Here is a 47818-nt window from a genome sequence, read left to right as displayed (position 1 = left end):
TACCGCGCTGCTGGCCAGCTTCATGTCCGGCATGGCCGGCAATGTCACGGCCTTCTACACCGTCTGGACCTTGGCCGGGATCAGGCCCTTGCCGAGCGAGGTGGGATCACCCGCGTGCGCGCTTGCCGTCATCGCGGTGGCGTGGCTGGTCACCGCCGGGGTCGCGATGGCGATCAGGCCGGGCAGGATGACGAGGAACGGGAAGAGCATCTTCGGAATCGCGGCGATGAGCGGCACGCGGCGCGCGGACTCTTCGGTATCGGTCGCCATGGCGGTCTGGATCACCAGGAAGTCGGTGCACCAGTAGCCGAAAGAGAGCACGAACGCGAGACCCATGGACAGGCCGAACCACTCCACACCCAATGGGTTGTTGTGTGGGTTCGTCATGCCGTGCCAGGAGTGCATGTACGAGGTCGGCAGCGTGGCCTTGAGGCCGCTCCACCCACCGACATTCTTGAGACCTACCCAAACCAGCGGCGCAAAGCCAGCGACGATGAGGAAGAACTGCAGGACCTCGTTGTAAATGGCGCTGGTGAGACCACCGAGGAAGATGTAGCCAAGGACGATGATTGCCGAGAGGATGATGGCGAAGTGGAAGATCCAGCCCAGCGGCAGGCCGAGATGAATGAAGAGTCCGTCGAAGACGTGCAGAGTCTGGATGAGGCGCGCCATGGCGTACATCGAGATGCCGGAGGAGAAGACGGTCATCACGGCAAAGGAGCAGGCGTTGTAGGCGCGGGTCTTTTCGTCGAAGCGCAGGCGCAGGAACTCGGGCACCGAGCGGGCTTTTGAGCCGTAGTAGAACGGCATCATGAAGACGCCGACGAAGATCATCGCGGGGATGGCGCCGATCCAGTAGAAGTGACTGGTGGCGATGCCGTACTTGGCGCCCGAGGCGCCCATGCCGATGACTTCCTGCGCGCCGAGATTGGCGGAGATGAAGGCGAGACCGCAGATCCAGGCAGGCAGGCTGCGCCCGGCCTGGAAAAAGTCCTTGCTGGTCTTCATGAAGCGCTTCAAGGCAAAGCCAATGCCTAGCACGAACACGAAGTACAGCAGCATGATGAGCCAGTCGATAAGTGTCAGGTTCACGTCTACTCTCAGCCCCACAGAATTTGAGCGGCGCGGTCAGAAGGGATTCGGGGATCTGCCGGCCATAGGCATAGTACTGCGGCAGCTCTCGCACAGCCGAGCGCAGACGTGCCGGAAACAGGCTGAGGATGGGTCAACCGTTAGGGAGCGACGCAGGATCGGGCAGGGTCAAGCTGGCGCAGTGCCTTTCGCGTCAATGTACACGGTTTCATCAATCCTCGGCAAACGGAATCAGGAAAGCCCTGTCCGATGCCTCCGGCCGGCTGACGACTCAGGCAGCGAGTGTCAGGGAGCGGGTGTCAATTCACGGGTATCAGGCAAGGAGCCAGTCGTACTGATCGTCCGTGAGCGGGACGACGGAGAGACGGAACTGGCGGAACATGGTTGAGCCGTGGAATACCGGGGCTTCGCGGATCTCGGCGAGGGGCTTTTCACGCTTCAGGCGCTTCCCTACCTTGAGGCGGACGAGCGGGGTTTTGCCGTCGGCCGGATCGAGCGCAACGGACAGAACCGTAGCTGTGCCGATGGCGGCTTTGCCGATGTTGGAGTGGTAGATGATGCACTTTTCCCCGCGCTTCATGTTGCGGAGAGTCTGGAGTGCCTGGTTGTTACGAATGCCGTCCCAGATGGTTTCGCCATCGCGGAGGAGATCGTCGTAGCTGTACTTGTCTGGCTCAGACTTGAGGAGGTAAGGCATAGAAAACTCAGTGTATCGCGCTGGAGACTGAGAGACTGGCCAGATACCGAGCGCCCTATTTGCATGAGGACCGCGTGACTATGCGCATCCCTTCCGCGCAAAGACGCAAAGCGCGCAAAGCTCCGCAAAGAAAACCGGGGAAGCAGAAACTATCCCGGTGCCCCATGTCTCGACTCCGAAACGTGGGCAGTCACTGTCCTCAATCGTTCCGCACGTCATTCTGCACTATGGCCGGCCTCCGCACGGGCCGCGACCAGCGGTCTCAGCGCAGCATCCGCATTCTTCCATGCGTCGAAAAAGGCGGAGTAGTCCCGATGCGCGGCGACCTGATCGCCAGCCAGGTTTTCCGCACGGGCGAGGCCGAGCAGGCTGAGCGGCAGCGCCACATTCATGCCCGGCTGCTGTGAGAGCACGAAGATGCTGCGGCTGGAGACCGGGATACGGAATGCCGCGGCAGCCTCGGTTCCCTGCTTCAGATCCAGATACGCGAGGCCGCGCAGATAACTCGAGATGCCGAGGGTCTCGTAGCCTTCCGCGACGCCGAGCGCATTCAGAGCCGCGTCGGGCTTATGGTGCTGGAGCTCGATGGCGGCGGCGATGTCCGGCAGGTAAACGTGGTTGATGAGCGTGTCCTGCGGATAACTCTGTGCGAGCGAGGCCTCGATGGCCTGTGCCTTCGTCGCATCGCCACAGAGCGCATAGGCGATGGCGGCGGTTCCCTGCATGAAGCGGTCGCGATCGCGACGCATGGCGAGGTCGAGCGCCGCGCCGGAGCCGTCACAGCGTTGCGCCAGTGCGGCGTCGAGGCTGCGCTGCGCGATCATCATGGCCGTGGCATTCTGCATGCCCTGCTGCTCGAGCTGGCGCACCGCGCGCTGCCAGTCGTCCCCGGCCCGGGCGAAGCGGCCCTCCGTCTCATCGAGCAGCGCGGCCTGCGAGTGGACTAAGAAACCGTCGGTGCGGTCGCGCGCCCATTCGAGCTGACGTTCGACTTCGACGCGATCACCGGTGAGCCATGCGGTGAAGATCCATGTGCCGCGAATGGAGCCGTCGTCGGCGAGGCCGAGCGAGGCGGCCTTCTCGTAGAGAGCCTTTGCCTCGCTGAAGCGGTTGAGCGCCGTGAGTGCGAGCAGCGCGTTCACATAGCCCGAACCCTTCTGCGGATTCATCACGATCGCCTTCTGCGCCTGCTCCCAGGCTTCCGGATATTTCCCGAGGGTCAGGTAGGCGACGGAGAGATCGGTCGGCGCGAGCGGCTCATGCGGATAATTCTGAGCGTAGAGGCGTAGCGCGTCGATGGCCTCCGGCAGGTCCCCGGAGACATCGAGCGAATACTGGATGCGGATGTAAAGCCGCTCCCGCTCGCTGACCTTGCTGGAGAGCGCAAAGGCATGGGAGATGGCGGCATTGCCCTCGCTGGGGCTGCCGACGGCAACCTGCGCGACACCCAGGCGCGCGTAGGCCATGGCGAAATCGGGATCGATTTCCGTAGCGTGCTGGTACTCGTGAATGCTCTGGGCGAAGTTGGCGCGGGCCAGCTCGCGCTCGCCTGCGGCGTAGGCGCGAAAGGCCTCCGCCGAGGCGGTCGTCGCGGGCTGGATCTCGCTGAGCGGTACGGGCTCGGCGGCGAGCACCTCCTCCATGTGCCCGCGCAGTTCCTGGGCAGCGCTGCGGAGCGCGGTGAGGACGTGATTTTTCCCGTCGGCCTGGGCCTGCGCGCGGGCGAAGACCTCGCCGGTTGCCGGACGCTGCGCCTCGAGCGTGACAAGGTAGTCGCTTCCGATGGCGGAGATCGTGCCATTGACGACCGCGGCATCGCTTTCGCGTTCGGCAATCTCCCGCGTCACGGCCGGTGTGAGGTGCGCGTCGGCTGGCTGGACGAGATAGGCCAGCATGTCATGGAGGCGCGAGTCGCCGACAATGGCAAGCTGCGGCGAGCGGCCGAGCTCGAAGCTGAGAGCCTGACGGAGCGTACCGTCGAAGACCGGATCGCCTGTGCTGTTCCCCAGCTCCGAGACGACGACGGGGTCGGGCTGCGCAACCTTCGGCACAGGGCGGCTGCTCCACCAGTGAAAGACGCCCGCTCCGGCGATAACGAGAAGCAGGACAGCCGCGAGCCCGATCCAGAGACCGCGACGCGACGCACCCGGCCGGGGGAAATCTCTGGCAACGCGGATGCCCCGGGTGAGGCGCGCGGTTGCGGAGCCTCCGGCGGAGAACGCGACCTGCACGTCAAGGAGATCGGCACGGAGATCGGCTGCCGAGGCGTAACGGCGGTCACGATCCCGGGCCAGCGCCTTGAAGATCACGCGCTCGAGCTCGCGGGGAAAGCGCGGCTGGCTGGCGCGGATGGGCGCGGGGTCCTTTGTGAGCAGCGCGGCGAAGATCTCCGCCATGGAGCTGCCGTAGAAGGGCGTGCTGCCGGTGGCCATCTCGTAGAGGACGACGCCGGCGGAGAAGACGTCGGCGCGGGGATCGATGGGCTCGCCACGGGCCTGCTCGGGCGACATGTAGGCGACGGTGCCGAGGGTGGTGCCATCGTCTGTGAGCGTGGCGGTAGCGCCGATCACGATCTCCTCGATGGTGTCGGAGGTGGATGAGGCAAGCGTGGTGCGCTTGGCGATGCCGAAGTCGAGCACCTTGAGGACGCCGTTGCCCTGCTGCATGCGGGTCACGAAGAGGTTGCTGGGCTTGATGTCGCGGTGAAGGAAGCCGCGCCCGTGCGCCTCCGCCAGAGCCGCACAGAGCTGAATGCCGTAGTCGACGAGGCACTCGACGCTCAGGGCATGGCCGTTGATGACCTGCTTGAGCGTGCGGCCTTCGAGCAGCTCCATCACGAGATAAGGCTGGCCGTCCTGCTCGCCGACGTCGTAGATGGTGCAGATGTTCGGATGGTTGAGAGCCGAGGAGGCGCGGGCTTCGCGCATGAAACGGTCCCTGGATGCAAGGGTAGGCGAAGCGGAAGTAGGCGTGCCCTCACTGAGGAAGTTGTCGGCAACGACCTTGAGAGCCACGTCGCGGTTCAGACGGCTATCGCGCGCACGATACACCAGCCCCATGCCGCCATGGCCGATCTCTTCGACAATCTCGTACGGACCGAATCTGGTGTAAGTGTGCATACTCCATGGGGGGAGTGGAGGGGTGTGAGCGCTTCAAGCGGGACCCAACCATCTTAGACTGCGAGCGGGCGCAGCGACAGACGCATTTCGCTCCATCCGCATTCCTTTACACTGGGCCATCATGAGTTCCGCTGCGGAAATGATCGTCACACCGGTGACGCTGACGGGAAAGCTCGTACAACTGGAGCCGATGACCGAGGCCCATTGCGAGGAGCTGGCCGAGGTCGCCCTGGAACCTTCGATCTGGCGCTGGATGCCGGTCAAGGTGGAAACAGCGTCGCAGCTGCGCCAATGGATGACACAGGCGCTCGCGCAGGCGACAGCAGGCAGGGTTCTCCCGTGGGTCTCGCGATCGCTGGCCGATGGACGGCTGGTGGGCTCGACACGCTTCATGGATATCGACACACGCAATCGCGGGCTTGAGATCGGCTCGACGTGGGTGGCGCCGGCGTGGCAGCGGAGCGGGCTCAACGTGGAGGCCAAGCTGCTGCAACTGACGCATGCCTTCGAGACGATGGGGGCGATCCGCGTGGCGCTGAAGACGCACCATGAGAATCAGCGCTCGCAGACGGCGATTGCCGCGCTGGGCGCGACCCGCGAGGGTGTCTTCCGCAACCACATGATCCAGCCGGATGGCAGCATTCGCCACACGGTGTGGTTTTCGATCACCCGGGAAGAATGGCCGGGAGTGCGGGAGAAGCTCGAGGCGAGACTGCATGTCCCCCACCCAGGCCAACAAAAGGCTTGAATGGGCCACCACCGGACGTGTGCCGTCGCGACACGATTCTGCTACAAACGAAGCGGGAGTGCATCAAAAGAACGTGTCTCGCTTCGCTGAACCCCTGACCCGCCTGATCGAAGAGTTGCGCAAGCTGCCCGGCATCGGCAGCAAGAGCGCCCAGCGGCTTGCTTTCCATATCCTGCGCGCCAGCGCCGAGGACGCCGAACTGCTGGCGGCGGCAGTGCGCGAGGTCAAGGCCCAGCTGCAGCTCTGCTCGGTATGCAACAACATCACGGATGTGGACCCATGCCTCTACTGCAGCAGTCCGTCGCGAAACCAGCACCTGGTGTGCGTGATCGAAGAACCGACCAACATCTCTACCGTGGAGAAGACGCGCTATAACGGCGTCTACCACGTGCTGCACGGGACGCTTTCGCCGCTGCACGGCGTGGGACCGGACCAGCTGCGCATCGCAGGCTTGCAGACGCGTGTGGCGAGCGGCGATGTGGAAGAGGTGATCCTGGCCACGTCGCCGACGGTCGAAGGCGAAGCGACGGCACACTACATCGCCGACCTGCTGCGCGGCTCGGGCGTACGGCTGAGCCGGATCGCAACCGGGGTGCCGGCGGGCAGCGATATCGAGTACGCCGACGAGGTGTCGATGTCGCGGGCGATGGAAGGACGGCGGGAGATTTAAATCGCAGGAACCTGCAACAAGGTTCCCTACCTCGGAACACCCTCGATGTGCGAGCCGAACCGCAGGTTCCTCCACTGCGCGAGACAAAACACCGTCTCGCTCGGGTCGGAATGACAAGCTTTTTGAAAAGATGTTCAGCTTGTGCCGTTAAGAATCCAGCGCACGACGAGGCGCAAAAAACTCGGCCGGAGCGAAGTGCTCCGGCCTGGAAGTTTTAGGTGACCGAACCGGTTATGCGCGCAGGCGAGCGAGAAGGTCCTGCGGATGAACGGGCTTGGCTAGAATCTCGAATTCGTGGCCCTGCACGCGGGCGCGGTCGAGAAGATCCGCGGTGGCCGCCTGGCCGGAGAAGAGAAGGATCTTGCACGAGGGCAGGAAGCTGCGAATCTTGATGGCGGCGTCGATGCCGTTCAGGTCCGTCATGATGACGTCGCTGATGAGCATGTCCGGGGACCATTCCTTCGCCGACTCGACGGCCTTCTCGCCGCTGTACACGGCGCGGGCTTCAAAACCACTCTGATTGAGAATGATGGCCAGGGTATCGGCAATCACACGTTCGTCGTCAGCTACCAGCACCTTGGGTCTTGCCTTGGTTTCGGGCATTCGCTCTTTTTCTTCGCTTTCTTGGCTTGGATCAATCTGAAGACGTTGGTCTTCTATCAAAATCGCGGATCGAGTTTCGAGCAACGTGCGCGCGAACCGAACACAATCCTCTGCGTGTTCGTCTGCCGCCCGGTTTTCGGACCCGAGCACAGACTCTTCTGATGATACCCTGTCCGCAGGAGGATGCTTCATTCTCCTGCAATCAAAAGAACTTACAATAAGCAGCAGACAAAGCTGCAACGCCCCGGAAACTCTGCCTCCCGGACGCGGAGACGGTCTCCCAAAGCCTTGATCGCACCCGATCCTGCCGTTTCTCTTCCGGTCTTCTTCCAGCCCGTGGGCTGGCCCCGTTAACGGGATTATTTTTCTTTCGAAATGGACTTTAGCGATGGCCGAACCGATCATTCGCGCGCAACAGGTGGAGAAGTTCTACTCCCAGCCCAGCGAGAACCGCATCCAGGTGATCTCGCCGACCGACCTGTCCATTGTTCCGGGGGAAATCGTAGCGCTGCTTGGGCCATCGGGATCCGGCAAATCGACTCTGCTGCGCATGATGGCTGGGCTTTCTCAACCCTCCGCGGGTGAGGTGTACTGGCACGGGAAGCCGATTTCGACGGTCCAGATCAACGTATCGATCGTCTTCCAGAGCTTCGCGCTCTTTCCCTGGCTCACGGTTCTCGAGAACGTCGAGGCGCCTCTGAAGGCGCGCGGCATGGCCGCGGCGGAACGGCGTGAGCGCAGCCTCAAGATCCTGGACACGGTCGGTCTCGACGGCTTCCAGGCCGCCTATCCGAAGGAGCTTTCGGGCGGCATGCGCCAGCGCGTGGGTTTTGCGCGCGCCCTGGTCGTCGAGCCGGAAGTGCTGTTCATGGACGAGCCTTTTTCGGCGCTCGACGTGCTGACGGCGGAGAACCTGCGCAGCGAACTGCTGGAACTCTGGCAGAAGAAGACCATTCCGACGCAGGCCATCTTCATCGTGACCCACAACATCGAGGAAGCGGTGCTGCTGGCGGATCGCATCATCGTGCTGGGGCGCAATCCCGGGCACGTGCGCACAGACTTCAAGGTGACCAACCTCGTTCATCCGCGCGACCGTAAAAGCCCGGCCTTCACGCAGCTGGTCGACTACATCTACAAGGTGTTGACGCGGCCCGATGTGTCTCCGGCCGAGGTCCCGAGCCTGCAGCCGGGGCGGCGCGTCCGCGACCAGCGCCAGATGCACTACGAGATGCTGCCGCACGCGCGGCCGGGCGGCATCGCCGGCCTGCTGGAGCTGATCATCGACCTCGGCGGCAAGGCCGATATTTATAAGCTCGCCGACGAGCTGGCCTTCGAGATCGACGACCTACTGCCGATCGTGGAAGCGTCGAGCCTGCTGAAGTTCCTCAAGGTCGAGGAAGGCGATGTGAACATCACGCCCGATGGCCACGAGTTCGCGGAGTCGGAGATTCTCAGGCAGAAAGAGCTCTTCCGCAAGGCTGCGGTGGAGAACGTCCTGCTGCTGCGGCAGATCACACGTGCGCTCAACAACAAGACCGACCACACGGTGCCCGAAGAGTTCTTCCTCGACATGCTGGACGAGCAGTTCAGCGAAGAGGAGACGCAGCGCCAGCTGGAGACGGCAATTAACTGGGGCCGCTACGCCGAGCTGTTCGACTTTGACGCGGGCAAGCGCCGGTTTGTCCTCCCCGATGTAGAAGAGCCGGTAGAGACCACCGAAGAGGTGACCTCCGAGTGAAGACGCGCAACTACACCTTCTCCCGGGAGCTGGTGATTGAGCGCAGCTGGCCCTTCTTTATGGACCTGACGGTCGCTGTAGGACTGTTGGCCGGCTTCTACGCCATCCTGTGGATCGCGAAGTTCTGGTTCAGCGGCGCGATTCCCGAGGTCCAGATCTATCGCTCGCCGTCGCACCTGCCGCTCTACGCGTTCTATTCGACGGTCCGCATCTTCGTCGCCTACCTGCTGAGCCTGGGCTTCGCCATCGTCTACGGCTACACGGCGGCCTATAACAAGCGGGTCGAAGCGCTGATGATCGCGATCCTCGACATCCTGCAATCGATCCCGGTGCTGAGCTTCCTGCCGGGCGTCATGCTGGCGATGATGTCGCTCTTCCCTTCCCGGCAGATCGGCATTGAGCTGGGCGCGATCCTGCTGATCTTTACCGGCGAAGTCTGGAACATGGCGTTCAGCTTCTATAGCTCGCTCAAGAGCATTCCGCGCGAGCTGCACGAGGCGTGCAGCATCAACCGCTTCTCGCGCTGGCAGCGGCTCTTTCAGCTGGAGCTGCCCTTCGCAACCATCGGCCTGGTGTGGAACTCGATGGTCTCGGTGGCCAGCGGCTGGTTCTTCCTGATGGTCTGCGAGATGTTCCCGGTAGGCAGCCGGAACTTCCGCCTGCCCGGTCTCGGGTCCTACCTGCAGACGGCGGCGGCGAACGGCGACACGATGGCGATGATCTATGGACTGATCACCATGGTCCTGATCATCGTGATGACCGACCAGTTGCTGTGGCGGCCCATCATTGCCTGGAGCGACAAATTCAAGTTCGAGAACGTGGAAGCCTCGGTGCGGGTCACCTCTCCGGTGCTGCACCTGCTCCGCAATTCCAACCTGCTGGCCACGCTGCACCGCACCACATTCACGCCGATCAGCGAGAGCTTTTACCGGCGCGTGGCGCAGCGGAGCGAACGGCGCTTCACGCTGGAAGCCGCCAGCCCGAGCCGCAGAAAGCCAGGCTCCGCCGTGCTCCTCATCGTGGTGGGCATCTTTGCCGGAGCGGCGATTGTGTATGCCGCAGTGCGCGCCATCCTGCTGCTGCATAACATCCATGGCAACGAGGTCGTGGCGCTCTTTGAGGGCGCGGGTATGACCTTCCTGCGTGTGAACCTCTCGCTGCTGCTGGCTTCGGCCTGGACGATTCCGGTGGGCGTGGCCATCGGCTTCCATCCGAAGCTCGCCAGCATCACGCAGCCGCTCGCGCAGATCGCGGCGTCGTTTCCGGCGACCGCCCTGTTTCCTGTCATCCTGCTGGCGCTTACGCACGTGGGGCTGGGCCTCGGCATCGGATCGGTGGCGCTGATGATGCTCGGCACGCAGTGGTACATCCTCTTTAACGTGATTGCCGGAGCCATGGCCATCCCCTCCGACCTGAAGGAAGTGGCCGACATCTTCCACTTCTCCAGCCTGCAGCGCTGGAAGACGGTAATCCTGCCGGGCATCTTCCCGTTCCTGATTACCGGCCTGGTTACGGCCTCGGGCGGCGCGTGGAATGCATCGATTGTCGCGGAGTACTTTCAGCTGAAGGACAAGACGCTGACGACCACCGGCCTGGGATCGCAGATCAGCGCGGCCAGCAACCAGGGGCATTTCCCCATCCTGCTGCTGGCGACGATCATCATGGCGCTGATGGTAGTGACGATCAACCGGCTGGTGTGGCGTCCGCTCTACAGGCTGGCGGAGACGAAGTACCGGCTGGAAGGCTGACCGTCCCACCGTCTGATGGTTCGCCGTCCGGACTGCGCCGCTCTGGTATTCTCGCTGCGCAATCGGAACGGAGGGCAACCATGCCTGCTTTCCCCTACTCGCTCACTCCCTGGCTGAATGTCCGGGACAGCCTGCGGGCTCTGGATTTCTACAAGAATGCCTTTGCGGCCGAGGAGCGCTTCCGTCTCGATAACGAAGCGAGCGAGGTGGTGGCCCGGCTGGCGATCCACGGCGCGGAGTTCTGGCTCTCCGAAGAATCGCCCGGATACGGGAATTTCAGTCCGGAAAGCATTCTGGGCTGCTCCGTGCGGCTGATCCTGTCCGTCCCGGACCCGGATGAAACCGTGGCCCGCGCAGTGGAGGCCGGTGCGGAGCTGGTCTGTGCCGTGACCGAAGACCACGGCTGGCGCGTCGGGCGCATCCAGGACCCCTTCGGTCATATCTGGGAGATCGCACGTCCTCCTCAAGGCTGAACGGTGAGCGGCCGAGCTATTGCGACCAAGACCCTTCTGACAACATCCTGTACTTATGCCCACTGCTACACTCAGGGCCTCGGGCGAAGCCCTGTCGGCCGCCGGGAGCCGTGCTGAGACCTCATCTTTTGGCCGCATTTTTGCAGTCTTTCTTTGCGGCATGCTCGCGTTTCTGGAGCTTTATTGCACACAGCCCATGCTGCCGATGCTGGCGAGGATTTTTCACGCCTCCGAAGCAAGTGTGGGCAGCACGATCAGCGCCTCGACGCTGGGAGTGGCGATCTCGGCGGCGCTGCTGGCGCTTTTCGGTGAGCGGATGGACCGGAAAAAGACGATCATCGCCTCGATGGTGGCGCTGGCGGCCTGCACCGTGCTGACGGCCAGCGCGACCAGCCTGCCCGCACTGGCCCTGTGGCGCATGCTCCAGGGACTGATCACGCCGGGCGTTTTCATCATCACCATCGCCTATGTGACGGAGGAGTGGCCTCCGCTCGAAGTACCCAAGGTGATGAGCTTCTATGTGGGCGGCACGGTATTCGGGGGCTTTTCCGGCCGGGTTCTCGGCGGGCTGCTGGCCGAGCGCATCGGCTGGCGGCCGGTATTCCTGATGCTTGGAGTGCTCGGCCTGGCCGGCGCGGTGCTGGCACAGCGGATGCTGCAACCGGCAAAGCCCAGGGCACACACGAGCAAGGCGAGGTCGGTCTTTGCGCCGGTGCTGGCGAATGCCCGGAACCCGCGCCTGCTGGCGACCTTCGGCATCGGCTTCTGCATGCTGTACACGCTGATCTCGATCTTCAGCTACATCACGTTTTATCTGGCCGAGGCGCCATTCCGGCTTTCGACCGCGGAGCTGAGCTGGCTGTTCACCGTCTACCTCTGCGGGCTGGCGGCCACGCTGGCAGCCGGACGGGTGCTGGCGCGGGTGGGCCTGCGGCATGGGATGGTCGCGTCGATCAGCTTCTGCCTTGGAGGCCTGCTGCTGACACTCGCTCCCTCGCTTCCCATGATCGGTCTGGGGCTGGCGGTGGCCAGTTCGGGGGTGTTCATCTCGCAGACCTGCGCCAACAGCTTTCTGCGCGATGCGGCTCCGGCCGGCAGCCGTGTCTCGGCGGCTGGCATGTATATCTGCAGCTACTACATCGGCGGTACGGTCGGCGGCATACTGCCGGCGGTGGCCTGGCGCATGGCGAAATGGCCGGGGTGTGTGGCCCTGACGGCGTCGCTGTTGATCATCGCCGGGCTGCTCGCCTTCTTTGGCTGGAAAAACCGCGCATTGCAGCCTGACCCTATCCCGCTATAAGAAAAGACGCCGAGAGCCCAGTCCGTATGGCTGGCTTCCCGGCGTCTGTCTCTGCGTCTGGACTTGCCTGAGTTACTGCTGGGGCTGCTGCGGTGTCGTCCCGGAGTCGGAAGAGGTGCTGCCCGTAGCGGTCGCACCACCACGCTGCACATCGTCATGCTTTTCGTAAATGGAGTACTGGCCGCCGGGCCGCTTCAGCTTGACGGCGATCTCCTTGGTGTCCGTGGTGATCGGGTAATCGTCGCCGAAGGTCTGAAAGCCGTTGGCGATGATCTGGAGACGAACGACGTCGCCGATCGGGATCACCTCGATGACCGCCTTGCCTTCCTCGTTGGTCTTCAGCTCGAGACCGCCCTCGTCCTTGCCGTTCTTCATGGGGTGAAAGATCACCGCGGCATTCTCGATCGGCTTCCCATTGGTCGCCTTGACCACGCTTACCGTGATCTTGGCGGTCGGTGGCGGCGGGGTGTACTTGCGTCCACGGCCATCCTGGCCATGCATGGAGGAGGCGAAGAGCCCAAAGGCAATCAGGGGTAGAGCAGTAAGGCAACGCAGCGAGACCACGGTCTTCATGCCATCGATTGTATGCATTTTGACCGCCCCTCGGGAAGCCGCGAAGATACTCCGGCAAAACTCCGGCTTTGTTTTCTGCGTCTAAAGGATTCGTGCAGAGGGTGCGGCCGGTTTCCGGACCGCAACTGCCGGAAGCTGACTGCCACCGAACTATGCTGAGGTCTATGAACGATCTGGGGAACGATCCTGAGAAGCATCCAGGAATAGATTTACGCCGCTCCAACCGCTTTTCTTCGCTTTCCTGCCTATGCCTTGGCGCGGCATCGCTATTTTTCGCTCCGCATTCGCTTGCGGCGCAGGCCACACCGGACTCGGTGGCTTCTGATCCTGTCCCCCTGGTTCGGCGGGCGGCGGAAAATGAGCTGAAATCCTCCTCTCTGCACCCTTACCGCTATCAGCTGCACAAGATCGACGACGGCAGGATCTCGACGAAGATGATCGTCGAGACCAAGGATGGGGATGTGGCGCGCCTCGTGGCCTATGGCGACAAGCCGCTCGGACCGATCGGGTACCAGAACGAGGTCGATCGGCTGAAGACCCTGCTCGACCATCCCGAAATCCAGGAGCACCGGCGGAAGCGCGAGCAGGAGGACAGTAATCGCGCGAACGAGATGATCCGGATGCTGCCGGATGCCTTCCTTTACCACTCCGAAGGCCTGGTCGATGGACCGAGCGGACCGGCATTTCGCCTGACCCTCAAGCCGAATCCCAGCTTCCATCCGCCGGACCGCGAGGCAGAGGTCTATGCCGGCATGGAAGGCGAACTGTGGATCGACCAGAAACAGGAGCGGATGGTCCGCCTGGATGTCCACCTGATCGACGACGTGAATTTCGGCTGGGGCATCCTCGGCAAGCTGTACAAGGGCGGGTCGATCCTGGTGGAGCAGAAGGATGTGGGCGACGGCCACTGGGAGCAGTTCCACTTCAAGATGGACCTGCACGGCAAGGCCCTGATGTTCAAAACGCTGAATCTCTCCACAACCGAGGACGAAAGCGACTTTGCGCCCGTCTCCGCCGGCTGGGGCTATCAGGATGCGGTGAAGTTCCTGCTGGCGCAGAATCCTCCGATGGGTCCGCCGGCACAGAACTAGGGTGCTTCGATGTATTCGTTTCTCCGCTTCTTCTGAAGATCCTGCTCGATGCAGGCAGTCAGAAATATGTCGATGTGGAGTTCGCTCGCAGCAAAGAAAAACGGGGCCCTCAGGCCCCGTTTTTATGCGCGGTATCCGAGCTGGCTATGCGAAGTCGTCGTTACCGTTCCCGAAGTTGTCATCGCCGCCGAAGTTGTCGTCCGTCCCGAAGTTCGAGTCGTCGTAGCTGACATCCTCGGAGCCTGCATTGCCGTAGGGCCCCTGCGGCTGCTCGTCGGGACCGCTGACGCGATCGTCGTAGGAGGCTTCCTGCTCGCGGCGCTCGTTGTAGCGGTCGTTGTCGTCGCCGTAGTTGTTGATGACCGTCTCTTCGACGACCGGGCGATCGCCGTAACCGCCTCCGAAACCTCCGCCGCCGAATTCGCGCTCTCCTCCATGGATGAGCGACTCGATGCCCTCAAAGGCCAGCGCACCGGCTGCTACACCCGCTGCCGTGGTGGCGGCGGAGCGAAGGAAGCTGCTGCCACCGCTCTGCGCGGGGGCATAGCCCTGTCCGTAACCGGGCTGAGCGTAGCCTGGCTGGCCGTAACCAGGCGCCGGGGCATATCCGCTGGGCGGCGCGGCCGCGTACTGTGGCGGAACCTGCTGATATTGCGGCGGCGCATACTGTTGCGGAGGCGGCTCGGGATCGCGGCGGCCCAGGAGACTCCCGAGGAAGCTGGTCGATTTGGCCGGCTGCGGCCTGGAAGCCTGCTCACGGAGTTGCTCTTCTTCGGCCTCCAGCTGCTGGATCTGCTCCTGCAGTTGCTGGATCTGGCCCTGGAACTGCTCGATGGCCAGGTTCTGGATGAGAACCGTCTGCGCGAGCTTGTAGAGCGCGTCGGGATCCCTCGACAGGCCGTTCTTAAGCAATCCCTCGGCTTCCGGATCCTTCTCGGTGAGCTGCGTGCCTTGCACTTTGCTCACCAGCTCCTGCAACATCTGTGCTTCCTGCGGTGTCATACCTTCTCCTTCAAAGCGGCCACCCGTCATGGGCGAACGGCTTTACCCCTTAGACGCCGGAATGCATCCGGCGGTGGCCACAGCCGTTATACCTGAAAGGCCTGCTGTGGATACGTCGCGCGCATGAAAAGAGTTCCGGGAGAGAAAAGCGAAAGGCCGGCGCGAGGCCGGCCTTTCGGTGGTGGTTTTCCGATTATTTAGAACAGGATGTGCAGCCCCATGGTGACGGCGCGGGAGCCACCGATGGTGCCGGTGACCGAACCGAAGTTCGCGCCGTTGTTGGGGCAGCCGCCTGTGATGGTGGCCGTGGTGCAGGACTGCACACCGGTGGGCAGCGTGAGCGGAATGCTGGTGCTCTTGCCCGAACCGTTGTGGTACGGCAGCTGATCGAGGTTGGTCAGCGCCGACTGCTGATCGGCCGAGGCATTGCTGGTCACGATCTGGCCATAGTTCACGTAGTACTCGCTTGCCGAGCAATTGTTGCCGGCAGCGATCGCCGAGGCCGAGCAGGCCGAGGATTGACGGATTTCCGTCTGGTTCTGCGGCACGTCCGGGCTGACCGTGTTGGTCACGTTGTAGACGTTGAAGTGATACTCCACGCTGAAGCGGTCGGTGACCTTGACGGTCTTGCGCAGCGAGAGATCGAGACGCTTCTGGAACTGCTGCCGGAAGAGGTTACGCTGACCGGGAGCAAAGTCGGTTTCGTAGATATCCTGCGGATCGCTGCCGGTCGAAACAGGCACACCATCCTGGCCAGGGGACACGTAGTGGATATCGATCTGCGAGGGATCGATGGTCGGGATATAGCTGCCACCGGCGCCACGCGTACGGCCGTTGTTGCCAGTCAGAGCGCTCTTGGGGTGCTTGGGATCCTTGATGGGAAGCACCGGGTTGAGCAGCGTCGGATAATCGCCGAAGTAAAGGCTGCCTACCGCGCCGTAGAACTCATATAGCGAATAGGGCTCACCACTCTGCAGGATGCCGATGCCGGTCAGGTACCAGTCGTTCGTCGCCATGGCGAGAGCCGAGTGTTCGCGAGCGAAGTTCGGAGCCTGCACCTGGAAGTTGGCGCTGAAGACATGGGTACGGTCGAAGTCCGACAGCGAGTACGAGCTGCGGAGGTCGTCCGGGTTGTCGCCGGTAAAGAACAGACCGATGTCGCTCTGCTCGTCGTGCGTGTGGCTGAAGGTGTAGCTGGCTCCGGCCTGGAAGTGATGCGAGAGACGCTTCTCGAGGTGGGCTTCGAGGGCATCGTAGGCCGAGTTGCCAACCGTTTCGAACATGGCGGCGTTGGGACTGAAGCCGACATACGGGGTACGGAAGTCGGTGTTGCCGCCGTCTTCCGTGTTCCAGGGCTCACCGGCGATGGCGTTGTAGTCATAACCGGTGAAGGAGTTCTGATTCAGCACCTGGAAGCCGTAGGTCGCGGTTTCACCATTGATCGGATGGGTGGCGGTCGCGATGCCCGGCTCGTTGAACGGAATCGGAACCACCGCGTGACGGCCACGGTTGCCGGTGTAACCCAGCGAGAAGGACATATCGCTGGTGGGCTGCCACTGCATCTTCAGGGTGAAGTTCACCGTGTAGGGCAGTACGTTCTTCTTGTCGTACGCGCCGAAGTTCAGCGTGTCCTGGCAGTCCGTGTAGTCTTCCTGGTTGTCGACGGCTCCGCAGTAGCGGCCGAACTTCGAGTTGGTACCGGTCATGCCGTTGAGCGTGTTCTGCAGCGCGGTGGTGATGGTGCCGGGATTCGCGCTCGGCGGCACGTAAGTCGAGCCGGTAATGGCCGTACCCAGCGGATTCGCGAGGGTGGTGCCGGTACCGGTCACGTAGCTGGCCAGGGGTGCGGACTCGGTGACGCCGAAGGGACCGCCGTTGCCGCTGCCTGCAGGCTGCGAGAGGTAGCTGAAGAGCTCGCCGCGGTCAAAGTACATGCCCGCGCCGCCGCTGAAAACAACCTTGCCGTGGTTCTGCTCCGGTGACCAGGCAAAGCCCAGGCGCGGCGAGATGCCCCACTGGCGGCCGGTGAGGGTCGAGTTGCTCTCGCCCGCCGTCGGATCGTACTTGTTGTTGCCAGCCACGACGAAACCGGCGTTGGTCACCGTGAAGCCGTCGGTGGTGTTACCCGTCACGTTGTAGACGCTGGGGTCGAAGTTGAACATGTTGCCGTACTTTTCGGTCATGCCGCCGTGATAGTCGTAGCGGACGCCGAAGGTGATGCTCAGATTCGCACGCGCCTGCCACTTGTCCTGGGCATAGGCCGAGATTTCATTCGTGCGGTAGTAGCGGTCGGCATTGTTCTTGCCGGTGGTCGGGTCGATCGTCTCGAGGACGTTCGAGCTTTTCACCTCATCCTCGAGCAGGGTTTCGAGGTTCTTGGTCTGTACCTGCGCAAGGCCGGTGCGGTTGTTTTCGATGTTCAGCTGCGTGTAGTTGTAACCGCCGCCGACCGCGATGGTGTGCGCGCCGAGGGTCAGGAACGCGTTGGTCGAGGGGTTGATGCGGTTCTGGTAGAAGCCGGTATTCGCGAAGGAGCTGTAAGGACCGACTTTCAGACCCGGCGAGGCCGAGCTGTCATAGGCGAATTCGTCCATCAACAGACCGGGGAGCTGGTTGGCGGCATAGCCGGGCAGCCCGGTACCGATACCGAAGGTCGGATCGCCGGAGGGGCTGGAGACCTGCTGCGTGTAGTAGCTGTAGGCACCCATGCGGGCAAAGCCCAGGCTCTGGGTCCAGCTCAGCCACGAGCCGATGATCTTGCTGTTCTGGATATCCAGAACCTGCGAGCCGTTCTCCTGCGTCAGCGGGAAGCCACCCGTCTGCGAAAAGCCGTAGGGCTTGTTCACCGGATCGCTCTGGTAGTAGTACTTCGCGGTGATGTGGTCGGTGGCGTTGAGGTTGTAATCGATCGAAGCATTCGCGTGGTCGCCCTGCATCCGCGAGGTGCCGATCAGGGTGACGTTGGGCACGCCATACTGGTAGGCCGCGGTGGTCTGCGCGGACGGAATCATGTAGGAGCCGTCAGCCAGCTTGGCGTTGAAAAGCGCCGAGGCGATGGGACCTACGCTGCTGGGCGAGAAGGTCTTGCCACTGGCCCAGTTGGTGGCAACCGCAGCAAGGCCCGAATCCGAACGGTCGTCACTGAGGCCGGCCGGCACGTTCATCTGCGAGAGGCCGGTCGACTGATCGGCGCTGTAGAGGCGCTGATAGGCGAGGAAGACGAAGAGCTTGTCCTTGATGATGGGACCGCCGATCACGCCGCCGCTGGTCCAGCGATGCAGATCGGGGACGCGCAGCGAATGCGGGAAGGCGCCGACACCCTGGGTCCCGAGAACGTAGTCCTGATTGAAGAAGTAGGGCGAAGCGTTCAGACCGCTGCCCGCCAGCGTGCCGTACACCTGGCCATGCCAGCTGTTGCTGCCGACGGCGGTGTTGACGTCAATCTGCGCGCCGGAGGTCGCACCCTGCTGCGCGTCGTACATCGAGGTGTTGACGCGCACTTCCTGCAGGAACTCCTGCGGAGGCGAAGGCAGCGCGTTGCCGACCGAACCGTAGACCGAGGTGCCGACCTGCGAGGCGCCACCGATGGCGGCCGCGCCAGCCGAGGAGCTGGCCGAGGTGCTGCCGCCGCCGATATTGAAGTTGTAGCGCTGCGACCCGGATCCGCTGGAGCTCTTGCCGTTGAAGAGGTTGGTCACGTCGACACCGTTCACCTGGAAGGTGTTCGAGGTGTCACGCTGACCATTGGCCCAGATAGGCTGGTTGCCGAGACCGGCGTTGCTGTCGAGGCCGCTCAGCAGTTCGGCGTTCACGCCCGGCGCAAGCACGGCGAGCTGGGTAAAGCTGCCGGTAGCCAGCGGAGTCATGCTGATCTGCTGCGAATCGAGGGTATAGCCGTTGGTCGTGTCGGTCGCGTTCAACATCGGGTTCGCATTGACCGTGACAGATTCCGAGACCTGGCCGACCTTGAGCGAGACGTTGACCGTCTTCGCAGAGGCTTCCTGCACGCTGATGGCGGGCAGCTTCGTGGTGTCGAAGCCGTCATGCGCGACGGTGACGGTATAGGGACCGATGGGAAGATTGAGGATTTCGAAGTAGCCGTTTTTCTGGCTCGTCACCGAACGGGAGAGTCCGGTGGTATCTCCAGTGACCGAGACGTTGGCGCCCGCGATCGCGGCTCCGGAGGCGTCTGTCACTGTTCCGTTGATGGATCCAAGGGTTTGCGCCTGGCCGGCAGGCACCAGCCACCCCAGACAACAACTCAGCAGGGCGAAGCATACGATCCGCATGCACCGTGAAAAGCTCATATTGTCAGCCTCAAAAAAGAAGTACAGATGTTTCTTGTTTTAATGATTCAACGCACAACGGCCGCACGGCCGGTGGCGTGCACACGTCGAGAGATTACAGAAGTGACACGGGCCAGTAGTCAAAAACCCGTGAATTCCCTCGTATCAGCAAGAATCACTTACTTTGTGCGTTGCTTCGATTGTAACCATCGGCCCGCGGGAAGCAATGGAAAAATCCCGAGGTAGATTTCTGGCATTCCGATCTGGCTCTATCGACCCTGCTCAATCAGTTTTGGCTCTATTTGGGATGGCCGAGGGCGACACGCACGCCAAAACGGTAGCTGGCGGGCAGCGACGGATAGCCGATCGGACCAAGGTGCTGTTGGCTCAGTACGTTATCCAGCTGGGTGTAGAGGTCCATTCTCGACGAGAATTTGTAGGTTCCACCCAGATCCAGCCGGGAGTAGCCGGAATCGAGGTTCCGGTTCGGCAGCAGGAGCGTGTTCGTCCCGAAAAGGTCTTTGCCGCCGAGATACGTCGAGTCGTCGCTGCGTCCGGCAAAGGCTGAGGTAGCCAGCAGCGTGAAGCGCTTGTGAGCGTAGCTCACGCTGGCGAAACCGGTATGCGGCGGACGGCGAAACGGCCGGGCTCCGACCAGCGGAGAATCGTTGCCGATGAGCACCCCGGGAATATTGGGGTTGGTGCTGGGACCGACGGCATCCGACGAAAAGGAGCGCTGGACCTGGGCATCGAGATAGGTGTAGCCGCCGCGGAAGAAGATATTCTTGCCGATTCCGTAGTCTGCTTCGCTCTCGATACCCTGGGCCCGATAGGACATGGAGTTGAGCGTCAGTGCCTGCGCGGATTCGCTCTCGAGATAGCCTTCGAGGCTCTGCTGTTGCGCGGCGGAAAGCTGCGGCAGCAGGTAAGGGACGAGGTTCGCGCCGACATACTCGATCTGGCGGCCGAATTCATTGTGAAAGTACGTCGCACGCAGCAGGAGGCGCTCGTTGAAGAAATTCTGCTCGACGCCGCCGTCATACGTGCGCGTCTGCTCGGCCCGGATGGGCGAGATGCCATACTTCTGCACCGTGGCTCCGCCGCCGTTCTGGAGCAGGAACTGGTAGAGCGAGCCGTACTGATCGTCGAGGCTCGGCTCCTTCACACCATTGGTGAAATTGAAGGTGAGCCGGGTGCCGTGGAATGCGCCCGCGCCGGGAAAGACCGGGTAATACGTCACGCCGACACGCGGCGCTCCCTGTGTGCCGTAGAGCTCGTTCTTCTGCACGCCTCCGGCGAAGGAATAGAGGATGCGCTGGTGATCGAGGTCGCCGTTCAGCGCGAGCGTGTAGTCGTAGTTCGAGCGTTCGACCGTCTCCGCGCGGCCGTAGGCCAGCTTGTTCTCCATGCCGCGCTCGTCTTCGTACCGGAAGCCGGCCACGCCGCCGAGGTGCGGCAGGATGCTGAAATCCGTCTGCGCATAGAGGTTGTCGCGGTTCGAATCGAGGTCCGTGGTGTGAGCGCCGACGCTGCCATAGTTCATCAGCGCGCGGCCGGTCGCCTCATACCCATTCGCGCCGCGGATGGTGACCTCATTGCCGTAGTAATTGCCCTCGATGTAATCCCCGGCCGGATACCACTGCTGCGACTCGTCCCGCTTGCGCGCCAGCCCGTAACGAACCGTGCCGTGCCAGGTGTCGCTGAAGGTGTGATCGATGGAGCCGGTCATGAAGATGTCCTGCCCGGATTGCTTGCCATCGTTCGACATGCCGAAGAAGGAGTAGGTGCCGGGCTGCCCGGTCGCCACGTCCCCATTGCGGGCAATGAGGCGGATCGAGGTCGAAGCGGAATACTGATAGCCGAGGTTCACCACTTCAGTGATGTTGTGGTGCTCGTCCATCGGCAGCGAGTTCCCTGTCTGCAGGTTGGCGTAAGCGCCGTAATAGTCGAGACGGGTCCGTGCTCCGGCGAGCTGAACTTCGTTGCGGTAGGTGCCAAAACCGCCGCCATCGCCCTCATACAGCAGCGAGGGAAAGGTCGTGGTGCCGCGCGGGGTGGTGAAGGCAATGGTGCCGGCAGCCGCGTCCGATCCCCAGAGCACGCTGTTGGGGCCACGATAGGCCTCGACCGAGGCGATGCCGGTCGAAGGAATGGTCGAGAGGTCAAAGCCGCCGCCTATGTCTTCGATGGGAGCGCCGTCGAGCAGGACCTTGTTGGAGTCGGCGTTGCCGCCGCGAACGTAGACCGAGGTCTCACCGCCGCGCTGGCCACTCTGGACGACCTGGAAGCCGGGAACCTGGCGAAGCGCGTCGACCAGGTCAAATTTGTTAGTGAATGCCGACTTCTCGATAGTGCTGACGGCGTTGCTGGCCAGCCCCTGCGACTGCGGAATCCCGGTGGGAGTGGTCACCATGGATTCGCGCACCCACTCCGGCTCGAGGATGAGGTCCTGATTCACCGAGTCGAAGGTGCCGCCGTAAAACGTACGAGCCAGCACCTGCCGGAAATGGATGCCGCCGGCAAGCACATTGAACTGACCGTGCGCGGAAGAGGTGAGCTCGAAGGTCCCATCCCCGCCGGTGCGGGCGCTGGTGATGACGGTGCCGTTCTGCAGCAGGGCCACGATGATGCCCTCGAGCGGCCGGCCGGCCGGGTCCTTCACCGTGCCGTGAACGCTCACCGCATGGAGCAGAGGTGTCAGCAAAGTGCAGAGGGCGAGCGAGGCGACGGTGCGAAGACGGGAGCGACGAAGCATTCTTCGCCATTCTACTGAGAAGCGCTACCCCTCCCGAGAGAAAACGCCTTCCTGGTCGAACTCTGTTCCGCGAAAGGTCACGAGCAGCCTCTCGATGCCGGATGCGAACTCCTCCGGAAGCGTGAGCAGGCTGACGACCAGCCATCCGCTGCCCGGAAAGCCGAAGGAGGAGCCGGGATGGACGCTGACGCCGTGCTCGCGGACCAGATTGAGGGCTACCTCCTCATCGGGCGCGAGCGCGGGAATGCGCAGGACGGCGTACCAGCCCGCCTCCACTTCGAGGCGCGAAACCATGCCCTGCCGGGCGAGCGCTGCATCGAGCGACGCCAGGTTTGCGCGCAGGCGGGTAGGAATCTGCTGCTGGATGCCGGTGCGATTTTCGAGCCAGACCGGCAGCGCGCACTGGATGGGCGCATTCATGGCGAGAAAGGTATCGGCGACGATCTCGAGACGCGCGAGTGCAGGCCGGAGGGCGGCATCAGGACCGAAGGCGGCGATCCAGGAGGCTTTCATCTGCGGCAGCGCTGCGACCTTGCTGAGTCCGCTCAGGACAAAGGTCAGCGCAGGATGCTCTCCGGTAGCGAAGCTGATGGCCGGCTCGCCGCCGAGAGCGTAATCGAGAAAGACCTCGTCGACGATGAGTGCCAGACCATGCTCGGCGCAGAGATGTTCGAGCGCTTCCCGCTCCCCGGGCTTCGTGAAGTGCCCGGTGGGGTTGTTCGGATGCACGAGCGCGATGGCGCGAGTACGCGGCCCGATCGAGCGGCGCAGCGCTTCGAGATCGAGATGCCAGCCATGGTCGTAGAAGAGCGGATACGGGGTGAGCCGCACGTCTTCGAGCTGCGCGAGGAAATCGAAGAGCGGATAGCTGGGCTGCGCGATGAGGATTTCGTCCCCGGGGTCGGCGAGCAGCCGGAAGAGATAGCTATAGGCCTCGCTGGTGCTGGTGGTGAGCAGAACATGCTCCACGGGAACGGTGCTTCCCTGCTGCGCGTAGTAGCGGACGACGGCTTCGCGCGCAGCCCGCATGCCCCGAGGATCGGGATCGTACTCGAGAGCACGGGAGTCGCCAAGCGGCGCGAGAAGCGCGGCGGAGTCATAGTCAAAGCCACAATGCGTGGGATTCGAAGCGGTGAGATCGAAAAGCGGGAGACCGGCCGCGCGGCGCTCCCGCAGAGCGCTCGCCAGGTCGGACTCTTCACTGTTCCACGCGGTGCGGGAGGAGAAGCTGGGGACAACGGTCATCGGGAATATCTTTTCACGATTCCCGCGCATAGCCCTTCCAGCGCACGCCCGCGCGTTCGGAGTACGAAATCCGCGTGCGCCTTGGGCATAATAAAGACAGTGCTTTTCTCTGCGCAGGCGCTTTGATGCGGCTGCGCGCCCGATTCATCGTGGCGCTGCTTTGCCGCAGCCCCGGAAACATCAAGGAGCTACACCTCATGCCGATCACCGCAGTTATCTTCGACTACGGACGTGTTCTCAGCAATCCCGAAGATGCCGTGGCCAAGGACAGAATGATCGCGCTGACCGGTCTCACGGAGGAACAGCTGTTCCCTTCCTACTGGCGCTTCCGGCATCCGTATGACCTGGGCGAGCTCAACGGCACGGCCTACTGGAAGAGCGTTGCGTCCGATGCCGGGACAACCTTCACGGCGGAGCAGATCGAAAGCCTGATCGAGACCGATATTCTCATGTGGGCGTCACTGAACGAGGAGATGCTGGCATGGGTGGTGGCGCTGCAGGACGCCGGGTATCCTACGGCGATTCTCTCGAACATGGGCGAGGACATGCTGCGCTACATGCGCCAGGAGTTCGGATGGCTGGCACACTTCCAGCACCACACGTGGTCGTGCGAGATCGGGATCGGCAAGCCGGATCCGACGATCTACACGCACACCTGCGAGCGGCTGGGTGTATCGCCTGCGACGACGCTGTTCATCGACGATAAGCCGGAGAACATTGCAGCGGCGACGGAGATGGGGCTGCATGCGATCCAATTCCACTCCATCGAGCAGCTGATGCAGGAGCTCGAGAGCCGCGGACTGGCAGAGGGACTTCCGAAGCCATCGCGCCGTAACTGATACAGCAGGCGCACGATAGAGCTATTTTCATACCTCGTAAGTGCTATGTCAGTTCCATAACGGGACACTCTAGTCTTTAGCAAGGCCGCCCGCGCTGCTGCATGATGTCGAACGCAGGGTCGAGGTCCTTCATCGGAAGCATGAAACCCGGGTTCGGAAAGCCCTCATCGATGCAGAACGCACTCAACCTTCTTGAAGAGCATTCCCACGCAGGCATGTGGACGTTGAACTGGGTCACCCGTGAACTCTGGTGGTCGAACGGCACCTTTCGTCTGCACGGCCTGACGCCCGGTGAGATTACTCCGACTCTCGAAACGGCCATCGAGTTCTACACAGAGGACTCGCGTTCGCAGATCAGGGCAGCGGTTGCAGAGGCGGTCGAGAGCGGCAAAGAGTGGTCCCTGCGGTTGAAGCTGCGCCGTGCGGATGGACTTGTGATCGAGGTCATGGCCGCGGGACGTCCGGTGATTCAGGATGGCCAGGTACAGACTCTCTCCGGCGTCATCTTCGACGTGGATGCGATCGAGAGCGAGCGTCTTTCCCGGCACACGACCGAAGAACGGCTCCGCATGCTCACCTGGAACTCTCCGGATGGACTGGTGATGACGGATGCGGAAACCCGCATCATCCTGGCTAACCCTTCCTTCTGCGCGACACTCGGCTACCAGGAAGCAGAACTTGTGGGCGAGATGACCACGGTGGAGCTGACTCCGGCAGAAGATCGCGCCATCTCCGCCGAATACCGGCGCAAGCTGTGGCATGGCGAGCTGGATCGCTGCGTTCACGAGAAGCGTTACCGCAAGCGGGATGGCAGCTACGTATGGATGGAAGTGGCGATGACGCTGCTTCACGACGATCATGGCCAGCCGCTGCACTTCCTTTCGCAGTACCATGAGACCACCGCGCGGCGCCAGTACGAAGAGGAGATCTTCGAAGCCAAGGAGCTGGCCCAGGTCACGCTCGCGTCGATTGCCGACGGTGTGATCCGCACCGACCTGAACGGTGTCATCACTTACTGCAACGAGGCTGCGGCGCGCATGGTCGATGCGCCGGTCGAAGAGCTTGTCGGACGCCCCTTCTCCTCGGTAATCCGGCTCTGTAATCCAGCCGGTGAGCCCCTGCATACCGATCCGCTTGAGGTCACGCTGCAGTCGGGCGAACTGAACCGCATTCCCGCCTTCACCCGCCTTCGCACCTTTGCCGACGATCTGCGGCCGATCACCGATTCCATCTCGCCGCTGCGCAATCTGAAGGGTGAGATTATCGGCGCGGTCTTCGTCTTCCAGGATGCCTCGGAGGCGATCTCCTTCACCGAGAAACTGCACTTTCAGGCCAACCACGATTTCCTGACGGGGCTGCCCAATCGCTCCGCGGCGGAGAAGGTCATCGAGTCATTGCTGGAAGAGCCGGACTCCGAGCACCGGCATCATTTTCTCTTCTTCATGGACCTCGATCACTTCAAGGTGGTGAACGATACCAGCGGCCATGCTGCCGGGGACCTGCTGGTAAAGAGCCTTGCGCACCAGATACGGAGCGTCATCCGCACGTCGGACTTCTTCGCGCGCTTCGGAGGAGACGAGTTCGTGCTCGTGCTCCGCAACGCGAACTACGAAGCCGCGCATCGCAGCGCGGAGCGTCTGCTGCATGCGATCTCGAACTTCGAATTCATCTACCAGCATCATCGCTATCAGATCACCGCGAGCCTCGGCATCACCCGTATCATCGGCGGTCCGAACTCGCTGGACCGGCTGCTGACCGAGGCCGACTCTGCCTGCTACCTGGCCAAGAACCAGGGCCGCAATCGCTTCCGCTTTTACTCGAGCCGCGATCCGAGACTGTCGCTGATCCAGGAAGACATGAACTGGGCGAACAAGATTCGCACGGCGATCAATGAGGAGCAGTTCGAACTCTTCCACCAGCAGATCAACTCCGCAGACGGCACACTACTCGGCGTCGAGTGCCTGATCCGACTGCGTGATGGCGAAAACGGCTACATCTTCCCCGATGCCTTCATTCCCGCGGCAGAACGCATGGGTCTCCTGACGCAGATCGATCGCTGGGTATCACGCCGCGCTCTGCAACTGCTCACGCAATCGCTGCACGACGCTTCTCTCGCGGCAGAGATCGGCAGCTACCTCTCGATCAATCTCAGCTCGAGCACGGTGGCCGATCAGGAATTTTCGTCGTGGCTGCTGGCGCTGATGCAGCATCATCCCGATATCTGCTCACGCCTGCGCGTCGAGATTACCGAGACCGAGCGCATCAACTGGACCCAGGACGAGATCGACTTCGTCAACCGGCTGCGCGCACTGGGCGCGCGCGTGATGCTCGACGACTTCGGCATGGGCTACAACTCCTTCGATGTGCTGAAGCGCGTGCGCTTCGACGGCATCAAGCTGGATCGCCAGGTGGTTCGCGACATCAACTCAGATCCCGTGGACCGCGCTCTGGCCGTGGCATCGGCAGCAATCGCAAGAAGCATGGGGCTGCAGCTGGTAGCCGAAGGCGTGGAGACACAGGCCGATCTCTCGGCGCTGCTCGACCTCGGCATTCATCACTTTCAGGGTTACATGTTCCATCGCCCCAAGCCTTTTAGCTCGGAGCTGGTGCAGCCTGCTCCCACCACGACGCTGCCACCCGCCCGCTGGGGATGAGGCAGCGGCCTGATCGCTCGCACAGCGACCAGACCGCTTAGCCTCAGTAGGCTACGGCTTCATCGTTGAAGTCCGTCTCCTCTTCATCGACTTCCTCTCTTTCCTCGCTGTCCACGACCAGACCGAGAGCCTGGCGCTCGAAGAGCCGCTGGTAGGTGCCGCCGACACGGCGCACCAGCTCTTCGTGCGTGCCCTCCTCGATGATCCTGCCTCTCTCGAAGACCAGAATGCGATCGAGCATGCGCACGGTGGAGAGACGGTGTGCGATTACGATGCTTGTTCTCCCGGCCATGAGCCGCTCCATCGCTTCCTGAATCAGCGCCTCAGACTCAGAGTCGAGACTCGAGGTCGCTTCATCGAGAACGAGCACCGGCGTGTTTGCGAGGAACGCGCGTGCCAGTGCCACTCGCTGACGTTCACCACCGGAGAGCTTCACACCGCGCTCGCCCACCAGCGTCTGGTAGCCCTTCGGCTGACGGGCGATGAACTCGTGCGCATTGGCGAGGCGTGCGGCAGCTTCGACCTCATGCATCGGCGCACCCGGACGCCCGTAGGCGATGTTCTCCGCGAGCGTGCGATGGAAGAGGATCGGCTCCTGCGGCACCAGCGCCATCTGCGCACGCAGCGACTCCTGCGTGACATTGGCGGTGTTCTGCCCATCGACGCGGATGCTGCCGCTATCGACGTCATAGAGACGATGCAGCAGCTTCACGAAGGTCGTCTTGCCCGAGCCGGAATGTCCCACGAGACCGATGCGCTCGCCTGCACGAATACGCAGCGAGAAATCGCGGAATAGTGGCTCCTCCTGACCTGCATAACGGAAGGTGACGTTGTCGTAGACGATCTCTCCTTCGCGCAGGCGAATCGGCGCGGCATTCGGATGATCCTCGATGCCCAGCGGACGCGCATAGAACTGCACCATCTCCTCCATGTCATTGGCGGAGCGCTGCAAGTTGCGCACGTGCTGCCCGATGTCACGCAGATAGCCATGCACGATGAAGTAACTCGTGAGCACGAAGGTGAGATCGCCCGCTGTTGCGCGTCCCTTCCACCACAGCCACACCGCGCAGGAAAGCACCACCGTACGCAACGCCTGCAAGAGCAGCTGCTGCGCGGCGCCGTTGCGAGTAGCGAAGATCCATGACCGTGCGGTGCGGTTCTTCCACTTGTCGAGCACGCGACCCAGCCGCGCGTCTTCGCGCTGCTCGGCACCGAAGGACTTCACCACCGTGTTGCAAGTGATGGAGTCGGCCATGGCCGCGCCGATGCGCGTATCCTGCGCGTTCGAGAGACGCGACGCCGGCGAGACGTAGTAGACCGAGAGCACGATGGAGATGGTGATGTACGCGACAGCGCCCGCACCAACCAGAGCGCCCATCACGGGCCAGCGCCATCCGAGCAGGAACGATGCACCGATGAGCACGACGAGCGCGGGCAACAGATCGAGCAGCAGGATGTCGTCGAGCATGTCGACCGCCCACATGCCGCGCGTGATGCGGCGCACGATGGCTCCGGCGAAGTTGTTCGCATGCCAATCGGTGGAGAAGCGCTGCACGCGCCAGAAGGCTTCCCCGGAGAAGCGCGTCATGAGGCGCAGCGAGAGCCGGATAATCCCCGCCATGCCCGCATAACGCAGCAATGCGAGCGAGACACCGAGAAAGAGCATCATGCCGATGGATCGGCCTGCAGTGAACAAAGCCATCGCGCGTGAGGCGGGATGCGAGGCAAGCGCATCGACCAGCCGGCCGGAGTAGATTGGCATGAAGAGATCGGCCACTGTGGCCGTGAGCATGCAGCCGGCAACCCAGAGCACATATGGCCACTCACGTCGCCAATGGCGCAGCAAAAATGTGAGAACTTCCCGAATCGCGTTCTGGCTGGAACGTTGACTCATAAAAAACACCTATAGAGAGACAGAGAGGCCGCGGAGAAACCCCGACGGCGACAGGAAAAAGAACGGAGCGGTTAAGGCCAACGCCACGCCCGCGAGCAGTTTGAAGAAAGGAGAAGTCTTAGCTGCGCGAGACTGGAGGAAGGACCATGGGCCGCAGCGCAGTCAGATCGCCGGGCGTAACGAAATGAATCATCTTATCCATCACGGTGCCTCCCTTTCGCAGAGTAGATTTCTGCATGTTAGCAGAGTTTTGTTTCACGGCGCGGCATATTTTGCGAGCGAACCGTTTTTATCGCGAGACGGACACATGATGGGGTGTCCATCTCGCCGACGCTCTTACTTGCTGCCTGTTCCCGCGCTGCCTGCAGTCCAGTAGCCGGAGGTCTTGATCCACGCCTCGGAATGATGGCGTTCTTCCAGCAGATGCTGGCGGATGGCGCGAGAGACTTCCGTCTCAGCCGCGACCCATATGAAGCCTGGGCCTGCGGGCAATTCGAGCTTACGCACGGCTTCGAGCAGCGGAGCAGGATCGGCCGGGTCTGCGCGATAGACCCAGTGCTCTGCGAGATCAGCGGGTGTCGACCAGATGAGTCGCTCAGTGGCTTCTGCGACCGCGGTTAATGTGAGAACCTTTGTACCCGCTTCGAACTCTTCGAGGCGGCGTCCGATCGAGGGCAGCGCCGTCTCGTCGCCGATGAGCAGCCACCACGCTCCCGGGGCGCGCACCACGCTCGATCCGCGAGGACCGCCCATGAAGAGCGTATCGCCCGGACGCGCATGCTCTGCCCATGCGGAAGCGATGCCACCTTCATGCAAGGCGAAATCGATATCGAGCCTGCCTGCGGCGGGGTCGTATCTGCGCGGCGTGAAGTCGCGGCCTATCGGTTGTCCATCGGGACCGGGAAAGAAGATCTTGATATGGTCGTCGGGCGATGGACTGTTGAATCCTGCGAGCTCCGGACCGCCGACGGAGATGCGAATCATACGCGGCGAGAGCTTTTCGACATGCTGCACGACGAGCTGGCGACGCACAAGATCGAGGCGCATGCGCTCGATCGTTGGGGAGAGAGAAGAGTCGGTGGAATGTTCCGTCACACAGAATTGGATGAAAGAACGACCAACCACGATGATTCATTTTGCGCAGCAGGGTGAGAATCAGGCGGAATCAGCCGCGTTCCCGGTCGAGGACGCGTTGAAGACGCGTATTTCCCTGCACCAACCGCGTGAGCTGCTCGAGCAATTCCGGAGCAGGGGAAGCGCGCAGGAGAGCCTCGACTGCCTGCTCGGCGTAATAGGATTCCGCCTCGATCTGCGCGAGAAGGAACTGCGCAGCTTCCGGCTGGCGGGTGAGAGCGAGCGCGGAGAGCAGGACGGATGCGAACCACGGATCGCCCACGCGGGCGAAAGCAGCACGCAGCGGCGAGACGGCCTCAGGGGCGCGCGTACCCGCAAGGGCGAGCGCTGCTTCGGCAGCGGCATCATCCTCGCGCACAAGAAACTTTGCGACCCACGCGATGGCGGAATGGCCTTCGATAGCAAGCACGCCGCTATAGCAGGCGCCAAGTGCTTCGGCCTCCTCTTTCTCCGCGGCGAGGCCGGCCACCTCTGCGCGCAGACGCAACAGCAGTGAGGCGCTAGAACTTTCAAGCTGTGCAATGGCGCGTGCGGCGCTGGCACGCACGGTGGGGATGGGGTCCGCCAACGCAGTGATGAAGTGGCGCAGCAGCGTAGGCTCGGAGAGTTCGCGGCAGGGTATGAGCGCGAAGAGGCAGTGCGAGCGCAGGGTGGACGCGGTATCGGACTGGCCGCCCCACACCGGCTCGAACTGGCGATGCACAACGCCGCGCAGGTAGGGCTCGGCCTCCTGATGATCGAGCGCGGCGAGCGCATGTACGAGAGCATTCTTGGCCCAGCACTGCGGATCGGTCTTTACGGGATCCGCAAAGAAGCGGTCATACGCGGTGAGCAGCTCGGGAATCAGCGCAGGCAGGGGCGCCTGCTCGACCAGCTTCGCGGCACGGGCGACGACAAAATTATTGCGATGGCGGAGAGCCGCGCGGAGCGGCTCGATGCGAGCTTCAAGTGGCAGAGCGACAACGGCATCAAGAGCTTCCAGGTCCTGCTCCATCCGTTTCTTTGCCATGTGAAGGATCGCTCCCGGGTTAAGACTGAGTCAGGATGGCGGCGAAGAATCCGTCGCAATCGAGAATACCGGGGAGGGTGCGGAGGTAGCCATCGCGGAGCGCGTGCGCGGCAAGCTTCGCGGAGCCTTCTTCGTGGACGCGACCGCTCACGGCAAGCGCTGCAAGCTCAGCTGAGACAGGTACGCAGGTAAAGCCGGGGCGCGCGGCGAGAACCGCTTCGACGACCTGCTCGTTTTCTTCCGGCTCCAGGGAGCAGGTTGAGTAGATGAGGCGTCCGCCCGGCGCAAGGCCTCCGAGTGCGGCAGCAAGAATGCGACGCTGGCGCTCGCTGTGACGTGTGAGGTCATCGGCTGCGAGACGGAGACGGATTTCAGGATTGCGCGCGATGGTGCCGGTACCGCTGCATGGAACATCGCAGAGGATGAGATCGTGCTCAGGTGCGAGCGTCATGCTCGCGGCATCCTGCGTGACGAAATGGATGCGGTCACCGAGAGCGGTGAGGTTGCGACGCATGGCATCGAGGCGGCGGCGGTTGATATCCGCAGCGGTGATGTCTGCTTCAGGACTGCGCTCAGCGAGAATGGCGGTCTTGCCGCCCGGCGCAGCGCACGTGTCGAGGATGCGGCTTCCCTGCCCTGCCAGCTCTGCGACGAGCTGCGAACCTTCGTCCTGGATGCGGATCCAGCCATTGCGGAAAGCCTGTGTGCGGGCAACATCGCCACCCACCACGCGACGTGCAGCCGCGAGAAAGCTGCCGGGAGCAAGCTCGATGCCTGCTTCTACGAGTGAGGCTTCCGCCTCGGGATGGACAAGACGAATCGTAACCGGCGCGGGCTGCTGATCGAAGGCACAGATAGCACGGGCGGCAGGCTCGCCGTAATTGCGAATCCAGCTCTCGGCGAGCCATGCGGGATGCGCATACTCTGCCGCGAGGGATGCAGGCGCTGCATCCACCCTGGGAGACTTGGCGAGCTTACGCAGCACAGCGTTCACCAGCCCGGTGGCGAAGTGTTCGCCGGCACGCCTGGTGAGCTCCACGCTTTCGCCGATAGCGGCGTGCGGGGGGATGCGATCGAGGTGCAGAAGCTGGAATGCGCCGAGACGAAGCGCCGTCTCCGCGCCCGGAGAAAGCTTCGTATCCGGACGCGCGAGCAGCGGGCGGATGCGCGCATCGAGCTGAAGCTGCCAGCGAAGTGTGCCAAGCACCATCGTCGTAGCCAGGGCGCGATCCTGCTGGGACAGGGCATTCACCTGCGGGTCGCGGAGCAATTCGTCACTGTGCGAATTTGTATCCGTATCGGTTACATGCAGGAGGATTTCGAATGCGATGGAGCGGGCGGGAGCGATCATGGTTCACCCGCAATGTGGCCGAGCCTTACGCCGTCGAGCGAATGCCCACGAAGGAATTCCGCCGCAGCGACGCGGCGCTTCCCTTCGAGCTGCACTTCGACCAGTTCGAGCCAGGTGTGTTCTCCGCATGCGGCAAAGAGGCGCCCCTGTTCAACGCGCAGCTCGCCGGGATTAGCGTGACTCGCTGGGATGGCGCCAGCGTCATGCGGCATGAGGCGGTGCACGATGAGCTTCTTGCCTTCGAGCGTGGTCCACGCGCCGGGCCAGGGCTGGAAGCCGCGCCATCGGTTGTAGAGTGCCATTGCAGGCTGCAGGAAATTCATGCGGCCGTCTTCCCGCGTGAGAATCGGCGCGTGCGATGCGAGCGCGTGATCCTGAGGACGCGGCGGCAGCGCGCCGGCTTCAAGACCTGCCAGCGTTTCGACCATCAGATCCGCACCCATGGCAGCGAGGCGCGGGAAGAGATCTTCCGAGGTCATGTCCGGAGCGATAGTCAGCTCGCGCTGGAGAAGCATATCGCCCGTATCGAGGCCTTCATCGATGCGCATAGTAGTATTGCCGGTGATCGGCTCGCCGTCGGCGACGGCCCATTGGATGGGCGCGGCCCCGCGGTATTTCGGCAGCAGCGATCCATGCAGGTTGATGTTGCCATGCGGTGGAAGGTCGAGCATCCACTTCGGGATGATGCGGCCATAGGCGACGACGAGGATCACGTCCGGCCTGAGTGCTTCCAGCTGCGCGCGGAACTCGGCGTTGGTCTTGATCTTTTCAGGCTGAACGACGGGAATACCGTGCGCGAGTGCGGTCACCTTGACCGGGGGTGCAACCATCTCCTGCTTGCGGCCCACGGGGCGATCCGGCTGGGTGACGACGAGCAACGGCTCGTGGCCGGCGCGCAGCACGGCCTCGAGCGTGGGAACGGCGAAGGATGGGGTGCCGCAGAATACGAATTTCATCATTCGCCTCGAATATTTCACTGGTTAAGCAAGAAAACAGAGCAGGACCGGCGTCTACCAGTCCCCTGCCCGCTGCAACTTGCGGATGCGACGCAGCATGAGGTCACGCTTGAGCGCGCTCACGCGGCGGAAGAAGAGCACGCCGTCGAGGTGATCGATCTCGTGCTGGAAGGCGCGGGCCAGCAGCTCTTCGCCGTCAATCTCGAACCACTCGCCATTCACGTCCTGCGCCTTCACGGTCACCTTCGCAGCGCGGGTCACCTTCTCGCGGATGTCCGGCAGGCTCAGGCAGCCTTCTTCCTCGTGCTGCTTGCCTTCGCGATGGATGATTTCCGGATTGATGAGAACGATCTTGTCTTCGGGATCTTCCTTGAAGCTGAGATCGATGACAGTGATGCGCTTCGAGACGCCGATTTGCGGCGCAGCCAGGCCGATGCCCTTGGCGTCGTACATCGATTCGAACATGTCGTTGACGAGCTGGCGCAGTTCGTCGTTGAACTCGGTAACACGCTCGGTGGGGCGCTCCAGAATCGGGTCAGGATACTTCACGATTGGTCTGATCATCGCGGTCTCCCTTAGTACGCCCGGATCTGGTCAATGTAACCGTCATAGTTACGCTTGATCTCGCGGAGCGAATCGCCGCCAAACTTCTCAAGAACAAGCTTGCCGAAGGCGAGCGCGACCATGGCCTCGGCCGCGACACCCGCAGCCGGCACCGCACAAACGTCGCTGCGTTCATACGCTGCCTTCGTCAGCTCGCGTCCATCGAATTTCACCGAGCCGAGCGGACGGCGCAGCGTGGAGATGGGCTTGAGGTAACCGCGGACAACGATGTCTTCGCCATTCGAAATGCCCCCCTCGATGCCGCCTGCGTTGTTGTGATCGCGGGTGAAGCGCGTATGTGCGCCTTCGGCGAGCGATTCGGCGTAGCCGATGGAGTCATGCACGGTCGAGCCCATGGAGGCTGCGGCGGTCACACCGCGTCCGATCTCGACAGCCTTTACGGCCTGGAGCGACATGACGGCCTGCGCGAGGATGCCGTCAAGGCGTTCGTCCCAGTTAGCGCAGGTGCCCACGCCCGCAGGCGCGCCGTGAATGACGACCTCGAAGATGCCGCCGACGGAGTCGCCGGTGCGCAGGGCGATGTCGACCTCGGCCTTCATGCGGGCTTCGGATTCTTCATCCACGCAGTTGAGCAGGACTTCGTTCTTCTCACGCAGCGCGCTGATCTCATCCCAGGTTGCGGGGCGCGAGAGCTCAGCGCCTCCAACGCGGACGATGTGGCTGGCGAGGTCGATGCCGAGTTCGAGCAACAGAGCCCTGGCGACAGCGCCAGCAGCCACGCGCGAGGTGGTCTCACGGGCAGAGGCGCGCTCGAGCACGTAGCGAGCGTCGGGAAAATCGTACTTCAGGGCTCCGGCCAGATCGGCGTGACCCGGGCGCGGCGAGGCGACGGCCTTGTGCTTCGACGGGTCACCGGTCTCGACGGGCAGGATCTCGGTCCAGTTCTTCCAGTCGCGGTTCTCGATCTCGATGGCAATGGGCGAGCCGATGGTTTTGCCGTGGCGCACGCCGGAGAGAAACTGCGCGGTGTCCTGCTCGATGCGCATGCGGCCGCCGCGGCCGTAGCCCTGCTGGCGACGCCAGAGTTCGCGGTTGACGCGCGCGCCATCAATGGGAACGCCCGCAGGCATGCCCGAAACCAATGCAATGAGGCTCTCGCCGTGGGATTCCCCGGCGGTTGAAAAACGCAGCATTCTTCCCTGTACCGTCCGATCTGCAAAAACGGGCCGGCCGCAGCGATACGCCGCGGCTCAAGACGCCTGACTTTTCATTGTATTAGAAGCTGGAGGACGGGAAGTCCTCATCGAACTGTCTCACCCGCGCAGGAGGTGGGAGCCGCAGATCCCTCCGCTTCGGTCGAGCTGACAATCCGCTACGAGAGCGTGAGCCAGTCCCACTGCGCCTCATTTAGGGGCACAACCGAGAGGCGGCTCTGCGTGACCAGCGGCGACTGCGTAAAGATCGGATTGGCCTTGATTTCAGCGAGGCTGTGGGGCGTCTTTACCGGCTTGCCGACCTTGATACGGACGATCGGCGCCCTGGAATCGGTGGGATCGACGGACAGCACCGTGGCTGTGCCGATGGCGGTGCGCTCATCGCCGGTGTGATAGATGACGCACTTCGCCCCCTTCTTCATCTCCCGGAGAAACTTCACCGCGGCAGGGTTAGTAACGCCGTCCCAGGTGGTCTCGACATCGCGCTGAAGATCAGCGAAGGAATAGACAGAGGGCTCGGTCTTGAGCAGGTAGCCGGCGATGGTGTCCATGGGTTTCTCCTCGATTGGGATCAGGGGATAAGGCTCAGGAGAGAGCATAGACGGATTTATCCCTTCCACCCAAGCGGAGCTTGGATGGGGCACCCATTTCGTTCCGCTGCGAATACCCACGTCTCAGAATCGAGACGTGGGGCACCCGGATTTTATCCCCTACACCCTGCTTTTCAGGATCCGAAGAGGCCGAACTGGGATTGCGGTTCGGGGGAGGAGTTTTCGTTCGAAGCGCGAGCACGGTGTTCGTCCACTTCATCGTCCTCCGGATCGACCACAGTCGCGATCACGACCGCCTCGGCCGCTTCCTCAACGACGAATTCCTCTTCGACCGCAGGGAGTGATGCCTCGGGCTCCGTCGCGAACTCGATGGTCGGAGCAACGGGCAGAGCGCCAGCTGCGGCGACGGGGACACCGCTCTTCGCCAGGAATGCCCGGGTATCGAGCAGCGGACGCTCCATGGAGCGAACGTAGTCTGTTATCTCGCCCGGGGCGCGGCCGGCGGCGATGTTGCGCTCGAACTCCGACTGGATGGTCTGCATCTTGGCGTCCATGTCGTCGAGGAAGTTGAGCAGGATCGCCTCGGGAATCATGGGCAGCTTGGGCGAACCGAATTCGTACTTGCCGTGGTGGCTGAGGATGATGTGATCGACCAGGACGCGCAGCGCGGGCGGAAAGCCCGGGATGGCGTCGATGCGCTTATCCACGAGATTGACACCGATGGTGATGTGGCCGAGGAGTTGGCCTTCGAGCGTGTAATCGAAGGTCGTGCCCCAGCGCAGCTCGTAGAGCTTGCCGATATCGTGCAGAATCACGCCGGTCAGCAGCAGGTCGCGATGGACGGAATAGTGCCGCGCGGCGAGGTCGGCGATGCCGAGCAGCGAGACCACGTGTTCGAGGAGTCCGCCGATCCAGGCATGGTGCATGCCTTTGGCCGCGGGCGCATCACGGAAGGCCGAGGCAAATTCCGGGTCGTCGAGGAAGGAGCGGAGCAGCGCGTGGAGGTGCGGATCGGTGAAGCTCGAGACGTAGCCGTTGAGGCGCGCCCAGAGGTCGTCGACGTTATAGGTGGTGCTGGGAACGAAGTCCGCGAGCTGGTACTCGCCCGGCTCGGCAACACGAATGCGGTCGAGGGTGAGCTGAATCTTGTCGCGGTAGCGCCCCACCTGGCAGTGGACCTTGACGATGTCGCCGGTAGAGAATTCACCGGCGCCGGAGGTCTCCCACATCACCCCCTCCGCCTGACCGGTACGGTCGGCGAGGGTCAGAGAAAAGTAAGGAGCCCCGTCTTTCTTGCTGCGGACCTGTTTCGCCGTAACGGCGAAGTACGCGGAGATGGTGCGGTTCTCGTACTTCGCCAATTCGGCGACAGATGGTTCTTTCATCAGACTAGTTCTGTGGCGCCGGTGCGGCGGGCGCCGGGGTGGAGGCCGGCTGGGCAGCAGGCGCGGGGGCCTGCTGCTGCGACTGGCTCGGAGTCTGGGTCTGATCGCTGTCCTTCTTGCGGTCCTTCATACGGCGCTTGGGACCGGTCTTGGTGTCGTCGACCTTCTTCTGCTTGGTAGTGTCGCCGTTCAGGCCGAGAGCCTTGCCCTGCTCCTGGCGGCTGGCGACGTCCTCCGTGGAGGGTGCAACCGGGGCGAACGGATCGGGCTTCTTCACCTTCGGACCGGACACGTGCTTCGAGTAGCGGCCCTTGGTCTTCTTCGCCTCGGCCTGCTCAGGGGCGACCGTACCATCGGGACCGACCACCTTCAGGTTCGAGCCGTTATTCTGGGCGACCTGGGTGCTGGTATCCGCATTTGCGCCTGCGTCCTCGGTCTTGGTATCGGCCGTGGGCAGGGTCTCACGCGGAGCCTGACCGAAGCGGATCTTTTCCTTCTTGCCGGCTTTCTGGGTCGCGGCGGCCTTGGCGCTGGCTTCCTGCTGCTTGCGCGTCTTGCCGTTGGCAGCCGGAGCGGCAGCGGCAGTAGAAGAAGCGGCAGAAGTCGAAGCTGCTGCACCCGCGGCGGCAGGAGCACTGCCCTGCGGCACATCGGCGAGCGAAGGCGTACCGGCCGGTACGTTGGAAGGTTCAGGAGCCGAAGCGGTCTCGGTATCCTGCGCCGCGGCCGCTGCGTTGCGTCCGCGCGGATGCGCCTGATGATAACGGGCGCGAACCACCTTCTTCTTCTTCTTAGGCTGCGGCGGCTGGTAGGCGCTGAAGATCGGCTTCATCTCGTTGGGGCTGGCGCCGGCGTCTTCGTAACCGCTCTTGATGTTGATGTAGGCATCCTCACGCAGGTGCGTGAGGTAATCGCGCATGGCAGGACCCATCTTGGCCATACCTACGGCATCTTCCACCTGGGCCTCTACGTCCTTGTAGGGCTGGACGCCGGCCTGGGTGTGCTGCGTAACTTCGAGAATCGCAAAGCCCTGGCGGGTGCGGATGGGCTCGGTAAACTGGCCGCCCTGGAGCGCGAAGACCTTGTCTTCGAGATCCTTGGAGGACGGGAAGAGCGCTCCGCGCTTGAACTCACCCAGCTCGCCGCCCTGGGCCGCCGTGGGACCGCCGGAGTTGGCCTTGGCCAGCGTGGCGAAGTTCCCGCCGCTCTTGAGCTGGCTTTCGAGGTCGTCAGCCTTCTTCTGCGCGGCCGCGACCTGAGTGCTGTCGTCCGGGTTCGCCGTGGGGATCAGAATCTCGCTCACCTGCACCTGTTCGGGCTGGGTGAAGTCCTGCTTGTGATCGTTGTAGTAGGCCTGCAGCTCGGAGGGCGTTACATTGACGTGCTGGCCGACTTCCTGACGGATGACCTGCTGCGCAATGATCTGGTTGCGCTCGCTCTGCTTGAAGTCTTCCCACGAGACACCCTGGTCTTCGGCGGCCTTCTGAAGGGCTTCCATCGTGGGCAGGTTGTTCTGCTTGCGGAGCTCATCGAGGCGCTTGACCAGTTCGGTGTCGCCGGTAATGTCGAGTTCCTTGGCCTTGGAGAGCAGGAGCTGGCGATCGATGAGATCGCGGAGCAGCTGGTGCTTCTGCTCGAAGAGCTGCTGCTGGGTCCAGTTCTGCTGGCGAGCCTGATTTTCGAGATCCTGCTCGGCGCGCGCATAGTCGGAGCGGCTGATGACCTGGTCATTGACGCGCGCGACTACGTCCTCGACGACCTCACCCTGGTAGGGCGAAGCATCCTGGGCGGGCTGCTTCGACTGCGCGAAGGCGGGATGGAGAGTGGGAACAGCCAGGCTGGCGGCCAGCACGGCGCAGGCAATTCGATGCGGCGGAAAGCGAAGGGTCATCTGTATGAACGTCTCGATCGGCGGCATCGGGGGAGCGATAAGTCCTGACCCATCCTGGCCGCGCTTGTGGTCATTCTAAACACCCGCCCTGATGAACGCCAGTGAGGCGGAACCGGGGAAAGAGGAAGTGCGGCCGACGCGGCGAGCGAGCCGGAGAGAATCATGCGAAGAAGCCGCAACTAGAGCGGATTCCGTGGTTTGTGCCTGCGGAGCTGCGCGTGCCGCCGGAGACCGGCGGCACGCGCCAAGGCCGGGATCATGGCCGTCCGGGTTCCCAGGCGTCCACAGGATGAGACTTGCGGGGCCCCTATAAGGAAAGCACCGGAGACGAGAAAATCCGGCGAAGGACGGATGCGCCGGATGAGAGCCCCGGCTTTTGCCTCGGGGCCTCGGGACGAAACCGCCGGTCAGCGTCCCATCCCGATTTCGATATCACTACCGGACGAGCTGCGGATATGGGCCTGTGCGGGATTCCCGTGTAGGCCCGGTGCTATACTTCGGCCTAGAGCGCTCCCGTAAGTCCTTCTCCTGCCGGGGCCGGGGGCCAGAGGATTCTTCCCAGAATGTCTTCACGCGCCCGTCGCACGCTTCTCTCCCTTACCGTCTTTTTTTCGGCCTGCGGTGTCGCGGGCATGTTCATCAGCCAGAAGGTGGGAGCGCAGTCTTCGACCGACGAATCGGCTTTTCGTGACAGCCTCAAAAAGTTTACCGACGTGTACCAGGTCGTCTCGGACAATTATGCCGAGCCTCTGACCGGGGATAAGCCGGACGACGTGATCTACGACGGTGCGATCCCGTCGATGCTGCACACTCTCGATCCACACTCGAACTTCTACGATCCGAAGGCTTACGCAAAGATGCGTGAGGACCAGCACGGCCGCTACTTCGGCGTGGGCATGACGATCCAGCAGCAGAGCAACAAAATTGTCGTGGTGTATCCGTCGGAAGGAACGCCGGCATTCAAGGCCGGCATCCGGCCGGGCGATCTCATCGTTTCGGTGGACGGCAAGGCGACGGATGGGCTGGACACCTCGGCGGTGGCCGATCTGCTGAAGGGACCGAAGGGCACGCATGTGCACCTGACCATCACCCGCGAGGGCGCGGCTTCTCCGCTGACCTTCGACCTGGTCCGCGATGACATTTCGCATCCCTCGATCGATCTGAAGTACGAGATCAAGCCGGGCGTGCTCTACATCCACATCACGCAGTTCCAGGAGACGACGGGACGCGAATTCTCCGACGCGATCGATCAGGCGGGCGACATCAAGGGCCTGCTGCTCGACCTGCGCGGCAACCCCGGCGGCCTGCTGACCGAGGCGGTTTCGGTCTGCGACAAGCTGCTGAACAAGGGACAGATCATCGTCTCGCAGCGTGGACGCGCCTATCCCGAACAGAGCTACCGCGCGCAGCATGGCAATGGCGGACACGTGTTCCCTGTCGTCGTGCTGGTGAACCACAACACCGCTTCCGCCGCGGAGATCGTTTCGGGCGCGCTGCAGGATCACGATCGCGCGATCATCACCGGCGAGATCACCTTCGGCAAGGGCCTGGTGCAGACGGTCTATCCTCTCTCGGATAACACCGGACTGGCGCTGACGACCTATCACTACTACACGCCGAGCGGCCGCCTGATCCAGCGTAACTACAACGGCGTCTCGCTGTACGACTACTACTTCAACCACAACACGCCACAGAACAACAAGGACCGCGAAGTCAAGCTGACGGACTCGGGCCGGACGGTCTACGGCGGTGGCGGCATTACGCCCGATGACGACATCACGACGCCCAAGGCCAACCACTTCCAGGAGCTGCTGGCTGCGCACAATGTCTTCTTCAACTTCACCAAGCACTACGACATCAACCACACGGTCTCGAAGGATTTCCAGGTGGACGATGCGGTGATGGCGGACTTCAAGCAGTTCCTGACCGCGCAGAACATCGCTTACACCGACCAGGATCTGGCGAGCGTAAACGATTGGCTGAAGACCAACATCAAGGCTTATCTCTTCGGCACGCAGTTCGGCGAGACGCAGCGGCTGCGCCTGATGGCGGACTGGGATCCGATGATCGCCAAGGCGCTGACCTACATGCCGCAGGCCGAGCAACTCGAACAGTCGGCGCTCAAGGATGCAGCGGCGAAGCAGACAGCACGGAACTCGGCCACGCAGTAATACCGAAGCCGAAAACCGGCATAAAAGGGGCACGCATCGCAGACGCGATGCGTGCCCTTTGCTTTTATCGGTCGCACGAACACTGCTGCATCTCGCCACAGAAAGCAGGAGCCACAAGAGACGCCGGCGCTCCGCACGACATCCCATAGAAATAGTGTGTGCTCCCGGTCCAAGGCGCAAGTCTGTATCGGGGCGGGCATCGAGACCGCGCGACGAGAGGATTTGAGATGGCGATTGTGGCTGAAGTGCTGGTAGAAACGCTGGCCAAGGCAGGCGTAGAGCGAGTGTGGGGCGTGGCAGGCGATTCGCTGAACGGGATCACGAATACGATCCGCACCACCAAGGGCCTCGACTGGATGCACGTCCGCCATGAAGAGTCGGCGGCCTTCGCAGCGGGAGCCGAGGCGCATCTGACCGGCAAGCTTGCAGTCTGCGCGGGCAGCTGCGGTCCGGGCAACCTGCACCTGATCAACGGCCTCTACGACTGCCACCGCAGCCGCGTGCCGGTGCTGGCGATCGCGGCGCAGATTCCGAGCCAGGAAGTCGGCTCGAATTACTTCCAGGAGACCAGCCCGGAGCACCTCTTCAAGGAATGCAGCCACTACGTCGGGGTCATCACTCAGGTGGAACAGATGCCGACGGTGCTGGGCATCGCCATGCGCACGGCATTGACAAAACGAGGCGTGGCCGTGGTCGTGCTCTCGGGCGACGTGGCGCTGCGCAAATGTCCGTCTCCGGCGCTCGAACTCGGCATCCTTGCGTCGCAATCCTCGGTGCGCCCCTCGCAGGCAGAGCTGCGGCAGGCCGCCGAGATACTGAACAACGCAAAGAAAATCACGATCCTGGGTGGTGCGGGCTGCGAGGGCGCGCATGCAGTGCTGATGGCCGCCGCCGGAAAGCTGAAATCGCCGATCGTGCATGCGCTGCGCGGCAAGGAATTCATCGAGTACGACAACCCGTATGACGTAGGCATGACCGGGCTGCTCGGCTTCTCCTCGGGCTATCACGCAATGATGAACTGCGATGCGCTGCTGATGCTCGGCACGGACTTTCCCTATCGGCAGTTCTATCCGCCCAAGGCGAAGATCCTTCAGGTGGATGTGCGCGGTGAGCAGATCGGGCGGCGCACGGAGGTGACGCTGGGGCTGGTCGGCACGGTGAAGGAAACACTCGAAGCGCTGCTCCCGCTGATCGAAGACAAAGCCGATTCGTCTTATCTCGAAAAATGCCGGGATCATTATGCCAAGGCACGCACCGGTCTCGACGAACTGGCAGTGGGCGAGCCGGACAAGAAGCCGATCCATCCGCAATACGTGGCTAAGATCATCGACCAGGTCGCGGCGGAGGATGCGGTCTTCACCTTCGATGTAGGCACACCCTCGGTATGGGCCGCGCGCTATCTGAAGATGAACGGCAAGCGCAGGATGCTGGGCTCTTTGAATCATGGCTCGATGGCAAACGCGCTGCCGCAGGCGCTGGGGGTGCAGGGCGCCTATCCGGGGCGGCAGGTGATCTCCCTTTCCGGCGATGGCGGGCTCGCGATGCTGCTGGGCGATCTGCTCACGCTGCGTCAGCACAATCTGCCCGTGAAGATCGTGGTCTTCCAGAACAACTCACTGGGCTTTGTGGAACTGGAGATGAAGGCTGCGGGCCTTGTGGATTACGGCACGGAGCTGGTGAACCCGGATTTCGCCGCACTGGCTGAGACAACAGGCGTGCTTGGCATCCACGTCGAATCGCCCGAGGAGCTGGAGCCTGCGCTGCGCAGAGCGCTCGCGCACAACGGACCGGCTCTGGTGGATGTGCTGGTGAACCGGCAGGAGCTCTCTATGCCGCCGACCATCTCGGCACAGGAAGCGATGGGCTTCAGCCTCTACATGCTGCGCGCCGTGATGAGCGGACGCGGCGATGAGGTGATCGATCTGGCGAAGACAAACCTGTTCCGATAGAAAGGCATTTGCAAAGACAACGGCTGCAGATCTTGGCGATCTGCAGCCGTTGTCTTCGGAGAATGAGCTAGTTCCAGGTGAAGGTTGCCGCGGCATTGTGGGGAAGCGTAGCGCGCACTTCTCTTCCCTCGCAGACGATGCGGAAGCCCTGCGCCGGGCCTTCATTGGTGACGAGCAGCGCATAGCCACTATCCGGTGTGCGGAAAGCGACATTCCCGAGACCGGATGGCATCGTGTCATTACTTGCGATGACAACCGATCCCGATGGCACGAAGCGCGAGACGTGTGCGAGGGTGATGTAGCCGAGATGGCGTTCCACATGGTCGCCGTCGATGGTAATGGCTCCCAGACAGGTACGACATCCGCCTTCGAGGATGTGCGGCCCGGCTTCGGAGTCGGAAGCCAGATTCCAGAGAATCAGGTCGCGGCTCCAGTTACGCAGAGCTCCGATCGCAATACGACGGATGGGCTCGGTAGCAGGCCACGGCACGCCGTTGCGCGTGTCCTCGATCACCATTTGCTCCGTGAAGTAAATATTCTTGGCCGGATACGCCTCGTGCATCTTGCTCAGATTTTCGAGTGAGCCCGCGTAGAGGTGAAAGGCCGATCCATCTATAAAGCGCGCTGCTGCCGGGTCGGCGAGTATGTGCTCCGGGAAAGCGATATGGTCGGCGTTGTGATCGTAGATGATGATCCTCGTCTTCAGGCCTGCACGCTGAAGCTCAGGGCCGAGACTGTTGGCGACGAAGAGACGCTGCTGCTCAGCATTCCAGGCCAGGCTGGGATTGTTGAAGTTCTCCTCGGACTCATTCTGGATCGTCATCGACTCGATGGGGATGCCTTCCTGCTGCATCGCCTGAAAATAGCGGACGAGATACCGGGCATAGGCATCGTAATAGCGCGGCGCGAGCATACCGGAACGTGTGGTGTGGTTGTCCGAAGCATGCAGCCAGAGAACCGAAGCCGTGTACGCGGCGAGCACGTGAATCATGCCACCGGCCATCTGCGCATCGCGACCGATGTACACAGGATTCAGGCGGCCCTTCGGCCACATGTCGTCATCCTGCATCACGTTCAGGAAGTCGCCGGTGACATGGCCATGCGTGCGATGGAAAGGATGGTCACGGAGAAGAAACAGCAGCCCCAGCAGGCACTCCGCCGTGAATAGCACAACAAGCGACGTTGCGACGATGATCGCCGATGCCGTCCATCTGCGCCCGCGAACGGCCAATGCCGTCACAGTCAGCCCCGCGAGCAGAAAGAGAAAAGCCATGAGAATGCGCCGGCTGTCGCCGGAAAGGAAATCCCGGCTTCCGTGCGAAATTCCCTTCTTCATCCATGACGGACAGGTCCACGGCGAAGCCATGATGTGCAGATCCGGGCGGATGGCGAGGATCTCATGCATCACCGGGAGGATCGATTGCCTGTCCGGTGCGAGGCTGAAATGCCGCAACTCCGGGTCTGTGCGACCGAAAGGCATGTCGTCATACGTGTAGAGCTGGCGAACCATGTCCGATGCGCCGATGGTGAGCCGCAGCTCGGAGATGTTCAGGTCGCCAGAGCGCTTCCCGAAGAGCTCCTCAAGCAGCGCATGCCGGCGCTCCGGAGACATCTGCATGAGCAGATCCGCGCTGCCGCCGGTGAGCGTGTAGCCGAAGCCCTCGATGGATTGGAAGCTCTGCTTCGGATCGATCCGGATGACAGGACCGGCATCCCCCGGGGTCTCCGGAGCAAACGCGAGGGCGGGTTGCGGAGTGAGCACGCTGGAGCGGTCCGCGGTCGTCAGATATTCCTGCACAGGTGAAGTTTCAGGCAGGGATTTCGCGCCAAGAGAGTGACCGGGGAAGACGAAAAAAGCGAATACAGGCAATAAATACACGTATAGCAGGCGACGGCAGAGCAACGCGGAGATCCTTCTGAAAGGCGAGGGTTCCCTCGATCATACCGGCACTCCTCTCAAACAAGGAGTACCGGAATGTGGGATTGCCTGCCGCGTATTGAAGCCTGCTACGGACTAAAGCCTGTTATGGATTTGCCGCGCCGCGCCCACCGGGAGCCTTTTCCAGCTCACGGTAAATCTCTTCGTTGCGAATGATGGCCTGCACGTATTCGCGCGTCTCCGTAAAAGGGATGGACTCAACGAACTCATCCATGTCGCGGTACCGGCCGCTGGCCTGCCAGTCGAGAACACGGTTGTCGCCTGCGTTGTAAGCGGCGAACGCGTATTCGGGCTTGTCGCCGAACTTGTCGAGCGTCTGCTTGAGGTAGCGTGTCCCGAGGCGCACATTCGTGCCAGGGTCGAGCAGATCCTCGGTGCGGAAATGCCCCATACCCTCTTCATGCGCCATCGCCTTGCCGACGCTCGGCAGCAACTGCATCAGGCCGTATGCGCTCTTGTTCGAAACGGCGTTCGGATTGAACTCCGTCTCCTGACGGATGAGCGCTGCGACCATGATGGGGTCGAGCCCGTTGGCAGCCGCGGCTTCCCGAATGTTCTGCCAGTAAGGCTGCGGAAAGAGGATGCGCCAGTAGGCCATGGGCATCGAGTCGATCGGCGCCGAGGTGTAGAACGGCACCGCGCGCTTCATCAGGCGCATGGCATGGGCGGTCTCGCCATACGCTTCATAAATCGCAGCCTCGGCAAAGGCTCCCCAGGAGTCGCTGCCATCGGCGGCGCGAATCTCTGCCGGGATGTACTCATTGAGGCCGGCATTCGCGAGCAGCTTGGCTTTGACGAGATGTGGATCCTGATCGGGAACATCATCCGAAAGCTCGGGAATGTCCTCGGGCTGCAGCGCATCGAGGCTGGGAATATGGGAGGACTCATCGGGCACGTTGGCGGAGGCCGTCTGCAGTGCGAGTGAAGGCTCAAGCTGCACAAGGTGTGCGAGGTGATCCTGCGCCAGCGCCGCATAATAGTAGTGGCGATAGACCCGCGTTAGAGTGCGATAGTACTTGGCCGCCTCGGGATACTGATGGTTGTCCTCGTAGAGGCGCGCACGCCAGTAGAGGGCTGAAGGAATTTCCTTGCCGCCTGCGTACTGCGCAATCTGCTCGTCGAACATCCGGGCGGCGCTGGCGTAATCCCCCAGGCGATAAGTGAGCCACGCCGCGCGCCAATGCGCGCTGGGCGAATAGTTCGAGCAGGCGCCCGCGTGGGGCGACTCGCAGGACTTCGGGAACCGGCGCGCCAGCTCGGAATAGTAACCGATGGCCGTGGGGAAATCCTTGCGGAGAAGATACATATTTCCGCTCGAATAGAGCGCCTCGGCCAGCCACGAGCTTGAGGGGAAACGAGCCTTCATGCTTTCGACGATGGAGCGCTGCGTCTCGCCGTCGTCCTTGTCGCGGGCAAGCTCCATCAGCAGATACTGGCGGCGCGCGCCAGCCTCGTCGGAGGTATCCGGCAGACGCTCGAGATCGGCAGCCTTCAGCCGCTTGAGCTTCCAGTCACAGGAGGCGGCGGCGACGAGCATGGCATTGCGCGCGGCGGCATCGAGACTTGCGTCATCGCCCAAAGAGCGGTACTCCTCCGCAGCCTGGTCGTAGCGGCCTGCGCCGTAGAGGGCATCGGCGTGGCTGCGCCGCTCGGAGGCGGGCAGCGAGGTCAGCGCGCCCGATGAGGCGAGCTGCGTACGCGCGGCGGCCGCTTCAGAAGAAAGCGGGTAGCTCTGATAGATGTGGCGGAAGATCTGCGTGGCCTGCGCGGCATTGCCGGCCATCAGCTGCGCCTTCGCGTCCGCCAGCTGGAAATCCGCCTTGCCCGCGAGCGGGCCGGAGCGCTGGGCATTCAGGATACGAAGCGCCGACTGCGGATCGCCTTCCTGAATATAAAGATTCGCCTCCAGAACCGGGATGCTCGCGACGAAGATCGAGTCCGGATGCTTTGCAGTAAATCCGTCGAGGATGGCCTCCGCCTGCGGCAGCTGGTTGCTCTGCAGATAGGCCTGCGCGGTGAGGTAGTCGGCGTAGTCGTCGAGAGCATTGCCGACGCGGTTGGCGGAAGTGAAAGCCGCGATGGCATCGGGATACTTGTGATCGAGCAGGTACGCGTGTCCGACGGCAAGATACGCTGCCGCCGCGGCTTCACCCGTGTGTGCATGGGCGTAAGCGGCAACACCGTCATAAGCGGCCGGCGTGCGCATGACCGAGAGCTGCTGGGCCATGGGGCGCAACTGCGTAGAGGCGACGAAGGCCTGCTGGAGTTTGCGGCTCTTGGCGATCTGCCCTGCAGTCAGCGGATGTCGCGGATGACGGCGCGTGGCTGCCTTCCGGACCGCAGCGGCATGGCTATGACTGGAAGCATGCGCCGAGGCCTTCTTGCCCGAAGACTTTCCGGACGTTTTTCCCGACTGGGAGGCAGCCGGATGCGTGGCTTTCTTCTTGTGGGTAGAGGTCGTCTGCCCGCCCAGGCTGGGCGAGAGAGCGAGAGTAGCCGTGAGCAGCAGCGCCGCTCCGCCGGTGGCCTTGATCCAGGTGTTGCGATGAGAGAACTGCGCGGCTGCCAAGTGGTTCGACTCCTCTCTCTACTCTATGACGAACACAACCCGAAATTGCCCGGGAGAACCTCTGCAAAGAGGGCCGGGTTTCCAACTTCGACAATGGCCGATGCCGGAGACCCGGAGTTCTGATTCGGAACCGCCAATTACTAAAGTATGAAGAACGGCATGAGCCGGTGTTCATCGGGCGAATCTGCGGGGCTATGCTGGGGCCGGTTTCCGAGGAAGCGAGCCATGATCCAGGCAATTCCCCACCGGACCGCGCCGACACCGTCCCACGCAATCCCTGCGAGCCAGGCGGATGTCACCGTCATCATCCCCACGCATCAACGGCCCGAACTGCTGCGGCGGGCCCTGGCCAGCGTGGTGCGGCAGACCTACCGCAAGCTGGAGGTGATCGTCGTCTCGGACGGCGACGACTGCGGCGAAACCCAGGCTGTGGTGGCGGAATTCTCCGATCCGAGGCTGCACCTGGCGCCGCTCTGGGTGCGCAGAGGGGCGGCGCAAGCACGAAACATCGGAGTGCGCCTTGCGACCACACCCTGGATTGCACTCTTGGACGACGACGACGAGTGGATGCCGGAAAAGCTTGCGTTGCAGATGGAAGCGGCGCGGGC

The 47818-nt window shown here is 62.5% G+C and carries 32 protein-coding genes and 1 pseudogene (1 of these 33 running past the window's edge); 12 read left to right on the top strand and 21 right to left on the bottom strand.

All coding sequences use genetic code 11. The features are described 5' to 3' along the window. Positions 1–66: 66 nt before the first annotated feature. The 3 genes and pseudogenes from QM649_RS05735 to QM649_RS05725 form a co-directional block, all read right to left on the bottom strand. Positions 67–1092: pseudogene (locus QM649_RS05735) on the bottom strand (sodium:solute symporter family transporter); the annotation flags it as partial. 313 nt (positions 1093–1405) lie between these two features. Then, a complete protein-coding gene (locus QM649_RS05730) occupies positions 1406–1789 on the bottom strand; it encodes an EVE domain-containing protein (protein WP_415198061.1) in 384 nt (127 codons plus the stop codon). 215 nt (positions 1790–2004) lie between these two features. Further along, on the bottom strand, positions 2005–4908 hold the full coding sequence (locus QM649_RS05725; protein ID WP_415198060.1) for a protein kinase domain-containing protein: 2904 nt from the start codon (positions 4906–4908) through the stop codon (positions 2005–2007). A gap of 121 nt (positions 4909–5029) precedes the next feature. Between QM649_RS05725 and QM649_RS05720 the strand changes: the two genes are divergently transcribed. Continuing rightward, positions 5030–5656, top strand: a complete 627-nt coding sequence (locus QM649_RS05720) for a GNAT family N-acetyltransferase (RefSeq protein ID WP_415198059.1) — start codon at positions 5030–5032, stop codon at positions 5654–5656. A 73-nt stretch (positions 5657–5729) separates the two neighbouring features. After that, the gene (gene recR / locus QM649_RS05715) at positions 5730–6326 is read left to right on the top strand and encodes a recombination mediator RecR (protein WP_415198058.1); all 597 of its coding nucleotides are present in this window, start codon (positions 5730–5732) and stop codon (positions 6324–6326) included. A gap of 231 nt (positions 6327–6557) precedes the next feature. Here the strand turns inward: recR and QM649_RS05710 are convergent, their stop codons facing one another. Continuing rightward, a complete protein-coding gene (locus tag QM649_RS05710; RefSeq protein WP_415198057.1) occupies positions 6558–6929 on the bottom strand; it encodes a response regulator transcription factor in 372 nt (123 codons plus the stop codon). 388 nt (positions 6930–7317) lie between these two features. Between QM649_RS05710 and QM649_RS05705 the strand changes: the two genes are divergently transcribed. The 4 genes from QM649_RS05705 (at position 7318) to QM649_RS05690 (ending at position 12188) form a co-directional block, all read left to right on the top strand. Continuing rightward, a complete protein-coding gene (locus QM649_RS05705) occupies positions 7318–8667 on the top strand; it encodes a nitrate/sulfonate/bicarbonate ABC transporter ATP-binding protein (RefSeq protein WP_415198056.1) in 1350 nt (449 codons plus the stop codon). Next, complete coding sequence (locus QM649_RS05700; protein WP_415198055.1) at positions 8664–10415, top strand: ABC transporter permease; 1752 nt, start codon at positions 8664–8666, stop codon at positions 10413–10415. The genes QM649_RS05705 and QM649_RS05700 overlap by 4 nt, the downstream gene beginning before the upstream one ends. An 80-nt stretch (positions 10416–10495) precedes the next feature. Next, positions 10496–10888 carry a VOC family protein gene (locus tag QM649_RS05695; RefSeq protein ID WP_415198054.1) on the top strand — a complete coding sequence of 131 codons (393 nt, stop codon included), beginning with the start codon at positions 10496–10498 and terminating at the stop codon, positions 10886–10888. Positions 10889–10943: 55 nt separating this feature from the next. Beyond that, the gene (locus QM649_RS05690; RefSeq protein WP_415198053.1) at positions 10944–12188 is read left to right on the top strand and encodes an MFS transporter; all 1245 of its coding nucleotides are present in this window, start codon (positions 10944–10946) and stop codon (positions 12186–12188) included. Between the two features lie 72 nt (positions 12189–12260). On the opposite strand, the gene QM649_RS05685 is transcribed toward QM649_RS05690, so the two are convergent. Further along, positions 12261–12779 carry a hypothetical protein gene (locus QM649_RS05685; protein WP_415198052.1) on the bottom strand — a complete coding sequence of 173 codons (519 nt, stop codon included), beginning with the start codon at positions 12777–12779 and terminating at the stop codon, positions 12261–12263. A 146-nt stretch (positions 12780–12925) separates the two neighbouring features. On the opposite strand from QM649_RS05685, the gene QM649_RS05680 reads away from it, so the two are divergent. Continuing rightward, positions 12926–13852, top strand: a complete 927-nt coding sequence (locus tag QM649_RS05680) for a hypothetical protein (protein ID WP_415198051.1) — start codon at positions 12926–12928, stop codon at positions 13850–13852. 144 nt (positions 13853–13996) lie between these two features. On the opposite strand, the gene QM649_RS05675 is transcribed toward QM649_RS05680, so the two are convergent. From QM649_RS05675 to QM649_RS05660, 4 genes are all read right to left on the bottom strand, one after another. Then, positions 13997–14854: a DUF2076 domain-containing protein gene (locus tag QM649_RS05675; RefSeq protein WP_415198050.1), complete on the bottom strand. Its 858-nt coding sequence runs from the start codon at positions 14852–14854 to the stop codon at positions 13997–13999. 197 nt (positions 14855–15051) lie between these two features. Continuing rightward, positions 15052–19143 carry a carboxypeptidase regulatory-like domain-containing protein gene (locus QM649_RS05670; RefSeq protein ID WP_415198049.1) on the bottom strand — a complete coding sequence of 1364 codons (4092 nt, stop codon included), beginning with the start codon at positions 19141–19143 and terminating at the stop codon, positions 15052–15054. Between the two features lie 295 nt (positions 19144–19438). Then, on the bottom strand, positions 19439–21895 hold the full coding sequence (locus QM649_RS05665; protein ID WP_415198048.1) for a TonB-dependent receptor: 2457 nt from the start codon (positions 21893–21895) through the stop codon (positions 19439–19441). A gap of 24 nt (positions 21896–21919) precedes the next feature. After that, a complete protein-coding gene (locus QM649_RS05660; protein ID WP_415198047.1) occupies positions 21920–23140 on the bottom strand; it encodes a pyridoxal phosphate-dependent aminotransferase in 1221 nt (406 codons plus the stop codon). A gap of 197 nt (positions 23141–23337) precedes the next feature. On the opposite strand from QM649_RS05660, the gene QM649_RS05655 reads away from it, so the two are divergent. Together QM649_RS05655 and QM649_RS05650 are read left to right on the top strand one after the other, a co-directional pair. Further along, positions 23338–23979: an HAD family hydrolase gene (locus tag QM649_RS05655; protein WP_415198046.1), complete on the top strand. Its 642-nt coding sequence runs from the start codon at positions 23338–23340 to the stop codon at positions 23977–23979. A 170-nt stretch (positions 23980–24149) separates the two neighbouring features. Further along, a complete protein-coding gene (locus tag QM649_RS05650) occupies positions 24150–26633 on the top strand; it encodes an EAL domain-containing protein (RefSeq protein ID WP_415198045.1) in 2484 nt (827 codons plus the stop codon). A gap of 43 nt (positions 26634–26676) precedes the next feature. Here the strand turns inward: QM649_RS05650 and QM649_RS05645 are convergent, their stop codons facing one another. From QM649_RS05645 to QM649_RS05600, 10 genes are all read right to left on the bottom strand, one after another. Beyond that, entirely contained in the window at positions 26677–28527 is a 1851-nt protein-coding gene (locus tag QM649_RS05645) for an ABC transporter ATP-binding protein (RefSeq protein WP_415198044.1), read from the bottom strand. A gap of 336 nt (positions 28528–28863) precedes the next feature. Next, positions 28864–29574, bottom strand: coding sequence for a siderophore-interacting protein (locus QM649_RS05640; protein ID WP_415198043.1), 711 nt, complete (start codon positions 29572–29574; stop codon positions 28864–28866). Between the two features lie 118 nt (positions 29575–29692). Next, a complete protein-coding gene (locus QM649_RS05635; RefSeq protein WP_415198042.1) occupies positions 29693–30670 on the bottom strand; it encodes a HEAT repeat domain-containing protein in 978 nt (325 codons plus the stop codon). Positions 30671–30689: 19 nt separating this feature from the next. After that, complete coding sequence (rsmB, locus tag QM649_RS05630; protein ID WP_415198041.1) at positions 30690–32021, bottom strand: 16S rRNA (cytosine(967)-C(5))-methyltransferase RsmB; 1332 nt, start codon at positions 32019–32021, stop codon at positions 30690–30692. Then, the gene (gene fmt, locus QM649_RS05625; RefSeq protein WP_415198062.1) at positions 32018–32977 is read right to left on the bottom strand and encodes a methionyl-tRNA formyltransferase; all 960 of its coding nucleotides are present in this window, start codon (positions 32975–32977) and stop codon (positions 32018–32020) included. The genes rsmB and fmt overlap by 4 nt, the downstream gene beginning before the upstream one ends. A gap of 54 nt (positions 32978–33031) precedes the next feature. Then, the gene (gene def / locus QM649_RS05620; protein WP_415198040.1) at positions 33032–33541 is read right to left on the bottom strand and encodes a peptide deformylase; all 510 of its coding nucleotides are present in this window, start codon (positions 33539–33541) and stop codon (positions 33032–33034) included. Positions 33542–33552: 11 nt separating this feature from the next. Further along, positions 33553–34734 carry a chorismate synthase gene (gene aroC / locus QM649_RS05615; RefSeq protein ID WP_415198039.1) on the bottom strand — a complete coding sequence of 394 codons (1182 nt, stop codon included), beginning with the start codon at positions 34732–34734 and terminating at the stop codon, positions 33553–33555. 179 nt (positions 34735–34913) lie between these two features. Further along, positions 34914–35306: an EVE domain-containing protein gene (locus tag QM649_RS05610; RefSeq protein ID WP_415198038.1), complete on the bottom strand. Its 393-nt coding sequence runs from the start codon at positions 35304–35306 to the stop codon at positions 34914–34916. Positions 35307–35479: 173 nt separating this feature from the next. Further along, positions 35480–36691 carry a 3'-5' exoribonuclease YhaM family protein gene (locus QM649_RS05605; protein WP_415198037.1) on the bottom strand — a complete coding sequence of 404 codons (1212 nt, stop codon included), beginning with the start codon at positions 36689–36691 and terminating at the stop codon, positions 35480–35482. Between the two features lie 4 nt (positions 36692–36695). After that, the gene (locus QM649_RS05600) at positions 36696–38582 is read right to left on the bottom strand and encodes a peptidylprolyl isomerase (protein WP_415198036.1); all 1887 of its coding nucleotides are present in this window, start codon (positions 38580–38582) and stop codon (positions 36696–36698) included. 563 nt (positions 38583–39145) lie between these two features. Between QM649_RS05600 and QM649_RS05595 the strand changes: the two genes are divergently transcribed. Both QM649_RS05595 and poxB read left to right on the top strand, forming a co-directional pair. Continuing rightward, entirely contained in the window at positions 39146–40753 is a 1608-nt protein-coding gene (locus tag QM649_RS05595; RefSeq protein ID WP_415198035.1) for a S41 family peptidase, read from the top strand. Between the two features lie 227 nt (positions 40754–40980). Next, positions 40981–42702 carry a ubiquinone-dependent pyruvate dehydrogenase gene (poxB, locus tag QM649_RS05590; protein WP_415198034.1) on the top strand — a complete coding sequence of 574 codons (1722 nt, stop codon included), beginning with the start codon at positions 40981–40983 and terminating at the stop codon, positions 42700–42702. A 67-nt stretch (positions 42703–42769) separates the two neighbouring features. On the opposite strand, the gene QM649_RS05585 is transcribed toward poxB, so the two are convergent. Continuing rightward, the gene (locus tag QM649_RS05585; protein ID WP_415198033.1) at positions 42770–44500 is read right to left on the bottom strand and encodes a glycoside hydrolase family 30 protein; all 1731 of its coding nucleotides are present in this window, start codon (positions 44498–44500) and stop codon (positions 42770–42772) included. Between the two features lie 226 nt (positions 44501–44726). Further along, complete coding sequence (locus QM649_RS05580) at positions 44727–47210, bottom strand: transglycosylase SLT domain-containing protein (protein ID WP_415198032.1); 2484 nt, start codon at positions 47208–47210, stop codon at positions 44727–44729. A 225-nt stretch (positions 47211–47435) separates the two neighbouring features. Here QM649_RS05580 and QM649_RS05575 point away from each other — a divergent pair, with 225 nt between their 5' ends. After that, positions 47436–47818: the 5' portion of a glycosyltransferase family 2 protein gene (locus QM649_RS05575; RefSeq protein WP_415198031.1), read on the top strand. It continues 649 nt past the right edge of the window; only the first 383 of its 1032 coding nucleotides appear in the window; it begins with the start codon at positions 47436–47438; its stop codon lies beyond the right edge, outside the window.

Source organism: Silvibacterium sp. (assembly GCF_047605705.1).
In the GTDB taxonomy this organism is placed as follows: Bacteria; Acidobacteriota; Terriglobia; order Terriglobales; family Acidobacteriaceae; genus Silvibacterium.
The sequence above is the reverse complement of the archived record's forward strand: the minus strand, read 5'-3'. Positions and strand labels throughout refer to the sequence as shown.

Coding starts and splice junctions, on each gene's coding strand:
- QM649_RS05730 (WP_415198061.1), bottom strand. CDS start 1,789: ATGCCTTACCTCCTCAAGTCTGAGCCAGACAAGTACAGCTACGACGAT.
- QM649_RS05725 (WP_415198060.1), bottom strand. CDS start 4,908: ATGCACACTTACACCAGATTCGGTCCGTACGAGATTGTCGAAGAGATC.
- QM649_RS05720 (WP_415198059.1), top strand. CDS start 5,030: ATGAGTTCCGCTGCGGAAATGATCGTCACACCGGTGACGCTGACGGGA.
- QM649_RS05710 (WP_415198057.1), bottom strand. CDS start 6,929: ATGCCCGAAACCAAGGCAAGACCCAAGGTGCTGGTAGCTGACGACGAA.
- QM649_RS05705 (WP_415198056.1), top strand. CDS start 7,318: ATGGCCGAACCGATCATTCGCGCGCAACAGGTGGAGAAGTTCTACTCC.
- QM649_RS05695 (WP_415198054.1), top strand. CDS start 10,496: ATGCCTGCTTTCCCCTACTCGCTCACTCCCTGGCTGAATGTCCGGGAC.
- QM649_RS05690 (WP_415198053.1), top strand. CDS start 10,944: ATGCCCACTGCTACACTCAGGGCCTCGGGCGAAGCCCTGTCGGCCGCC.
- QM649_RS05685 (WP_415198052.1), bottom strand. CDS start 12,779: ATGCATACAATCGATGGCATGAAGACCGTGGTCTCGCTGCGTTGCCTT.
- QM649_RS05680 (WP_415198051.1), top strand. CDS start 12,926: ATGAACGATCTGGGGAACGATCCTGAGAAGCATCCAGGAATAGATTTA.
- QM649_RS05675 (WP_415198050.1), bottom strand. CDS start 14,854: ATGACACCGCAGGAAGCACAGATGTTGCAGGAGCTGGTGAGCAAAGTG.
- QM649_RS05670 (WP_415198049.1), bottom strand. CDS start 19,143: ATGCGGATCGTATGCTTCGCCCTGCTGAGTTGTTGTCTGGGGTGGCTG.
- QM649_RS05665 (WP_415198048.1), bottom strand. CDS start 21,895: ATGCTTCGTCGCTCCCGTCTTCGCACCGTCGCCTCGCTCGCCCTCTGC.
- QM649_RS05660 (WP_415198047.1), bottom strand. CDS start 23,140: ATGACCGTTGTCCCCAGCTTCTCCTCCCGCACCGCGTGGAACAGTGAA.
- QM649_RS05655 (WP_415198046.1), top strand. CDS start 23,338: ATGCCGATCACCGCAGTTATCTTCGACTACGGACGTGTTCTCAGCAAT.
- QM649_RS05650 (WP_415198045.1), top strand. CDS start 24,150: ATGCAGAACGCACTCAACCTTCTTGAAGAGCATTCCCACGCAGGCATG.
- QM649_RS05645 (WP_415198044.1), bottom strand. CDS start 28,527: ATGAGTCAACGTTCCAGCCAGAACGCGATTCGGGAAGTTCTCACATTT.
- QM649_RS05640 (WP_415198043.1), bottom strand. CDS start 29,574: ATGCGCCTCGATCTTGTGCGTCGCCAGCTCGTCGTGCAGCATGTCGAA.
- QM649_RS05635 (WP_415198042.1), bottom strand. CDS start 30,670: ATGGCAAAGAAACGGATGGAGCAGGACCTGGAAGCTCTTGATGCCGTT.
- rsmB (WP_415198041.1), bottom strand. CDS start 32,021: ATGATCGCTCCCGCCCGCTCCATCGCATTCGAAATCCTCCTGCATGTA.
- fmt (WP_415198062.1), bottom strand. CDS start 32,977: ATGAAATTCGTATTCTGCGGCACCCCATCCTTCGCCGTTCCCACGCTC.
- def (WP_415198040.1), bottom strand. CDS start 33,541: ATGATCAGACCAATCGTGAAGTATCCTGACCCGATTCTGGAGCGCCCC.
- aroC (WP_415198039.1), bottom strand. CDS start 34,734: ATGCTGCGTTTTTCAACCGCCGGGGAATCCCACGGCGAGAGCCTCATT.
- QM649_RS05610 (WP_415198038.1), bottom strand. CDS start 35,306: ATGGACACCATCGCCGGCTACCTGCTCAAGACCGAGCCCTCTGTCTAT.
- QM649_RS05605 (WP_415198037.1), bottom strand. CDS start 36,691: ATGAAAGAACCATCTGTCGCCGAATTGGCGAAGTACGAGAACCGCACC.
- QM649_RS05600 (WP_415198036.1), bottom strand. CDS start 38,582: ATGACCCTTCGCTTTCCGCCGCATCGAATTGCCTGCGCCGTGCTGGCC.
- QM649_RS05595 (WP_415198035.1), top strand. CDS start 39,146: ATGTCTTCACGCGCCCGTCGCACGCTTCTCTCCCTTACCGTCTTTTTT.
- poxB (WP_415198034.1), top strand. CDS start 40,981: ATGGCGATTGTGGCTGAAGTGCTGGTAGAAACGCTGGCCAAGGCAGGC.